The sequence below is a fragment of the Aquirufa echingensis genome (genome assembly GCF_042714525.1).
Taxonomy (GTDB): domain Bacteria; phylum Bacteroidota; class Bacteroidia; order Cytophagales; family Spirosomataceae; genus Aquirufa; species Aquirufa echingensis.
On the sequence record NZ_JBBKYA010000001.1, the window covers coordinates 288,843 to 346,513 of the forward strand.

Sequence of the window (57,671 nt, forward strand, 5' to 3'; positions counted from 1 at the left end):
GATATTTCCTTTGCCATACGAGCGCGTCCAGGTATATGGTTCCGTCTTCACGCCGGGTTTATCTTTGGCCTGTTCAGGTCCCAAAATTCGACTTTGCCAAATCTGATTGTCGGGTTGTAAATAGGAATGCAAATAGGTCTCGTCAACGGTCTTAATTTGCACGTTTGTATTGGCCTCATTTTGAACCCGGATAGAATCCATGCCATGACGCCAGAATTGCCCGCCGACCATCTTCACAAATTCCTTCGAATTCCGGAAGTTGAAGGACGCACAGTGAATCGCCACCAAACCGTGACCCGTTGCGACATAGCCCAACAAAGCCTTTTCCTGCGGGGCAGGAATGGAATCGTGATTCGCATAGATGATCAAGGCGTCGAACTTATTCAAGTACTGCGGATTCAAATCTTTCAACGATTCCGTGTAGGTGATGTTCATGCCTTTGACACCGATGGCCGACTGCAATGCCGGCAAGCGATCGAAAGGTTTGTGGTGTCCTTTGTCTCCTAAAAAGAGGAGCTCGAGTCGACGCCCGGTTTGGGCATTCAAGGTGATTTGGGACAATAATAGGCAAGCAAATAGCAATAAACGCATGGCTTAAAATTTAGGTATTTCAATGATTTTACCGCCTTGTAAGGCAGATTCGTGGGCTAAAATTCCTACTGAAGTCCAGTTGGCCGACTGCGGTGCATTCGGGAATGGATCGCGGTCAGCGGCTAATGCCTGAAGGAATTCGTTCACCAAATGTGGGTGAGAGCCACCATGGCCGCCCCCTTGGGTGAAGGATAAGTGGGTATTTTCATCCTCGTCGTAGACACCTTTGGTCGTAAATCGTTGGATTTCTTCGGGTAAATAATGGGCGAAATCAGGTGTAGGAACTTTCGATGGAATCTCGGGTTCAGGTTTTTTTGCTGTGTGTACGACCAATTCTTCGCCTTCGATTAATGGCCATTCTACGGATTTTTTGGAACCATATACTTCGAAACTTTCGCGGTATTGGCGGGCGACATCAAACAGCGAACGATAAACCATCGCGCTTAAATCGGAATCCCGGAATTTGATATGCGCAGATTCCACGGCGAATGGGGAATTGTAATGTTGGATCAGCTCCTCGCGGATTGTACCCGAACCAAAACAAGACACATATTCTGCTTCCAAACGCAATAAACCGGCCACCGGGCCTACGCAGTGCGTCGCGTAATGCATGGGAGGTAATCCCGGCCAATAATCCGGCCAGCCGTCCATGTCTTGTTGGTGAGATGCCTTCAGGAACTGAATTTTCCCTAATTCACCTTTTTCATAAAGCTCTTTGATGTACAAAAATTCACGGGCATAGACCACGGTTTCCATCATCATGTATTTTTTCCCCATGCGCTTGCTGGCTTCCACAATCGCCTTGCATTCTTCCACGGTAGTTGCCATGGGAACGGTACAAGCCACGTGTTTTCCGGCGTTCAAGGCCTTCAAAGTTTGTTCCGCGTGTAAGTGAATCGGGGAGTTGATGTGAACGACATCCACATTCGGGTCTTGAATCAATTGCTCAAAATCCGTGTAACGGGTTTCGATGCCGTATGCATCACCAATCGAGTTGAGTTTTTCTTCGTTTCGTTGGCAAATGGCATACATATTTGCCAAAGGGTGTTTCAGATAAATGGGAATGAATTCCGCTCCAAATCCCAGGCCGACGATGGCTACGTTGTATTTTTTCATAGGTTTAGGTTATGCTTGCGATGGCTCGCTTGTTAAATCCCCAGGTTAAAACCTGGGGTTATATGTTTTCTTTTATTTTTTGCCCTAGGCTTTTGTTTTATAACCCTAGGCTTTAGCCTAGGGATATCAAATGCCGATACGACTCACGAATCAGCTCCCGCTCATTTTCAAACATTTTACGCCAAATATGGGCTGCCGGAAGTTTTATCCCAAAGGATTCCACGACGATCCAACCTTGGTAATTCAATTCATCTAAAGTAAGTAGCAGTCCGGCAATATCTACCTGCCCTTGTCCCAAAATTCCTCGGGTACTTTCGGAAATTTGGATGTGCGGCGTTTTGTCGGCGATCTGTTTCAGTGCTTCCGAGGTGTTTTTTTCCTCGATGTTGGCATGAAACGTATCGTACATGATGCGTACATTCGGGTAGTTTATTTTTTCCACCAAAGCATATAATTCATCCGCACTGGATACCAAATAACTTTCGAATCGATTTAAATATTCAAGGCAAATGGTGATGTTTTTAGCTGCGGCGTAATTGGCTGCCTCACGAACACCTTCTACGGCCCAGTTGATTTCTTGTTCCGTCGCGGGTTTTCCGGTAAATACACCTAATGCTGAGTGGATGGGTCCTGAAATATAAGGAGATCCTAAATAGGCTGCGATGTCGATTGTGGCTTTGATGTAGTCCAAACCTGCTTTCCGAACAGCAGGATCTGGGGAAATCAAGTTCTCGCTAGGTCCTGCAATTCCGCAGGCAAAAATCTGCAAACCGAGTCGGTCAGCTTCGTTTTTCCATGCCTCCCAATGCGCTAAATCCGTGTTGAAAATAGGGATTTCAACTCCTTGATAGCCGGTTTCGGCGATAAAGGCTAATTCGGATAATACGGTTTGATCCATCTCCGGCCCGAAAACGAGCAGGTTCATTGCGATGGGGTGTTTCATGTTGAATAGGTTTGCGGAGGCAAGATAAGAAAAAATTAGACTTTGGAGCTTGGTCTTTGGATCTATGGAGTGTTTTTTGTGGTGTAGGGACGCGATACTTCGCGTCTAGTCCCCAGGTTAAAACCTGGGGTTATAGATATTTGTAACCCTAGGCTTCAGCCTAGGGGTTTTGCGCCATTCTTTGCCGCTGTATCTCCGCGAAATACTTCCGCAAGGTATTCGGGCTAATACGTCGCGCGACGATTTCGCCTGCGCGGTTCAAGAGAAAGAAAACGGGGTTTGAGAAGGCATCGTATTGGGTGCGGATGTCTGACACGGAGGGTAATTCCACGTGTTTGGCATTTGTCGTAATCTTGTAATCCGAGATGAATTTACGCCAAGTAGCTTGGGGAACGCCCGGTTCGTTGCAGACATAGAAGCGACCGAGGGATAGATTCAAGCGGCTTTCGATTAACTTCATCGTGCTATCCATTTCGGGGACTTCTTTCTGGCAATGATCGCAGGTGGGGGCATAAAAGGCCAATAAAGTATAATCAAACGAAGCCGCAAATTGATGTAAATCTTGTGTGACTCCTGTTGTATCAGGAAGGCTAATGGCGGGACTTTTAGCTAGATTTACGACTTTATTTAGGCGCGCCGCATCGTCGATCAACGTTTTTTTCACTGTGGCCGAGAGGGCGTTACAGGAAGACTTTTCAACATAAGTGTTGACAAATTTCACAAATCCTTCCGTGTTGTTTTGTACGTTGCGATTGCGCATCAATTGCACGAAGTAATTTAAGACATATGGATACGATTTCGATTGGCAATTGACGCGGGAAAGGATTTGGTCTACACCCTTCAGCAAAGAATCAGCTTGGGTGGGGTAATAGCCCATGTATTCGCTCACGAGTTCCTTATAAGTAGGAATGAACAGCAGTTTATTGGTGTTGAAATCCAGGCCTTTGAGAAATGCCAAACGTGCGGCGTAATTCTTTTTGTCGGGGACTGAGGCATCCAGCCGATTGAGCGCGGAAAAATAGATATGTAATACTTCTGAGGGATTTAATTTTGGCAGCGCTTTCTTACGGAAGGCAGCTAAAGCCGCCGTTTTGACCTTAAAGAATGCGGCTTTGTCCGAATAGCTAAACTTCCGGCCACGGCCAACTTCCGCATCGTATAATGAATCGATCACTTCAAAGGATTTCGCTAGTTTTTGGTATTGAAAATAGACCTGATTGCGTGGATTATTGCTATGTATTTCGCCGCCACGAATCTCCAAACTTAGGTTATCATTATTCTCCAAAATGAAGTAAAAACGTTGCTTGCTTTTGTCTAATTGGACATAATACATCCCGCCTACAATTGGTTTTTTCGATTGAAGTATAACAACATTCTTTTTAATTCGTATGGTATCCTTGGGGAAGTAGTTTTTATCGTCAAAGACCACACCTCGCAGGTAGGCGATGCTATCTTTTGGGGCATTGATTTGTAAATTAATTTTGTATTGTGCTTGTAAACAGGCACTTAGTAAGAGTAAAAAGAAAAAAAGGGTATAGCGCATTAGGATTAATAAAAGCGTCAACAAATATCCGATTATCTACTGAGATACCCGAAAACTTTCTTGTCCAAAAATTGTCGGACACGATTTTTTTGACATTGTAAGTCCTTTTGACCTTGTTTATTTGTTTCGCTAATTCAAGTCGGCATGAAATGTTATCGAATTCGTGAACAGTATCGTGTTAGTTTTTTGATGGCATCCCAATTGGTTGAGGTGTACAAAAAATACGATGTTCAGCAAAGCGTTTTGAGTATTCGATTTTGTCGGCAGGATGGCAAAGAAGTGTTGGTGCAAGCCCAACTTACGCCGGAGGAATATTCTTTATTTGAATTACGCTGGGAGCGTTTTCATGCGAGTGATGAGCTTTTTTTCGATTGTGTAGAATTTCAGCGGGAGGTTTAGTGCCCCAAAGACTATAATTTAGAACACGGAGTAGCAAAACCCAGGCGATATTTTCGCTTGGGTTTTTTGTTATTCGGGACATAAGATTACCTTTGGCAACAAATTGATCTAAAAATACTCCTTTGATAACCCTCGTAGAACTCTTCTATTATTTTGTTCTATCCACCCTGTATGGGGTTTTTGGACTGCATCTGTTGCGTCGGAAAGGTATATTGGCGACTAAGTTTTTAGGGCTTTATTTTTTGTTTTTCGCAATTCGTACTTTCATATCATACTTTACGGTAAACGGTCGGTTAATGCTATATCCGCATGTGATAAAAGTGATTTCGCCGATTCATTTTTTGACACCTCCCATCGGCTTCTTGTTTTTCTTTTTCATGCTTTACCCTCAGCGTTCGTTCAAGCGCTGGCAATGGCTCCACTTTTTGCCGTTTCTATTACATTTTATTGAATTGATCCCTTTTTATTTGGGACCGGTTGAAGCAAAAATTCACGAGGCTGAGTTAATCATGCAGTACAAATCATTGATTAATTACCCGAGCGACGTCTCTTATTTTTCACCTCGGACACTAGTTTTGTTAAAAGTCATTTCCACTGTAGCTTATAGTTTTTTGACGGCAGGGATGTTGATCCAATTTATTTGGAAAGCGGGTAGACTTGTTTATCAAAAGAATCGCTTGTTACTCAATTGGCTTGCTGCCAGCATGTCGATTCGTTTAGTTTCCTTGTATTTTACATTAAGTTATGTTACCGGAGGTATCAGTTTCAATAATTTGAATTTTTCGTATTCCGATTTGTTGATGAATATGGATGCGATGTTGAATGTAGCATTCCTTTTTGTTTTTCCATCTTTGTTGGACGGTGTTTCCCTCAATAGCTTAGTGTTGCGCTTGAATGAACCCGCCCGACAAGCCGAACCGGGTGAGGATGAAGTGAAGTTGGCCAAATACCAACAAATCGCCGAACGCCTCGAGCATCATTTTTCTAAAGAGCGGATCTTCTTAAATCCAGATTTATCCCAAGAGATGGTTGCTTCAGCCTTGAGCGTATCCCCGCGCGCGCTTTCACGTGCGACGGTTTATATGTATAATTTGAGTTTTCCTGATTTTGTGAATTCTTGGCGCATCGCTTACATCGTGGAAAATCAGAAAGTAGATGAGACATGGCGGAATTATTCGCAAGAGCTTCTGGCGGAGTATTCGGGTTTTGGTTCACGCCAAAGTTTGAACAATGCCACCAATCGCCTGTATCAGCTCACTTCAGCGCGTTATTTTAGCGCTCAGCTCGAGAAATAGAATTTGTCAAGTTTTTGTCTATGAAAAAATTATTGACACACCTACTAGCCTACCTTTTGCTTATTTGTGACACATTTATACAAGTTCTAAAATTATGTCAAACATTGGGTCGGTTTATTTTTTCTCCTTATTAAGTTCCCTCTGTTTTCTGTTTGGGTTGAATTATTTAATCCGGCCAAGTAAGTTGGTCGTTTCTAAAATTCTCGCGCTGACTTTTTTGACGCTTGGTTACATGTTCATTGCGTCCTATGCAATCTTGAAAGAAAATATTTTAAACTACCCGCATTTTTTTCGGACGATTGCTCCTTTGTTTTATGCTCTACCTCCATTGAATTTTTTATTCCTATGGTATTTGTTTCATCCCCGGGATAAATTTCACAAGGCTTTTTACCTGCTTTTTCTCCCATTGCTTCTGCAGTTCATCGAAAATGCTAAATTCTTTTTCAGTTCGCGGGAAGTAAAAATTCAGGAGATTCACTGGATGTTGCAGCAAGGAGATTATTTTGCTTTCAGCCCTGAATTTATGTGGTTTGATCCTATTTGGCATGTTTATACCAAATTTGTACTGTATATCTTGTCGTTCCTTGCGATGTGTTTCTTCTATATTCGCTTCCGACTGAATCAGCAATATGGTCCATTTTTCTCCCAAAAAGTATTTATATATTGGGTAGGTGGCATTTTATTCTCCCGCTTATTTACGGTTGTTTACATATTATATACCTTTATTTTAGCGACAGATGGCAAGGTAACCTTCATCAATACGGACTATCTGCTGATCGCAGAATTTGTCTTTCATATTGCTTTTTTAGTCGCAAATCCTAAATTTCTGGATGTACAAATATTATCAAAGCACCTGAAAGAAGATAATGCTTCGGAAGAGGTTGTGATGCCGCGCGATGAAGAACGGCTGCAGGAAATTGCGACCAAAGTAGAGCAATGTTTCTCGACAGAACAGGTCTTTTTAAATAGTCAACTGTCTGCAGAATTATTGGGTTCATTGACGGGATATCCCCATCGCATGATTGGGCAGGCCATTAAATGGAAATACAACATGTCGTTCCGCGATTACTTAAATAATTATCGAATCCGCTACATTGAAGAGATGCTTTCGGATCCCCAGCTGCTTCAAAAAACATCCATTGAGGCGATTGCGGAAGCGTCTGGCTTTGGTTCCCGACAAAGTTTTTACACGGCTTTTCGAAAGGCCAAAGGATGTACGCCAAAGGAGTATTTTACCTCCAAACAAGGTTAATTAATTAGTCCAATTTTTGTTTCCGTCAAATTTCTTGACACATCTCCAAGGGTCAATTTTATTTCTTTGTTTGCCTTAGTTTCTATTTGCAGAAGCTGGGGCACCCTAAAGACTTACTCTTTGATACCTTAAAGTATGCTTAACGTTCACCCTAAAACGTTTCGATTTGCGCTTGCGCAAGTTGTGTTTTTCCTTGTTCTAATTTTTAATATTAGTCCATCTGCCTACGGTCAGAATACCGCGCCAACCGCCGATTTTGATGGCGACGGGATTATAAATTCTGTCGATTTAGATGATGATAATGATGGAATACCGGATTCGGATGAATATTGTCAATCTTCGATTATATTACCAGCTACCAATAGCATTGCGGCAGTAACTGAACAAACAGTACCTACTGGCTGGACCATTGCTCAATCTTCTCCTGATATCGCGACGACTGCATATTCCATTTATGGCGGATGGGTCGTAGGTAGCTGTACCGGAACTGTCCCCACGCCTCCCAATGGCCATCAGTCCTGGGTGAACTTTTACTCCAATACACAAGAAGCATTTAAAACGAATCTATCCAATCTTGTTGTAGGTAGAACCTACATTTTAAAAGTGTATTATGCCCGTTTTGGTTCAACGACTTTAGGTCAAGTGACTGTAAAGGTAGGAGGAACGGTTGTTGACCAATACACCCCTGTCACAGGTTGCGGTTGGGATACTCGCTATGTAACCTTTACAGCTGGAGCCACGAGTCAAGATTTGCAGTTCCAAAATACTGGAGCGCCATCTCCTATGCAAAATGCGAGTGTGTCGGTTTCGGCCGATGCGCTTTACGAAGTATGTGATACAGATAATGACGGAATCATCAATCAATTCGATTTAGATTCGGATGGCGACGGTTGTCCAGATGCCAAAGAGTCGGGCGTCACCGGAAATCTGTCGTCGGGTTCCGTTAAAAACGGATCAGGCGGAGCGGTTACCTCTACAACAACTATCGCGAATGCGATCGCTGGAACAACAGGAAGTTATGGTGCCAATGGACTGAATGATGCCGTCGAAACGACTACGGAGAGTGGAGTTTTGAGCTATACCTCTACCTATCGTTCCTATGCATTGGTGAGTGGAATCAATATTTGCACAGGATTGGATTCCGATGGCGATTCCATTGCGGATGCTGTGGATTTGGATGACGATAATGATGGTGTCTTGGATACAATCGAGCAAACGTCTTGTAATACGCCCATTACGCTAACGCCTACTTCTGCTACTTCGAGTCCAGTCTATGGTGGAAATACGGCTGTTATGACAATTAATAGTTCGGGATTCACAGGATCTGGCCTTTCGGCATTAGCAACTGCCCCCGCAACCTTGAGTGATGCCTGGCTTTTGAAAGATCCGGAAACTTCCGGTTTCATCGAATATGTGATGCCTGCCGGATCAAATGTGGGTGGAGTTGCACTTTGGGCTCCGGATGCCTATAACTACGGCGGCGGCGACGGTCCACCGAAAGACTTTACTGTCGAAGTGACCTATGACGGAGGGCGTACATTTACTTCTCAGGTATTCACGACTGCTCAGCCCAATAGTAGCGGAGCATTGCCTGGTGCGCAAACATTCTATTTTCCAAAGGCACTCTTTAATGTGACTAAAATCCGCTTGAATATATTAAGCGGCTGGTATGACATTAATGGCAATAGTGTTGGACAAGTATCAACCGAAGGCATTACCGTCCACATTGCTTACAACATGTTCTTAGGTGAATTCCGGGCTATTTGTGGGAATGCGGACATTGATACAGATTCGGACGGAATACCCAACCGACTAGATACTGACTCCGATGGCGATGGCTGTCCAGATGCTGTGGAGGCGGGGACTACGATGCTTGCAACTTCAGGCGTTAGCAATGGAGCCAAATATACAGCCACGACCATTCCTGCACCTTATGGATCCAATGGTTTTGCAGACGGACTTGAAACAAGTGCGGGAAGTGGGACCTATGCATCTATTTACAATTATGCCTACGCTGTATATGCTCAAACGTCGCGTTGCCTTGATTCTGATGGTGATACGGTGGTGGACGTAATTGATTTAGATGATGATAATGACGGTGTTCTCGACCTAACGGAAGGAGCGACTTGTGCGGCCATGCCTACCTACACGTTCAAAAATATTGATGGAACTACGACTGGCGCAGCCGGCTATAATGCTGCATTTCCTGCTTGGATGAAAAATTCATATACGGAGGCGGAAGCGGGGTTCAAAGTGATATTTGACCAACCTGTGAGCGACCTAGCTTTTGAATTTGCGTCTATTTATCAAGATGATCGAGTTGGGGATTTTTCCGTTAAACTTAGCAACGGCACCATTTTTAATAACCTAGACTTTGAATTATTAACTAGCTATGCCCCAACCAATTCAATTTGGACGCCTCAGCCAAATTCGGGAAGTAACTTTACCGGAAATTTTTCAAAATTCACCGGTTCTCCTTTCAATCCTGGCGTTCCTTATTTTAAACCAACAGCCCAAGGTGGACAAACGGCACAATCCTGGGGAATTGTTCATTTACTTAATATTCCTGGAGTTGAAACCATAGGAATTTCAGAGGTTAGCTTTAAAATTATTGGCGGATCTGCGACGTCTGGTACAGGAGGTTTAGCTATTTACGGCTCTTGCCTAAGTTACCAAGACACAGATAATGATGGTATTCCCAATCTGCTCGATTTAGATTCCGATGGCGATAATTGCCCCGATGCCAAAGAAGCCGGGGTGACTGGAACCCTAAACTCAGGGAATGTCCGTAATGGCACTAATGGTGCAGTTACCTCAACGGCTTCAGTCGCAAACGCGATAGCTGCTGGCGGCTATGGTGCAAACGGTTTGGCAGATGGCGTTGAAACAACCCCAGAAAGTGGTGTGCTTGCTTACAATGCAACGTATTTGCCCTTTGCTGTAAACCAAAGTTTAGCTGTTTGTGCCGATACTGATTCGGATGGAATTGCAGATAACCTCGACCTAGACGATGACAATGATGGGGTTTTGGACGATGCTGAATTAAGCTGCGTTTCCCCATTAAATGCAGTTGCACCTACAGCTGCAGGTGCTGTGGCAACCTATGAAAACAACCAAGCAACTTTTAAAACTCTCGCTGGAACTTTATCCAAAGTTTCCACACGCGTGTACGATACGAGTATTGATGTAGTCCAACTCGCTGCTACAAGTTCAACGTCAATTACCTTAGACAATTCATACATGTTATTGAAGTTTTTGGTAGCAGATCTAGACCAATCAGAATCCGTGACTTTAAAGGTTTATGATTATCAAAATAACCTGATTCAGTTAAATGCTAATAACCTCATTGAAAAAGGCTCTTATGTGAATGTTACTTATCCAGCTGGTGCATCGATGATGTTGACCGCAGCGGGGTCTACCGCATATGATGGATCTACGTCCACACTTTCCAATGCGCTCCTGGGAATTCCCCAAGTTGCCAAGCGAATCGAAGTTTATAAAACCGCAGGAGCGAATAATTCTTGGGTCGGACTTTTTGCCGGCTGCAACGACCAAGATACAGACAATGATGGGAAATTAAATCGACTAGACCTAGACTCAGACGGAGACGGTTGTAGCGATGCCATCGAGTCCAAAAGTTCTGTATCGGCCACAAGTACAAGTGTTTTTCCAACGGGATCTGACACGAATTCGAATGGTTTATTAAACGTCTATGAAGGTGGCACAGCTGGAACGATTAATTATACTTCGATTTATACACCCTATGCCCTAAGTTCCAATCTAGCCGCTTGTGCAGATACGGATGGCGATACGATTCCGAACAACGTCGATATCGATGACGACAACGATGGAATCTTAGACAACGTGGAATCTCCGGATTGTTTCTACACAGAAAACGATTGGCACTTTGGCAATAGACCGGAAATTACGGTGACCTCGGGTTTAGCCATGACGAGCCCACAAAATCAAACCCCAAAATTGGTAGATGGAAAGAATTCCGGAGTGAGTTATGACGTCCGCTTTGTGGCAACGACGGCAGTGGGGACGGGCCAACAAGTCTACAAATTTGCAATGGGAGTACCTGTTAAATTAGCCAAAGTAACCTTGAGTTATACGGGAACCGCTTCGCAATTTAACGCCGGAACTAAACTTATCATTCGGGGTTCTAATGATGGGACGACATGGACGAATTTAAGTCCTGAAGTGACCTATGACGCGACCGTCGATGCCAATAATGCCACAGAAACTTCGACCATTTTCCCATATCCAGCCACGACGCAATACGCGACGAGCGGAAATATTTTTACGGTTTCGCAGAATGCCAACAAGTATTTATACTACGATATTTTCTGGTCGAGTGGCGGCGGCGTGAACGCGAATGGATATGCCAACGAAGTTTATTTCGATGTGGCCAGTGGATACCAACCCGGCGAGCACCCTAAAGTAGATTGTAGCAATGACACCGATGGCGATGGAAAACTGAATCATGTTGACCTTGATTCCGATGGCGATGGCTGTTCGGATGCGAAGGAAACCCGTGTCTCCGGAACGCTGAATACTTCAGGAAGTTTAAGCAATGCCTTAGCGAATGGACCTTATGGTACGAATGGATTTGCAGACGCATTAGAAACTTCGGCCGACAATGGGACATACACCGGAACCTATGTCTACGGCAATGCGATCGATAGTAGCATCAATGCTTGTACAGATTCGGATGGCGATTCAGTTCCTGATCTTTTGGATTTGGATGATGATAACGACGGAATTCTTGACAGCGTGGAATGCCCAGCGCCCGGTGCTAAACCTTTACTTTCCCGTTTTGATTTAAATTCAGGAGGTACAGCCACACTTACCCAAACCATAAGTAACTGGCCTGAAGAATTGTATGTAGATATTTGGACGCTCGACAATAATTTTAATTTAAAAGTTAATAATACCAATATCACAACGGTAACGGAATTGAACTTTGCACCTATGGGTTCAACAACCGTTTATCCGAATTTTACGGATGTCGTTTTGCCAAGTGGACGCGCGCTACAACAGCCAACAGGTTCTGTCTGGACATATCCAGCTGGGGCACAAAGACCTTTGATGCGTGTGCGCATTTCCAAAAATGGCCAGGTGAAAATTTTCGGTTTGGACGGGGTTAACGGTACCGGAAATTACCAAGAAATGGTGCTCGTGAGTGCTGAATATCAACAAGTTCCGATCAACCTAAACGGGAGCAATACAGTAGTATTTGGCCAAAATCCAAGCTTTAACCCCACATATTTAAATGCCGAATTTAACACCTTTAACGGCACAGGATTCTGCGATACGGATGGGGATGGCGTTGAAAACAGATTAGATTTAGACTCAGATAATGATGGCTGTAGTGATGCCTATGAGGCTAAAACGACCACGAACACAGGCGTTAATTATAAATTTACATCAGGTTTTGGTACGAATGGCTTTGTAGATTCCAAAGAAACGACAGCGGACAATGGCATCTACAACGGCTATTATCCCTACGATTTTGCCATCACAGCAAGCGTAAAAGCTTGTTTGGATACGGACACCGATGGTATTCCAGATGTAACTGATATCGACGATGATAATGATGGTATTCTAGATGATATCGAATCGCCATCTTGCTTTTATACCTTGTTGGAATTAGCCAAGCCAACCGCGGTTAGTTCGGAATTAACTTTGTACAACGCAACAGCCACCTATGCCTTATCAAATAGCATCGATGCGTCAAGCACGACGTATTCGGCATTTACGTCGGGACAGTATCTGGCTGATAAAGAGATTTTAAAATACACGGCTAATGGTCAAATCGCGATTACAAGTCTTAAACTAGATTTAGACTTTAGGGCCATTTCTACGGATGCATCCTCAACTTTCCGCTTCCAGGGATCGTCCGATAATGTGATTTGGGACAATTTAAATTCGGCTCCAGTTTCTTCTTTGACCTACACGCCTCCAGCGACACTCGTGCTGAATAACGATTTACAGCCGGGCAAGAAATATAAATATTACCGACTGTATGGAGTTGCGGGAACAAGTAACTATGGGGGAGTAGCGAATGCGACGTTCAATTTGACGGCAGCTACGTTAGCAAGTCAAAATCCGAAATCTGCTTGCGTCAGTGATGTAGATGGTGACAATATTGCAAATCATTTAGACCTCGACGCTGATGGCGACGGATGTCCGGATGCGAAAGAAACATCCATTCCCGGAACTTTGTTGGCCGGCACCATTCAAAACTTGGCTTCCGGTTCGACAACTACTGTTGTTTCCACATCAGGGGTAAGTAACGCCATAGCGAATGGCACTTATGGCGATAATGGATTTGCTGATGCCTTAGAGACAGCAACGGAATCTGGGATTTATACAGGAACGTATAATTATGACAATGCCTTTTACAAAGGCCTAAATGCCTGTGCAGATACTGATGCTGATGGCATTGGAGACTTAGTGGATATCGACGATGATAATGATGGAATTCTAGATGCCGTCGAATCGCCCGCATGTTTCTTCTCACTAGCAGAATTAGCCCAACCGATGGCAGTTAGTACCGAATTGGCGCAATATTCATCTTATGTGATTGGAAATTCGACTGACGGAAGTTCATCTACGCTTTCAGCTTTTGCACCATCTGTCTCGTGGGTCAACAAAGAAATTTTTAAGCTAACGGCATTGAAACCGATTTTGATTTCGGGCTTAAACTTGGATTTGTCTACTTGGGCCCTTTCTAGTGCGGCTGGAAATACATTTAAACTACAAGCCTCGAACGACAATGCAACATGGACTGATTTATCCACTGCAGTTGCTTCTACCGGTACGACCGGAAGTTTCGTTATAAACAATACCTTATCAACAGCGACGAAATACAATTATTTCCGCGTCATCGGGGTGGCTGGAACAACATATTATGGCGGTGTGTCCGATATTAAGTTTGTATTATCCACCAGCGTTATCAGTAGTCTATATACCAAACCTACCTGTACAACGGGAACAGCAGATGGTGACGCATTGCCGAATCACCTCGACTTAGACTCAGATGGAGATGGATGTTCGGATGCTTTGGAAGCCAGTACGACAACAGACCGAACGACCAATTTTAGTTTTACAGGAACAGATTTTGGGGCAAACGGATTCAAGGATGGCCTGGAAAAAATGAATGCAGAAAGTGGCTATTATAATGGTGTGTATACCTATTTCTTTGCGACAAATAATGCCATTAATTTTTGTACAGATGCGGATGGAGATGGCACGCCGGATTGGAATGATTTGGATAATGATAATGATGGTGTGTTAGATGCGATCGAAGCGCCTAGCTGTTTTTATTCTTCGGAGGAGATGAGCATTCCTACCGCAGTGAGCACAGAATTAGTACTTTATTCGACCAACTTAATTACCAGTTCAATCGATAATGTAAGTACGACGCAATCTGCTTTTGATGTATCTCAAAACTGGGTTAATAAAGAAATTTTCAAGTTCACGGCGAATAATTACATCGCTATTTCAGGCATGAATTTTGATTTGGTCAATTGGGCATTATCTAGTGTTGTAGGGAATACATTCAAGTTACAAGGTTCAGGCGATAATGTTAACTGGACCGATTTATCTACACCGACCTATTCAACGGGTACGACCGGTACATTTACCATTTCCAATACATTAGCCACTAATACCAAGTTTAAATACTTCCGAATCCTTGGTGTTGCGGGGACATCAAATTATGGCGGGGTAAAAGAAGCTCGTTTCAATCTGGCAACATCGGTCTCACCAAGTGCGAATCCAAAACCCACGTGTACGACCGACACCGATAACGATGGTATTTTAAATCAATTCGATTTAGACTCGGACGGAGATGGTTGTTCCGATGCGATTGAATCGGGTAGTTCGACTACTGCAACAAGTACGTCCACATATCCAACGGGTTCAGATACCGTGGTAAATGGGTTATTGGATGTGTATGAAAGCGCGACTCCTGGAGTCGTGAATTACCGCAATTATTATTCAAACTACGCAGTAAGAAATTCGATCAATGCGTGCTCTGATTTCGATTCCGATGGTGCCCGTGATGTATTTGATTTAGATGATGATAATGACGGAATATTGGATTTGATTGAACAAGGTACATGTACTTCCACAGGAATTGATCTGACAAAATTCACCTTTAATGGAACAGCGGTTTCTGCCAAGACGAGTAATAGTATCTCATCAGCTACCTCCGGAACATGGATATCTTCTTATTCGAATGAAACGCTTACTTTGCCTATTTCACTTGTGTTTAAACGGCAAAGCCCGACTAGCGGTGTTGCCATGTTTGGTTTGATTTCTGTGAATGAAACACAAACACCGGCCAACTGGAGTGATGGGGGGTATAAATTTTATCCGAATCAAGCGACCGATTATGGATTATTTCCCAATGCATGGACCTATACAAATACAGCGGCGGCAAATGATGAGTACCGCCTTGATATTTCCTCGACGGGCTATGTCACGGTTAAAATTAATGGTGTTCAACAAGCAGGATTTCAAGGGACAAATGCAGCCTATCGCTTGGTATTATCAGCCTTGAGTACTCCAGCTACATTTACAAATGTCTCTATTTCCGATGCTACAAATCCAGCTTTAATTACCTGTCAAGATTTTGATACCGATGGTGATGGCATAGTGAATCGCTTGGATCTGGATTCCGACGGCGATGGCTGTAGTGATGCTTTTGAGTCGGGGTCTTCGACAAACACATCGTCGAACTTTCAATTCACCGGAGCGAATGCCGATTTTGGTACAAATGGTTTCTACAATGCTGTGGAAAAAACAAGCGCAGAAAGCGGAATTTTCAACGGATTGTATACCTATGATTATGCGATTTCGAATGCGATCAAAAGCTGCCGTGATACCGATGGCGATGGTGTCTTAGATGTAACAGATATAGATGATGATAATGATGGTGTCTTAGATGCGATTGAATCATTTTCATGTTTCTTCAGCTTGAATGAACTTAAAGTCGTATCTGCCATTAGCTCTGAATTGCTCCCTTATTCGACTTATGCACTTGCAAATGCGATTGATACGCCTACTGGAACTGTGACAACTTCCGGTTTTGCGACTGGCCAAAACTGGGTAGGTAAAGAGATTTTCCGCATGACGGCGCCAACTTTTGAAAGCATTTCTGGCATCACTTTCGATTTGGCTAGTTGGCCACTTTCCTCCGCCACTACAAGTACATTCAAACTACAAGGTTCTGGAGACAATACCAATTGGACCGACCTATCTGCAGCCACCTATTCGACGGCGACAACGGGTAGTTTTACGATCACGAATAGCCTTGCGCCGTCTACCCGATTCAAATATTTCCGATTAGTTGGCGTGGCGGGTACCTCTGGTTATGGCGGCGTAAGCAATATCATGCTGAATACTTCATCCATTTCCAGTGCCTATCCAAAAGCAAGTGCGTGTACCGTTTCAAATGATGCAGATAATATCCCCAATCATTTGGATTTAGACTCCGATGGCGATGGATGTTCAGATGCGATTGAAGCCTCGAGTTCTAATACAGCCACGAGTACATCTGTTTTCCCAACAGGGACTGACACGAACGGGAATGGTCTATTAGACGCTTATGAAAGTTCGACAGCAGGTGAAATTAATTATGTTTCAACGTATGCAAACTATGCAGTAACCACATCTGTAAATGCCTGTACCGATACAGATAATGATGGAGTTCGAGATGTGGATGATATAGATGATGATAATGATGGTGTCTTAGATACAAATGAATGTAATACATCTGCTGCTCAAATGTTTTTAGAGAATTTTGAAACTTCAGTTGTCAATCCTTATGATTCTTCTCCACTTTATCAGCCAGGGGTTTCAATGAATGGTCAATTAGTGACACCAGGAGCCAATGGAACAAACAAAGCATTATTTGACAATACAGGTGCTGGTACTTATGCTGCCGGCGATATTATTTGGGGTACCAAAACACCAATTACTGTAAAACCATATAGTACTTACGAAGTGAGTTACTACATGAAAGATCAGAATGGTGTATCGTTTCCTCGAGTAGAAACATGGATTAACGGAGTCAAGCTACATAATGCTGTAACAATTACAACTTCATGGGTTAAGTATACCTATTTATGGAATAGTGGAGGAAGTACGAGTTTGGATTTGGCGATTGCCAATTTAACATTCACTGGTTCAGGAAACGACTTTTACTTAGATGAAATTTCCGTTGTTGCCAAATGTGTTGACCAAGATTCAGATGGCGATGGCGTAGTCAATCGCCTTGACCTTGACTCCGATGGCGATGGTTGCTTCGATGCCGTCGAAGCCAAAACTGTTACAGCATTAACACAGTCGACCGTCGCATCTCCTTATGGCGCAAACGGTTTCGCCAATTCCATCGAAACCGCCGCCGAAAGCGGTGTATATACAGGAACCTACTTGTATTCCCGTGCAACTGATGCGAGTATCAAAGCATGTACAGATACCGACTTTGACGGTGTGCCTGATATTGATGATTTGGATGACGATAATGATGGGCTTTTAGATACAGCTGAATATGGACCTGTGGCTTGTATGTTGTCTCCTTCTTGTATTCAAAATCCTTCTTTGAGTTCGACTGTCTCAGGCATTGGAGTACCACCATCTGGTTGGTCAAATTTTCCAAATGGTGGATCTGTAGATATAAATCAAGGTAATTGGCAAATTAGTTATGGTCAAGCAACACCATCTAGAACGTTGTTTCCTAATTCTACCGCAAGTACGTATTTTATTTATGGAATGAGTAAAGGAGGGGGAGGAACCCTAGGAAGCTGGGCGCCATTTGGTGAATCATTTCAACAAACATTGAACTGTTTAACCATAGGAACAACATACCACATTTCATTTAGAGGGGCATTTACGCATAGTCCAGGAATAGTTGCAGCTGTCAATTACGAAACAACACCAACATCGGCAAGTTTTGTGTTGCTAAAAGATGGAGTCCAAGTGTCGCAAGCTCCCAATCAGCTGCTTCAAGCTACACAACAAACGGTTAATTTGTCTTTTGTAGCGACTTCAACAACTCATACGATTGCTATTGCCCATATAAATAGTCTTAGCACGGATTTGTCGTTAATGGTAATTGAAGCAGGATCGGGTTTCGTTTGTACCAATGCCCCTGCTTCTTTAAATACGAAATTAGACACCGACGGTGACGGCATCCCTAATAGCCTCGACCTCGACTCCGACGGCGATGGATGTTCCGATGCCAACGAGGCATACAATAACGCGACGGCGCAAGGCACCGACGGCAATTCGTATTACGGAACGGGTACGCCACCTACGGTAGACGCAAGCGGTAAAGTAACCACGGCAAGCTATACCGCGACGAGCGCGAATACCCTGACCGTTGGCCGCGCCTCGGTTATTACCGCTCAGCCCGTGGATGTCAACACATTGCCCAATGCCACCAACATTACCTATGCTGCAACCGTAACCCCAGGTTCGGGAACGACAACTTACCAATGGCAAGTCAGTACAAACGGGGGAGGTACCTGGACGAACATCACAAACAACGCAACCTATTCCGGCGCGACAACGGCTAGCTTAACCATCAGCACCGCGACCATTGCGATGAAGGAATACCGCTACCGCTTGAACATCGCACAGTCGGACTACATCTGCGGAAACTTAACTTCTTCCGCCGCGCGTTTGATCATGACGAATACGCCTACCGTGACAGATGATGTTGCCACGGCGATCGAAGATACACCGCTGAATGGTTCTGTCTTGACAAACGATACTGGCTCCGGCGGATCTGCCATTACGGTCACAAGTTTTACGATTAATGGTACAACTTATACGGCCGGTCAAACAGCAAGCATTCCAAACGTAGGAACCTTTACTCTTCGTGCGAATGGAACCTATACTTTTACCCCGGCGGCCAATTATAATGGCGCGGTTCCGGTGATTTCTTATTTGGCGACAGATGCCAACGGCGGTTCGGACACGGGAGATTTGAGCATCTCCATTACCGCGGTGAATGATCCGGTGGTCGTGGTAAATGAAACGGTATCGACGAATCAAGGCACCGTAGCAACGGGTTCAGTATTGACCAATGACACCGATGCCGATGGAAATACTTTGACTATTACCCAATTCACCGTGAACGGTGTGGCACATAACGTAGGCGATGTGGTTTCAATTCCTGGCAAAGGAACAATCACCGTTGCGGCGAATGGAACCTTCACCTTCACCCCAATCGCCACCTATTCAGGTGCGGTTCCTGTGATCGGATATACCGTCAGCGACGGCAATGGTTCGTCGGTGAATGGAACCTTGACCATCAATGTGGTGGACGTTAACGATGCGCCTTTGGCAGCTGATGACATCACAACGACCTTACAAAATACTCCGGTTTCAGGCAACGTGTTGACCAACGATTCAGACCCGGAAAATAATACCTTAAGCATCACCAAAATCACCATTGCGGGCGTGGATTACCCAGCCGGAACGACGGCTACAATTGCCAATGTGGGGACGGTTGTGGTGAATGCCAACGGAACGTATACCTTCACGCCGACCTCAACTTTTACGGGTGCGGCGCCAGTCATTACCTATACGGTGAGTGACGGAACAACGACCTCAACGGCAGCGTTGAAAGTTGCTGTAACGGCCTTAGTTAATGCGAACCCAGTGGCGGTAGCAGATACGAAAATCACGACTGAAGATACCCCAGCAACCGGCAATGTCTTGTCGAACGATACCGACGCCGAAGGAAATACCTTGACCGTCACGTCGTTTACGATGAACGGTCGGACCTATCCTGCCGGCACAATGGAAACAATTACTGGCGTAGGGACAATCGTTGTGAATGCGAACGGAACCTATACCTTCACGCCTTTGGCGAATTATGCAGGATCCGTTCCCGTGATTACCTATGCGATTAGCGATGGAAATGGCGGAACGGCCAGCGGAACCTTGACGCTCAGCATCACTCCTGTGAATGATGCACCGGTTGCAACAGATGATGTGGCGACGGCGACGGAAGACAGTCCGGTGTCTGGAAATGTCTTGACGAACGACTCGGATGTGGAGGGCAATACGCTTAGCGTCACGCAATTTGTGATTAACGGAACGACCTATACTGCCGGCCAAACAGCCACCTTGGTAGGCGTAGGGACATTCGTTATGAACGCCAATGGGACGTTTACTTTTACCCCAAATGCAAATTATTCGGGAGCTGTTCCTACGGTAACTTATACGCTTAGCGACGGAAATGGAGCAACGGATACGGGTGATTTGACCGTCAATATTACACCGGTCAATGACGCTCCAGTTGCGTCCGATGATGTAGCAAACACGCCACAAGGAACCGTGAAAACGGGGGATATTGTGACCGTAACAGATACGGATGTTGATGGAAATACCTTGACATTAACCCAGTTTAAAATCAACGGCTTGACCTATGCGGCAGGTTCTACGGCCAATATACCAGGCGTAGGAACCTTGCAAATCAATGCGGATGGAACCTATACCTTCACACCGGTTCCGGCTTATGTGGGAACGGTTCCTACCGTGGAATATACCATTTCGGATGGAAACGGTGGAACGGATACGGGCAATTTTGTCATCACGGTGACGGATGTCAATGATCCTCCTGCGGCAGCCCGCGACGAGAAAACGATCAATCAAAATACTCCAGCGATAGGTGCTTTATTGAGCAATGATACCGACTCCGACAACAATGCTTTAACCATTATACAATTTGTGGTTAATGGCGTAACCACACTGGTGGATCCAACAAATGGGGGAACCTATACCTTGGCGGGTGTGGGAACTTATGTTGTTTCGGCTAACGGTAATTATACCTTTACGCCACTGAATACTTATGTAGGTACGACTCCGGCATTGACCTATACGGTGAGTGACGGAACGGCTACTGCAACGTCAACTTTGACAGTCTACGTGCAACCGACCGATACGGCACCCGTTGCGATGGCAGATGCCAATTCGATTGTAGAAGATGGTGTTGCGACGGGCAACGTTTTAAGTAACGACACCGATGCGGAAGGTGATGTTTTATCTGTTACCCAATTCACCGTTGGCGGCCAAACCTATCCTGCTGGAACGACCGCAACCATCCCGAACGTGGGTACGTTGGTCGTGAATGCGGATGGTACTTACACCTTTACGCCTTTAGCAAATTACAACGGAACGGTTCCTTCAATTTCCTATTTAGTGACGGATAGTGCAGGGGCTACGGCGACGGGCCAACTCAGCATTACGGTTTCTGCGGTGAATGATGTGCCCGTGGCGGTTAATGACCAAGCCACCACGCCGGAAGACACGGCGTTGACAGGTAATGTCAAAACCAACGATTCCGATGTGGATGGAAATACCTTGACCTTAACCCAATTTACCGTGGGAGGTCAAACCTATACCGCTGGCCAAACAGCCAATATTTCTGGCGTAGGTTCCTTGCAAATGAATGCGGATGGAAGCTTTACTTTCACCCCGGCGGCGAATTACAACGGAGCCTTCTCGGCAGTTACGTATACCATTTCCGACGGCAATGGCGGAACGGCTACGGCGAATTTAGCGATCAATATTACGGCTGTGAATGACGCGCCTGTTGCATCGAATGACACAGAAACAACGCCGCAAGGTTCTGTGAAAACAGGTGATATTTTGACTGTGGCAGATACGGATGTGGACGGAAATACCTTGACACTTACGCAATTCAGCATCGGCGGAGTGACCTATTCAGCGGGAACTACGGCGAATATTCCGGGCGTAGGAACCTTGGTCATTAATGCCGATGGAACCTATACCTTCACACCTTTATCCACTTATGTGGGAACTGTCCCAACGGTCACGTACACGATTTCTGATGGCAATGGCGGAACCGCGACGGGAACCTTTATCCTGACGGTAACTGATGTGCCTGAGCCGCCAGTCGCCACGGATGATGCAGCGACAGTAGGTAAAAATGTGGTGGTTTCTGGGAATTTGGTCAGCAATGATACGGACCCAGAATCGAATACCTTGACGATTGCTTCGTATAGCATCAACGGTGTAACGGGGCCATTTACCTTAGGGTCTACTATTACAATTTCGAGTGTGGGAACCATGCGGGTAAATGCCGATGGAACCTATGTGTTTACGCCATTGGCCACGTATTCAGGAACGGTTCCAGCTTTGACGTATACCGTCAGCGATGGAAACGGTGGCACGGATACGGGCTTATTGAACATTACCGTAATTGATACAAACACGCCGCCAACGGCTACGAATGATGTTGTGGCAGCGACGGAAGATACGCCACGAACCGGCAACGTATTGACAAATGATTCCGATCCAAATGGCGATGCGATTTCAGTCGTCAGTTTTGTGGTTGGCTCAACGACCTATCCCGCAGGATCTACCGCGACGATTCCAAACGTGGGAACGATTGCAATTGCTGCGAATGGGGCCTTTACATTTACCCCATTTGCGAATTATAATGGCACGGTTCCTGCGGTGAATTACACCATCACGGATGGGCTAGGTGGTATATCAACGCCCGCTTTGAATATCACGGTTTCTGCGGTGAATGATACTCCAATTGCCGTGAATGACGACAACGTTTCGGGACCAGAAGATTCCCCTATTACCGGCAATGTTTTGGCGAATGACTCGGATCCAGATGGTACTCCTATCAGCGTTTCGCAATTTACGATTGCGGGTGTGGTGGGCACCTTTACTGCAGGCCAAACGGCCACGATTCCAGGCAAAGGTACCTTGGTCATCAATGCGAATGGGACCTTTACTTTTACGCCTTTGGCGAATTATTTTGGTCCAGTTCCTACGATTACCTACACAGCCGTGGATGGTTCAGGTGCATCTGCCAATGCCACCTTGAACATGTCGGTAACTCCGGTGAATGACCCTCCAGTCGTGGTGAATGATGTGATTACGGTACCGGAAGGAACCACGGGAACCGGCAATGTTTTGACGAATGATTCCGATGTGGAAAATGGCACCTTGTTGGTCACTCAATTCGCGATTAATGGGGTCATTTATACGCATGGTTCGATCGTAGCGATTCCTAACGTGGGCACGTTTGTCATGAATGAAGACGGCACTTATTCATTCACAGGTGTAGCAAATTACAGTGGTCCCGTTCCTGTGATTACCTACACGGTAACTGATGGAACAGGTGGAGTGAGCACAGGAACCTTGACCGTTACGATTCAAAATGTGAACGATGCGCCGGTGGTTGTTTCTGAAACGGTCATCACGCCGGAAGATACCCCAGCAACAGGAAACGTCTTGACAAATGACACCGATCCGGAAGGAACTACCTTGAGCATTACGCAATTCTTGGTAGGTGGTGTAAGCTATACAGCCGGTCAAACGGCTACCATTCCAGGTGTGGGAACTGTGACAATCTCGAGTTCAGGTGCTTATGTATTTACCCCAGTGGCGAATTATTTTGGTAATGTTCCTCCAGTGATTTACACGGTTTCAGATGGACAGGCGACAACCACGGGAAGCTTAACAATTTCAGTTACTTCCGTGAACGATGCACCGGTCGCGGTCAATGACACGAAGGTGGGTGAAGTGAATGCGAATGTGGCAGGTAATGTCTTGACGAATGATACCGATGTAGAAAATGGTACCTTATCGGTCGTTGACTTTGTCATTAACGGTACGACGTATCCTGCTGGTCAAACGGCTACGATTCCAAATGTAGGAACCGTGACGATGAACGCCGACGGTACTTATACCTTTGTGCCGGCCTTGAATTATGCGGGCACCTTACCGGCGATTACCTATAACATCTCGGATGGTGCGGGCGGTACAGCCTCGGCAACTTTGGCTTTAACGATTACCTTCGATACTGACGGTGACGGTATTCCAGATGCGGTGGAGAAAGGACCAGGTGTCGCGCCGGATACGGATGGCGATGGCATTCCGGATTACAAGGATTTGGATTCGGATAACGACGGAATTTTAGATAGCGTAGAAAATGCCGCTTGCGTTCCAGCGGTCATGCCTTGTGATATTGACGGTGACGGTATTCCAAATTACTTGGATTTAGATTCCGATAACGATGGCATTTCCGATGTGATTGAGGCGGGCGGAATCGATGGAAATGCAGATGGAAAAGTAGACGGTGCGGTAGATGCGCAAGGAATTCCCGTAGCCGCGAATGGCGGTTTAACGCCTCCGAATACGGATGGAACAGGTGCTTCGAATCCTTACGACGTTGACTCCGATGGCGACGGAATTCCAGATTCCATCGAAGGAACGCGCGACACGGATGGTGATGGAACACCCGATTATAAAGACTTAGATTCAGACGGGGACGGCATTTCAGACGCGATCGAAGGATCCGCCGATGCCGATGGCGACGGCATCCCGAATTACCGCGATTTAGATTCTGATGGCGATGGTATTCCAGATGCAACGGAAGGTATTGTGGATACCGATACGGATGGCCGACCAAATTTCTTGGATACGGATTCTGATGGCGATGGTATTCCGGATGCAACGGAAGGCGCAACGGATACAGATGGCGATGGCGTTCCGAATTACTTGGATTTAGATTCTGATGGTGACGGTATTCCAGATTCCGTAGAAGGAACAATCGATACAGACGGCGACGGCATCCCGAATTACAAGGATACGGATTCCGATGGTGACGGCATTCCTGATTCCGTTGAAAAAGGAGCAAATCCATTGTCCCCTCGAGATACGGACGGCGATGGCATCCCAGATTACAAAGATTTGGACTCGGATGGCGATGGCATCCCTGATTCGATTGAGGGAGTGACCGACACCGATGGTGACGGTCTACCTAATTACATGGATCCAGATTCAGATGGCGATGGTATTCCAGATTCGATCGAAAAAGGAATCGATCCTCTGCATCCTTTGGATACTGATGGCGATGGAACGCCGGATTATTTGGACACAGATTCAGACAATGATGGTATTTCAGATTCAGTTGAAAAAGGGCCAGATCCGTTACACCCTGTTGATACGGACGGTGATGGTATTCCAGATTACCGCGATTTGGATTCGGATAACGATGGCATATCGGATGCCGAGGAAGGAACAACCGATACGGATGGGGACGGCATCCCGAATTACCGTGATTTGGATTCGGATGGGGATGGGAAGCCAGACCAACAAGAAGGCGTGGTTGATACGGATGGCGATGGTACTCCAAACTATTTAGATTTAGATTCTGACGGCGACGGTGTCTTAGATGCGGTGGATCAATGTCCGCTTCTTGCTGGAAACTTGGCGAGCGGATGTCCACTCGACAGCGATAACGACGGAGTTCCGGATGTAACGGATTTTGATGATGACAATGACGGCATTTTAGATACGGTAGAAAATGCAGCTTGCGTACCCGCGGCAGCTACGTGCGATACGGATGGCGATGGCATTCCAAACAATTTGGACCCAGATTCAGACAATGACGGCATCTCGGATGTGCGTGAAGCAAATGGTACGGATGTGAATGGAGATGGTGTGGTAGATGGCGCCGTGGATTCGAATGGTGTGCCTACAGCAGCTTCGGGCGGTTTAACGCCACCGAATACCGATGGAACGGGTGCTTCAAATCCATACGATACCGATTCGGATGGTGATGGCATTCCAGATAGCATTGAGAAAGGACCGAACGGCAATGCGCCTTTGGATTCAGATGGCGATGGTATCCCGAACTATTTGGATACCGATTCGGATGGCGATGGCATTTCGGATTCGATTGAACGCGGAACAGGGACGGCGATTGCTGACACAGATGGTGATGGAGCGCCAGATTATTTAGACTTGGATTCCGACGGCGATGGGATTACAGATGCAGTGGAAGGAACGACAGATACTGACGGTGATGGCATTCCTAACTTCCGCGATGTGGATTCTGACGGCGATGGTATTCCTGATTCTATCGAAGGAACGGTCGATACGGATGGCGATGGCATTCCAAATTACTTGGACGTTGATAGCGATGGCGACGGCATTCCAGATTCGGTTGAAAAAGGACCAAATCCATTGAGTCCGATCGATACGGACGGTGATGGCATTCCAGATTACAAAGATTTGGATTCCGATGGTGATGGTATTCCGGATGCAACGGAAGGAGCTATCGACACGGATGGCGATGGCATCCCGAATTACCGCGATTTAGATAGCGATGGCGATGGTATCCCAGATGCCGTGGAAGGAACAGTCGATACGGATGGCGACGGCATTCCTAACTACAAAGATTTGGATTCAGATGGCGACGGTATTTCCGATGCGATCGAAGGTACGATGGACACCGACGGTGACGGTATGCCAAATTACAAGGATTTGGATTCGGACGGCGACGGCATATCCGACGCGATTGAAGGAGCGCGCGATACGGATGGCGATGGAACACCGGATTATTTGGATTTAGATTCAGATGGCGACGGTATTTCGGATGCGATCGAAGGAACGGTAGATTCGGATGGAGATGGCATCCCGAATTTCCGTGATTTGGATTCAGATGGCGATGGTATTTCAGATGCGATCGAAGGAACGGTCGATACGGATGGTGATGGTATCCCGAATTATTTGGATACGGATTCAGACGGCGATGGAGTTCCAGATTCTGTTGAAGGAAATGTGGACACGGATGGCGATGGCATGCCGGATTACTTGGATTTAGATTCCGATGGCGACGGTGTATTGGATGCGACGGATACTTGTCGGGTCAACGTAGGGGATGTCGCGAACAACGGATGTCCGACCGACTTCGACGGCGATCGCATCAATGATTCATTAGATTATGACGATGATAATGATGGCATTTTAGATACGATTGAAAATGCGGCATGTAGTCCTGCCTCGTTAAACTGCGACACGGACGGCGACGGCATTCCGAATCGCTTTGATTTAGATTCGGATGGTGATGGCATCAAAGATGTTCGTGAGGCAAATGGATTAGATGTGAATGCGGACGGCATTGTGGATGGTCCGGTAGATGCGAATGGTGTTCCTACCGCGGCGAATGGTGGATTAACGCCGCCAAACACCGATGGAACGGGTGGATTGAATCCATACGATGTAGATTCTGATGGCGATGGTATTCCAGACTCAGCTGAAAAAGGAACCAACGGAAATATTCCACGCGATACGGATGGCGATGGCATTCCGGATTACTTGGATTTGGATTCCGATAATGATGGAATTTTAGATGCTGCCGAAGGCAATGTGGATACGGATGGGGATGGCATTCCAAATTACCGAGATTTGGATTCCGACGGCGATGGTGTTTTGGATGCCACCGAAGTAGCTGACGGAACGAGCCCAACCAATGCTTGCTCATTAATTCCTGCACATCAGACCGTGTCGGCACCAGGCTGGTCGGCAAGCGATTGCGACGGCGACGGCAATCCAAATAGTACGGATCCGCACATGAATGCGCCAACGGCACAGAATGATAATTTCGTGATTTCGGGTACGGGCCAACAAGCCTTTAACATTTTAGCGAATGATGATTTCTTAGCTGGTGGAGGCGTTACGATTAATCGTTTGGTTGGGTCTGCAGGTGGAACGGCATTGGGAACGGTGAGCTTTAATGCGAACACGGGCATGTTGATCTATACTCCAGCGCCAGGCGAAATATCCGGCTTGAAAACGGTGGTTTATCAAGTGTGTAAAGGCATCGTTTGTGCAACGGCGACGGCCTATTTGAATTTCTGCGATGTGAATGACCCTACGGTGGATTGTGATGGCGATGGGGTGACGAACGGACAGGAATCGACTGATGGAACCGATCCGTTAAACGCATGCTCATTGCTTCGTAGCAGTCAAACGCTGACACCAAGTGCGTCTTGGTCGGCAGGGGATTGCGATGGCGATGGTAACCCAAACAGTACGGATCCACACGTGGCTACCGCTGTTGCCAATAATGATTTAGTTCAAATTGCGGGAACAGGGGCACAGACCTTCAACATTTTGGCAAATGATGATTTCTTGGCGGGCCACTCGACCATGTCGCGATTGATTGGAAATGCGGGCGGAACAGCACAAGGAACCGTTAGTTTTAATAATGTGACGGGTGAAATGACGTATACACCAGCGGTGGGTGAGACGAGTGGGACGAAGACGATTGTGTACCAAGTATGCAATAATTCGGTTTGCGCGACGGCGACGATTACCTTGAGTTTCTGTAATCCAAATGATCCGGCAGCGGATTGTGATGGGGATGGCGTGACGAATGGTCAAGAGGCCATCGATGGAACGAATCCAAACGATGCATGTAGCTTGAATTTCCGTTCACAAACCTTAATTCCAAGTTCCGCTTGGTTGGCCGCCGATTGCGATGGCGACGGTGTAACGAATGGCGTCGAGCGCACGGATCGCACGGACCCAACGGATCCATGTAGTTTATTATTGACGAGCCAGGTGCGTGCGAATGCAAGCTCGGGTTGGTTAGCTGCCGACTGTGATGGCGATGGTAATCCGAATGGAACGGATTCGGCGCCGTTGGATTTCTGTGTGGATGGGTCGGGTCAAATACCTGTATATGGTACGCCAGCCTATGAATATTTCCGCGATGCGGATTGTGATGGGGATGGGATATCGAATGGACTCGAATGTCACAATGGAGGAACTCGTTGCGAGGATACGGATGGCGATGGAACATTTGACTACATGGATATCGATAGTGATGGGGACGGAATTCTAGATTATTCGGAGCGATACATTGATTCTGATGGTGATGGCAGGATGGACTATGTGGATTTGGATTCCGACAATGATGGTATTTTAGATAGTCGGGAAACGGCAAGAGATTCGGACGGTGATGGTGTTCCGAATTATTTGGATTTTGATGCTGATGGCGATGGGATCTTGGATAGCTTTGAAGGCTTGATCAAGTTCCGTAACCAAGTGGATAACAATAACAACGGTCGGGTGGATTGCACAATAGATGCCAATGGAAATGGATTGATGGATTGCGTCGAAACTGCGATGGGAGGTGCTTCCTTCGAGGTTCCTGATACCGATGGTGACGGCATACTTGATTTTCTAGATTTGGATTCCGACAATGATGGCATTTTAGATAGCATTGAATTAAGAGGTGATCCGGATGGCGATGGCTTGCCTAATTACCGGGACTTAGATTCAGATGGAGATAAGTTGGGGGACGTTGTAGAAACCACCATTGACAAAGATGGAGATGGAATTCCAAACTTCTTGGATTTAGATAGTGATGGCGATGGAATCTTGGATCGGATTGAAGGTCCTACCACTTGCGTTACATGTACTGATCGCGTGGATAATAATGAAGATGGTTGGGATGACCGAAATGAGTTCTCTTCGTTGGGCTGGACAATTGATACTGATCAAGACGGCTTGCCGGATTATTTGGATTTAGATTCCGACAATGATGGTATTCCGGATGCAGTGGAAGGAATCGTAGACACGGATGGTGATGGCGTACCAAACTTCCGTGATCTAGATTCAGACAATGATGGTATTCCAGATGCGATTGAAGGGACGGTGGACACGGATGGCGATGGTATTCCAAATTACTTAGATGTAGATTCTGACAATGATGGCATTCCGGATGCTGTAGAAGGAATTCGCGATACGGATGGCGATGGGAAGCCGGATTATTTGGATACGGATTCTGACAATGATGGAATTCCGGATTCTGTGGAGGCTGGGAAAGATCCCGCACATCCGGTTGATACGGATGGCGATGGTGTCCCTGATTTCCGTGATTTGGATTCCGACAATGACGGTATTCCAGATGCGATAGAAGCTGGAAAAGATCCTGCACATCCTGTGGATACAGACAAAGATGGCATCCCAGATTTCCGCGATTTGGATTCCGATAATGACGGTATTCCAGATGCCGTAGAGGCAGGAAAAGATCCTATGCATCCCGTGGATACAGATAAAGATGGTATCCCCGATTATTTGGATTTAGATTCCGACAATGATGGTATTCCAGATGCGTTTGAAGCTGGCAAAGATCCAATCAATCCGGTAGATACCGATGGCGATGGAACGCCAGATTACCGCGATTTAGATTCGGATAATGACGGTATTCCAGATGCAGTTGAAGGGATACGTGATACGGATGGCGATGGAATTGCCGACTTCCGTGATTTGGATTCGGATAATGACGGCATTCCCGATGCGGTAGAAGCAGGAAAAGATCCGAAACATCCGGTGGATTCCGACGGTGATGGTATTCCAGATTATCGTGATGTGGATTCTGATAATGATGGTATTCCAGATGCGGTGGAAGGAAAACGTGATACGGATGGTGACGGCTTGCCGGATTATTTGGATGTTGATTCCGATAATGACGGCTATTCAGATAAACATGAAGCCGGCGCGAATCCAGCAAATCCAGTCGATACGGATAAGGACGGCATTCCGGATTACCGTGATTTGGATTCGGATGCAGATGGCATTTCTGACAAATTGGAAGATGATTTGAATTACGGAGCCTTGCCTGATTGTGACCACGACGGCATCGAGAACCGCATTGACCCAGATCAATGTGAGACCTTTGCACCGCAAGGTATTTCACCGAATGGAGATGGTCAAAATGATGTGTTAATCATTCCTGGTATTATGGGTAAAGGGAACAATACCTTAACAATTTACAACCGCTGGGGAAATATTGTTTACCAAAAAGATAACTACCAAAACGATTGGGGTGGTCAGACCGACCGCGCGTTTACTATGACCGCGGATGATCATTTATTGCCTGATGGAACGTATTACTATGTGATTGACTTCAAAGGAAAATATCCAGAAGTGGGCCAATATGTGTACATCAATCGCTTAGAAAAATAGGATGAATATGAGAGAATTGAATTATAGTCAATCAAGTAGAATCAAGGGTTTTTGTGCCCTTGTTTTCCTGCTTTGTTTTGGGAATTTTAAGTCCCAAGCGCAGATTGAAACAATGTATAATTTGTACCGCTTGAATCCACAAGTTTTGACTCCCGTACAAGCGGGTAGCAAGGACACCAGTGAGGTGCATTTGATGTATCGCCAACAGTGGTTGGGCATCGAAGGGGCGCCGCGGACGATGTATTTCAACGGAAATTTCAAATGGAAACAGAAGCGGGGAATTGGTGTAAATGCCATGTTTGATCAGGCCGGACCTGTGAAGTTAACGATGGTTTCAGGTGATTTTGCTTATCATACACAGTTGAACGAAAACTGGGATTTATCCGGCGGTATTCGCTTAGGTGTGGGAAATGTCAGTTTGGATTTTGCCAATTTGGAATTAACGAGTCCGAACGATGTTTTGTTTGCGGGTAGTCGCAGTACGGGTATGATGTTTAATATGGGTTGGGGGGTAAGGATCGCTCGGAAGAACCAAGGATTTTTTGCCAGTGTTTCCATGCCACGGATTCTCAAGTATGATTTTGGAAACTTATCGGGCGGATACAAAGATGCAAGTTACGTTTATGTGATGCTCGGGAATAAAATTGAGATCAATGAGGATTTGACTTTATATCCGAATGCGATGGCGCGCATTGCAACGGATGTTCCATTGAGCTGGGATGCGCAATTGATGGCAAACGTGAAACACAAATTAGATGTGGGTTTAACCTATCGCCATCAGGATAGTTGGGGCCTCCGCCTCGGCGTTCAAGCGAGCAAAAAGACCTACATTGGCTACGTCTATGAAATGCCTACTTCGGAGATTTCAAAGGTGAGTAATCAGACACATGAGCTTGGTTTGCGCTTCTTTATTTTTACGAAGGAGCAAAGGGAGAGGAGTCCGGAGTCCCAAGTCCGGAGTCCTAAGGGATAGTGTCGTGACTACTTCCTAGGTTTATTAGGGGTTTCGATATCGCGTCTATAGCCCCCAGACTGAAGTCTAGGGTTATATATATATAGGGTTTTGAGGTCGTGTGTACAGTCCCCAGGTTAAAACCTGGGGTTAAGTTTATAACCCTAAGCTTTAGACTAGTGATTTTTGGGTCGTGTCTAGTCCCCAGATCCCCTTCGAACTATTTCCCTCTGGACTGATGACTAGTGACTAACGACTAGCGACTTCGCTTCTGCAAAAACGGCTGCACCATCACCGTCAGCACCAGCAATGCCGTACCCCAGTAAAATCCCGCCGACATCACCTCTTTTTGTCCAAAAATAAACACGGCTAAGAGTATGCCATAAACCGGTTCCAGCGTGATAACCAAGTTGATCGAAAAGACCGAGAATACCTTGTATAAATGTATCGTTTCCGTATAGGCATATACGGTACAAACGACTGCCAAAATTCCAATCCACAACCAGTCCCATTCCAGCGGAATATAGCCCACGCCTCCTTCGAGCAATCCATAAGCCCAAACCAATCCAGTCATAACACCCGCGGCGGTCATCTCGTACGCGGTAATCAATTTCGGATCATGTGTATGCGTAAAATTGCCATTGATTACCGAAAACAGCGCGCCAAAAAATCCCGCTCCGATACCCATCAACAATCCCAGCCATTGCGCTTGTTGGACCGAAAAAATAATCCCCAATGCCACAATCACCAGCACCCCCAAGAATACCTCTTCCCAAGAAATCTTCGTCTTCTTCGCGATAGGTTCCATCACCGAAGTCCAGAAGGTTTGCGTCGATAATCCCGCCAAACACATCGCCACCGTAGAGACTTTGGCAGCTCCAAAAAACAATAGCCAGTGCAAGGAAATGAAAACGCCATTCAAGAGCCAGACGCTCAAGACTTTTTGGCTAATGCGAAAAGTGCTTTTGGAATAATACAGAATCCCGACTAATCCCACCGCCGCAATCACGCAACGAAAAAAGACAATCGTCAGCGCATTCGCCTGCGTCGCATTGCCCAAAATGGCCGTGAACGCATAAAGCACTACGATGAAATGGATTTTCAGATAATCCAGCAAGCGTGGGGCCGACTTCATCTTAACGCGGAATGGTGTAATATAAGCCGAGGCCTACGCCAGAAAAGACGATGTTAGGCAACCAAACGGCCAACATCGGTGGCATCCCGCCACCCTCTGCAATCCCCTTGCTCATCATGAAAAATAAGATGTACACAAAGGCCAAACTAAACCCTAAAGCAATTTGGAACCCTACGCCTCCTCGCGCTTTTCGAGCAGAAACCAAGAAGCCGATAATCGTCAAAATAATGATCGAAAAGGGATTGGCAAATCGTAAGTATTTCTCAATCAAAAACACCTCAATTCCATCTGCCCCACGCGACCGAACCAAATCGATGTGTCGGTTCAATTCCGGCAAGGTAAAGGTCTCATGCAACAAATGTTTATTCTGAAAATCTTTGGGCAACAGATTCAAGGTTGTATCAATCTTCGTTCCAAAAACAATCCCATTAGCGCTTCCCGTAAAGGTCCGAATCCGGTAATCATGAATGGTCCATTTCTTCGCCACAGAATCCCAGGTGATGCGGTCCGACATCAATTTCTGCTTGATTTCATTGTCGGCAATTCGCTCTAAACTGAATCGATAACCCGTATTCGACGTGTTGTCATAACTCTCAATGTAGGCATACACTTCCGGCGCAATCTTGATATGCACATCCCGCTTATCGAAAAAGTAGGTTCCATTGATGTATTCATGTTCAAAGGGAACGCGGATTTTATTGGCATTGGGTACGACCCAACCGATCATCAAGAAAGTTCCTAAGGCAATGATAGAGGAGCCAATTAAATAAGGTCGCATCAATCGGGTGAAGCTAACGCCTGAACTGAGAATGGCAATGATTTCGGTTTTGGCAGCCATGTTGGCGGTAAAAAATACCGTCGCGATGAAGACCATCAAGGGACTGATGTAATTCGCCCAATAGGGAATAAAGTTCAAATAATAGTCGAAAATGATGGCCCGCATGGGCGCTTCTTTTCGAATAAAATCATCGATTTTTTCTGTGTAATCAATGACCATGACAATCAATACGATGAGAAAAACCGCGAAGACATAGGTCTTCAGGAATTTTTTCAGAATGTACAGGTCAAGGATTTTCATTATTTATTCGGCCGGTATTTGACTCCGGAAAACAAATGTATGAAAATAACGCGGGAGACGCGGTAATTGAAAGGAACCAAAATCAAGGACACTGTTGTGATGGGAATCACATAGCCCATCGCATCAGGATCATTAAATAAATTGAAAATGATGATACCGCCTATGAGCATAATTCCCACCGTAAAGGCATAAGAAACATACATTGCCCCATAAAAAAAACCGGGTTCTACTTCATAACGCATGCCACATTCAGAGCAATGTTCCTCCATCTGAGCAAAATTGAAGACATTCCACCACTTAAATTTGAATAATCGACCCTCATGACATTGTGGACAACGAGCGTTAATGGTGGCTTTCAATTTGGATGAATCTGACATTTTTGTGGGTATTTTGAGTCCCAAAGGTAAAGAAAATTGGAGGATTATTCGTAACAAAGGTCACGTTCCAAGGGCTTTTTGTATCTTTGCGCCAAACTAAAACTTATCATCACATGTATTCAATTGTTTCAACCGTTCACATCGTACTCTTTGTACTCGTGTTCATTTTAGGTATTAATGTGATTGCCCGCGCGCTTCGTGGACGTTCAAACAACGCTTTGTTTACTGAATCAGATCGCAAAGCAGGTTTGTTCTTTATGATTTCCTTGCATACCCAATTGCTGATTGGATTAGCGCTTTACTTCTTTTTAAGCCCGATTACGGCGGCTGCTTTTACCGATTTCGGTGCAGCAATGAAGGATCCAGCTACGCGTTTAATCGCTGTTGAACATATTTCCGTGAACATTATTGCTGTTGTTTTGGCAACCGTGAATAATGCGAAAAATAAGAAGGCGATCGCAGATGCTGCGAAACACAAAAACGCCTTGATTTTCACCTTGGCTGCGCTCGTTTTAATCTTGAGCCGCATTCCTTGGAAGCTTTTATTTTAATTTGAATGAAGAATAAGTGCATTTTTTTGGATCGCGACGGCGTTCTAAATGTTGACCGCGTGGATTATGTGTACCGTATGGAGGAATTCATCATTCCGCCGGGTGTAGGAGAGGCCTTGCGCGCTTTGAAGGATGCTGGATATTTGTTGGTGATTATCACCAACCAAAGTGGCATCGCTAAAGGTGTTTACAAACGCGAGGATGTCTACATGATTCACCAAGCCATCCAAGATGGAACAGGTGTGGAATTAGACGATATTTATTTCTGCCCTTACCACGAAAAATTTGATAGTCATTCTTTGACCCGTAAACCGGGATCCTTGATGATTGAAAAAGCAGCAGCCAAATACGAAGTAGATATGGATGTTTCCTGGATGGTGGGGGATCACGAGCGGGATATTACTGCCGGAACGCGTGCCGGATTACGGACGATTCGTTTGGCTCCGCAAGGAACTGAAACGAAAGCCACCCATTTAGTTGATGATTTATTAGCAGCTTCAAAAATTATTTTAGCATGAACAAGGTCTATTTAAGCGATGCAGGTCCCAAAGTTTCTCCTGCTATTTACGGATTCTGGCGCTGGGAAGCGGGCAAGGGCGACATGGAGAAAATTGTCAACCTTTGCTTGGAATTAGGCGTGAATACCTTTGACCACGCAGATCGCTATGGAAATTATACCTGCGAAAAACGTTTTGGCGAAGTGCTTGCCAAGCAATCTTTCAAACGTTCCGACATCGTTCTTTTTTCCAAATGTGGGGTGAACACACCGCCTTTGTATCGCGTTAAGCACGTAAATACTTCAGCGGAACACATTACGCTTTCTGTGGAAAATTCCCTGCGTAATCTGCAAACAGATTATTTGGACGTGTTTTTGTTAGACCAATTGGATCCACTTTCGGATTTGGAATCGACAGCTTTGGCTTTGGAAAAATTGAAGTCTTCCGGAAAAGTGAAGAACATCGGGGTTTCGAATTTTTCTGTATACCAACATCAGTTGTTGGTTTCTTATTTGAACATTCCGGTTGTTTCGAATCACATCGATTTGAACTTGTTGAACACCGCGGCATTGGATAACGGTGCCATCGATTACATCAAGCAAAAATACATGCGTCCCTTGGCGACATCTCCTTTAGCGGGTGGTCGCATCGAACACGGGACTGATGAACTAGCCCTGAAGGTGCGTAAAAAATTATTGGAAATCGCGGCTCGTTACGATGCAAACATCGAATCAATCGCCGTAGCTTGGTTGGTGAAATTAGGCGCCTTGCCTTTAATTGGAACCCTCGAAGAGAATCGCATTCGCAACATTGTGAATTCGTTCCAAATCAGTTTAAGTCACGAAGATTGGTATGAATTGTACCACGCGACGAAACCCATTTCGTCGATACAAGACTAATCTGAGCCCTGGAAATTCCAGGGCTTTTTTTATGTGCTTTGCATTTGAATTTTGATTCCCAAAGGTAACATCAGGATAAAAAATAGCACGTACCAAATCGGTAGACCCACAAGCCATAAGCCCGTTCCGAGCAGCAACAAATAAATCGGATAAGTAAAAAGCAACGCAGCAAACATCACCGAATCATAAAATACTGTCCCCTTCGTTTTTTGATCCACAGTTTTTTGAATCCAACGGTAATAAGGCAGATTCAGGTAGTAAAAAAGGCTTCTTTTGATGCTTATATGTTTCGTAGGAACATGAATTAATCGGCGCATTTGTTCGAACACCGCTGCGTTAAAGTCCAAGCGATGTTTGGCATGTTCTAAGGTCGGCGATTGCTCAAACTCTTCTACATGTATTTCAACGACTTTGCCAAATGCTTTGAAATCGTTGTAAGCAATTCCGACTACATGAATCATCGGATCCACACCTCGTTGCTGGGCGGCTTCCAAAATTCGTGTGGCGCCTTTTTTGTAGGGCTGTAATTCATGGGTCAACAAACATATCCCTTCAATGAAAATCAAGATGCCACCGCCTTGGGCAAGCACATCAACCGAGGCATCAAATGTCCCAGCATTCAAGTGCAAATGCTCTCGACCTTCCCGTGCCCGATGGATAGGAATCATCCCAATGGAGCGCAACAAAAAGCCAAAGAAAGGTTTCCGAAAAACGTCTCCCCTTGCGAGAAAATGCATTTTTCGTGGGTAATATGCACCTAGGATGACGGCGTCTAAAAAGGAATCGGGGTGGTTTGCCACGACCAACAAAGGTCCTTGTTTTTTGAGGAGGCTTTTGTTGCGAATATGGACCTTGGGAACGAAGATCCAGAGGCCTAGACGGACAAATAATTTTAGGATGACAAGCAAAATTTCAATATTTTGAGCAAGGTTTAAAAATTATTGGATGCAAGCAAGTTTTCTTTCGATCTATCTCATGCCCGTGGCCATCGCCATCATCATGGTCGGATTAGGCTTATCCTTAACTCCCGCTGATTTCAAACGGGTTTTTGAATACCCCAAAGCGGTGCTTATCGGATTGATTACCCAGATGCTTCTGTTACCAGCTATCTGTCTATTCATTGCGGATTTCTTCCAATTGGAACCCGCTTTGGCAGTTGGCCTCATGCTATTAGCAGCTGCCCCAGGAGGTCCTTCCGCAAATCTTTACAGCCACATGGCAGGAGGGGATGTCGCCTTGAATGTGAGTTTAACCGCGCTGAATAGCGTGCTTTCCATCTTTTCGATTGCCGGTATAGTGAATTTTTCCCTCGCGTATTTCATGCAAGCGGAGGCCTATGTGCCCATGCAATTTCAGAAAGTATTGGAGGTTTGTGCGATGATCATTACGCCCATTAGTTTGGGGATGTGGATTCGGCACCGCTATCCTGCCTTTGCACAGCGGATGGAAGGGAAGGTTAAATTGATTTCTGGGTTATTCCTCGCTTTGTTAATTGTCTTAGCCGGTCTAAAAGAAATCGATCATTTGGTGCATGATATTAAAGCCGTGGGCGGCGCGGCGCTTAGCTTTAATTTAGCTTGTTTGTTCGTGGGTTATTTTCTTCCGCGTTTATTTAAGCTTCCGCCCAAACAAGCCGTGGCGATTTCGATGGAGGTAGGGATTCACAATGGATCCTTAGCGATTTACATTGCATTGAGTATTTTGAACAATGGAGCGATGACGATTCCAGCGGTGGTCTATAGTTTGATCATGTTTATTACGGCGGCAGTTTTTGCTTTTTGGTCTCAAAAAAAGTTGGCCAACTAAGTTTTCCGTATTTTTGTAGTCATGAAAAAATTATTTGCACTCATCGCCTTGTTGGCCCCCTTCTCTGTTTTAATCGCACAAAAAGCCCCTTTGCCTGTGGAGGTGATGGCGGGTAATAATCGGGCGAATTTGTTAATTATTATCAATCGGCCAATAGACGCCGCTGGTAAATTCAATTTTTTCAATGTGACGGTTGGTGCTGCCGACTACCAAAATACCCCTTCTGAGACGGAGATCGTCTTAAATAATTCAATCGCCTATGCCTTGGGAAAAGGGTTTAGTGCTGCATCGGGATTGCAATGGCATTATAAATTAGGTTTCGTTCCTACAGTAGGTTTTCAGTTCCTAAAAGCGAGCCCTGATTATTTGATCGTGGTTTTTCCTACGCTAAATTTTAAACCAGGCTATGCATTTGAAACCGTGGCTTTAGCTGAATACAAGCCAAAATTATCGGACAAATTACGTTTATACACCCGTTTACAGGGGCTTTTAGTTCGTGATATCGAAGTGGGAACGCATGCGCGTAGTGGGGCAAGTTTACGCGTAGGCTTGACCTTTGATAAATTTACCGTAGGTTTAGGTTCAAATTTTGATGCTTACGGTCCTATGAAATTTGAAAAGTCGAACCACGGATTGTTTTTCCAAATGCGCTTATGATCAACCAACTAGCCATCCAATTAAAAGAAATGCAAACTTTAGCGGAGCAATGGGAAACCACAAATCCCGCTGTTTCTTCGAGTTCTGTTGGCTGGCATTTGTTGCATAACCTGCAAGTAATCAATGGTGTCGTGGCGACTTTGGCCGCTTCGAATCCAGCAGAATATGCACCAAAACATACATTCAGAAAGTGGTATGTGTTATTCACAAAAAAGATTCCTCGCGGGAAAGCGCGTGCTCCTAAGGGCGTAGTTCCGGATACAATTTCTAAAGAGGAATTGGATGCGGCATTAGACCGTGCCAGTTTGAGTGTATTGAATTTGTTGAACCAACAACCCAAACATTTCTTTCCGCATCCGCTTTTTGGGCATTTAAATACCAAGCATGCGAAGCGATTTTTGTGGATTCACACGGAACATCACCTCAAAATCGTTCGCAATATTCTTCGATGAGGGCGTCTAGCTTCTTCATCATTTCTGAACTAAGTTCGCCTACTTTTCGACGTGTCGCTAGGTCAATCGGGAAGCCCATTTTTTGTAACACATATTTCGCACTAATTGGATACGTTTCATGCATAAGGCGCATGTGTTCAGACATGAAATTCTGAATCGCTTGGCTGCGTTCCGTTTTTTGACATAGTTCCACGACTAGTTCTGGGAAATAATTGCCTTGGATACAGGAAAGGCCTTTTGACCCGGCATTTAACGATTCGATCGCATGTTCAATATAGGCGTCATATACCCCAAAAACCTGTTGGCCCCCCGCCTTTATTTTGGCCGCCACCTCATCAATTTGCAACGAGGTATCTTTGTGGTAACACAGGCGCCCTGTCGCTAGTAGATTTTCCAACACAGGAATGCTAACCAATCGTTTATAGGGTATAGGACATTCATAAATACCGAAGGGTATTCCAGGTGTTAGGTCCAACCATGCGTGTACTCGGGCAAGGAAAACTTCATCGGATTCTGTTTCGCTGACGAACTGATTATTTAAGATGATGACGGCATCAACACCAAGCCTATAGACACTTTTCGAAAATTCCGCCATGTCGTTGATGTTACCTCCAAAGGTTCCTGTGGCTACCACGGGGACCCGATTTGCGACTTGATTGACCACGGTTGCTATTACATTCAGTCGCTCTTCGTCACTTAATTCGTACATTTCACTCGACAAGCAATTGGCAAACAAGCCTACAGCGCCTGCTTCCAAATAGAATTCCGTCAATTTCCTCAAACAGGAATAGTCTACCTGCAAGTCGGCGGTAAAGGGCGTCAACATGACCGGAATAAATCCCTCGGGAAGTTTCATTGTTTTTTAAAGATTCGTTGAACGAGTATACCAGCAAGGAGAATCGTGAGTGTCCCTACAACCACCGTCATTTTCCCATCCAAAGGAATCCTCAGATTTTCGGGTAAATTATCCTTAAACGACATCCAAGCAATGATGATCACTCCCACAAAAGCTGCGATTTTCGCTGCCACATTGGATACTTTTTTCGCAAGAAAACCTAGTAGAAAGATGCCCAACATACCTCCGGCAAAGATGCCTGATAGCTTCCACCAAACATCCAATAAACTTTTGACCCCTATCATACTGATGCCAAACACAATCCCTAAGCAACCGATTACGATTGTGGCTATATGCAAAACCCGTAATTGTTTTTGTGGACTCAGGTCTTTTTGAATATAGCGCAGGTAAATATCTTTCAGAAAAACCGTCGCAGAGCTGTTCATCCCCGAACTCATGGTGCTCATGCCTGCCGACAATAATGCCGCGAGTAGCAATCCCAAAAGGCCCTTCGGGATTTGCGTCTTCATAAAATAAGGTAAAACGCGGTCGGCATAATCCACAGCCTTGATGCTACCGAGCGGAATATTTTTCTCTTCCGAAACGTGTTGTTTCAGTTCCACAATGAGTCCCGGATTTAATTCGTAAAACGCATAAAGCGCTGTACCTAGGAAGAAGAAAAGAAAGGAAACGGGCACATAATACAACACGCAGAGCCAAATGCTTTTTGCTGCATCTTGTGTGTTTTTTGCGGTATGGTAACGTTGAATATAATTTTGGTCTACACCAAAATTCGTCAGATTAATGAAAAATCCATAGAGTAAAATCACCCAGAAGGAGTTTGTTGTTAAGTCGAGTTGAAAAGTCCCCAAACTAAATTTTTCATCCCGCTGGCCGATTGCCCAAATTTCCCCGAAATCCACTTGGTTTAAGATCAATCCTACTATCATAAGAGCTCCCAAGGTCTTCAGAATTGCCTGAATGACTTCCGTCCAAATGACAGCTTCCATTCCCCCTAATACGGTGTATAGGATAATTACGAGACCTGCGATTATAATGATGAGTGACATTTCAATGCCTGAAAGGGCATTAATCGTTAGTGCTAAACCATAGAAAATTGTTCCCATTCTTGCTAGCTGCGTCATAATAAAACATAGCATCGCATAGGTTCTAGCCCATGCGCCAAAACGTTCTTCTAAGTGAGAATAGGCACTCACCGATTGCCCATTTCGATAAAAAGGAACAAATAATTTGCTTGAAACCCAAGCGGCAAGTGGGATAGAAAGGCTGAAAACAAATGGATTCCAATTGCTTCCAAAGGATTTCCCTGGGTCACCCAGAAAAGTAATCGCACTCAGAAAAGTGGCATAAAAACTCAGACCTAAAGCCCATCCCGGAATTTGACCAGATGCCGTTGTAAATTGTTCCGAATTACGGTTTCGCTGGGAAAAATAGATTCCCACCCCAACCATGCTGAGGAGGTAAATGCCTATGATTGCCAGATCGAGTGTAGTCATATTAGAGCGTCATCACGACATGTTTGATTTTCTTTCGCTTCCACGTGTAGGTTATGTGGATTTTCCCATCGGTCGATTGAATGACAGCGGGGTATGAAAACTCGCCATGCGGTTCATTTTCTAAGATGGCAATGTCTTGCCAGTTTTGACCATCCGACGAAATCGCGACATTTAAGGGGCTTCGTCCTTTTTTGGTATTGTTGTATACAAGGATATGTCGGCCATCTTGTAAGGTGACCGCATCAATGCCTGAATTCGGATTTAAAAGGGTCGTAGGCTTTAGGGCTGACCAACTTTTACCTTGATCTGTTGAAGTGGCTTGTAAGACGTAGTCGTTTTCCGACCGACAAACGAGTTGGAGTTTACCGCCCGGTAATTTTAGGATACTAGGTTGTATGGCTGAAGTCGTTACACCATCATTTAAGGCTGCCGTCCGAGTCCAGGTTTTACCTGCATCTTTCGTGAATTCCATGTGCAATCGCCAATCATGATCTTCCGAACTCGATGGACAAATGAGTGTCCCGTCAGCCAGTAATTCTGGTTTGTTTTTAATCGGTCCATAGATGTCTTTGGGGAGCTGTTCCGCGGCAGACCAAGTCTTTCCTCCATCGAATGAGCGTTTTAACATGCCCCACCATTCGTCGGGAGCCGGCCCATCCTTATAAAACAAGATGAGTTCCTTCCCCGGCATTTGAAATAAAACCGGATTCCAAAGCGGATATCTTTTTCCATTTCCTTGAATGCCATTGGCTACTTCCACCGGCTCAGACCAGCGACCTTGTCTGTAAAAACTTAACCAAATCGCCACATCCGGATGTTTTTCATGGGTTCCCCCGAACCAGGCTGCCGCAATGCCTTGTGGGGTTTCCACCAAGGTGGATGCATGACAAGATGGGAAGGGAGCGGATTCGTAAATGAAACTTGCCGACTCAATTTTTTGGGCGTGTGCAACGAAAAATGCCATGCAGAACATGCATGAATAGAATAGTTTTTTCATAGGTTTAGACCTCTTCAGCTTTCATCCTCAGAGCTTTACAAAGCTAAAGGGAAAAAAGCAAAATCAAATAAGCCAAGAAAAAATTATCAATTAGCTAATCACAATCCCGAAATCAGTCAATAAGCCCGCCAAACCGTCTTGGGAAAATTTGGCTTTCTTCAATCGATTAATCGTAGGGGAAATGCGGAAATTGAAGGCATTACGGAAATCGGCCTTCTCTAAATTCGTTCGGTCAAACAACGCGCCCGCTAAATCGCATTCTTCAAAATGGGCCTCGCTGAAATTTGCCTCCGTGAAATCAACCTCATGCAAGTTGCAGGATTCGAAGCTCGTTCCCTTGCCGTTTACTTGGTAAAATGATGACAAATTTAATACGCAGTTCTTGAAATGAACTTCAAACAAAAAGGGATTGCATGCCTCGAAACGTAGACCTTGCATCTTACAACTTTGGAAATAAACCTTTTGGAAGGACGCCGCGCTTAATTTGATAAGACTTAGGTTGCAGTCCTCGAACCGACAATCCACGAATTGGAAGTTCTTAAAATCCGCCGACTCGAATTGGCAATTACGAAACGTGCAACCTTCGTATTCGCCTAATGCAAGCGTGTTAATTTTATCAAAAACTTGATCCGTGTGGTAGGGTTTTTCCATGACAACAAAATTAGCATAATTCAGAAAAAACTTTCACTTTTACGGACCAACCTATTTAAAAATGAAACAGACCTTATTCGCTTTTGCGTTCTTGTTTACGCTCCCTGCCCTTGCACAAAAACTATATACCTATCCTATGGGTGTGCAGGCTTATACCTTCCGGAATCATTTCCCGAAAAGCACCGAAAACACCTTGGATATCATTCAGAAAATGGGTATTACGGAATTAGAAGGGGGTGCAACAAAAGGTTATACCGAAGAACAATTCAAGAAATTATGTGCTGAACGCGGCATCAGCATTCCGTCGACGGGTGTTGGATATGACGAATTAACGAATCCGATGGACGCGGTTCGTCGGGCGAAAACCTTAGGTGCCAAATTCGTCATGTGCGCTTGGATTCCACACAAAGGCACGGATTTTACGCTTGAAGACGCCCAAAAAGCCGTTGCGCTTTTTAACAGTGCAGGCAAGGTATTTAAAGAAAATGGGATCACATTTACTTACCATGACCATGGCTATGAATTTCATGCGTATGAGGATGGTACCTTGATGGATTACATCATCAAAAATACGAATCCTGCTTATGTTTCTTTTGAGATGGATGTTTTGTGGACCATGCACGGCGGAGGCGCTGATATGCCTGTTAAATTATTGAAGAAATACCCGAACCGCTGGAAATTGATGCACGTCAAAGACTTGCGTAAAGGTGTGGAAGGCAACTTAACGGGTGGCACGCCTGCTGAAAATGATGTTCCCGTAGGAACGGGCCAAGGAAACTGGAAAGAAATCATCAAACTTGCGAAGAAAAATGGCATCGAACATTGCTTCATTGAAGATGAAAGTAATCAAGAACTTGATTTTGTTCCACGAAGCATCGAGTTTTTGAAGAATTTGTAACGAATTCCCGTATTTTTGTTGGGTGGCTCAGTTGGGTCACCCATTTTTTTGCCATTATGAAAAACATCCTCTTCTTTTTATTGATTAGCCTTGCCGTTTTCGCGCAGGAAAAACATCGCCCACAATTACATTTCACGCCACCGAGCATGTGGATGAATGACCCGAACGGGATGTTTTATGCGGATGGAACCTATCATTTATATTACCAATACCATCCGGAAAGTACGGTTTGGGGACCTATGCACTGGGGCCATGCAAGGAGCAAGGATTTGATGCATTGGGAACACCAACCGATTGCCTTGTATCCAGATAGCTTAGGTTTAATCTTCTCGGGTTCAGCTGTCATCGATCATCAAAATACTTCGGGTTTAGGTAGCAAGGGCATCGCGCCTGTAGTTGCAATTTACACGAGCCACAACATGGCTTGGGAAAAAGCCGGTCGGATCGACCGCGAAAATCAAAGCATCGCCTATAGCTTAGACGGAGGCCAAACCTTCTCGAAATTTGCTGGTAATCCCGTGATTAAAAACCCTGGAATTGCAGATTTTCGCGACCCGAATGTGACTTGGTTTGCACCTGGGAAAAAATGGATTATGGTCTTGGCGACGCAGGATCGGGAGACGTTTTATTCTTCGCCCGACTTGAAAAACTGGACGAAGGAGAGTGAGTTTGGTGCAAAATTAGGTGCCCATGGCGGTGTTTGGGAATGTCCAGATTTGTTTCCGATGCAAGTGGATGGGAAGACCAAATGGGTCTTAATCGTCAACTTAAATCCTGGAGCGGCGAATGGTGGTTCTGGAGCTCAATATTTTGTAGGAGATTTCGATGGACATCAATTCATTCCGCAAGACGAAGAAACCCGCTGGGTGGATTATGGTAGAGATAATTACGCCGGAGTGACTTTCCACGAAACGGGCGATAAGCGGATTTTTATGGGTTGGATGTCCAACTGGGATTATGCGACGGTTGTACCTACTGCAACATGGCGCAGTGCAAATACCTTGCCTCGGGATTTGAAATTACATAACCTGAACGGGAAATATGTGTTGGCTTCCACACCTATTGCCGCTGTTTCAAACTACATCACGGGGACACAAACGATTAAATCGAATAAAGTTGTGAAGTCGGCTTCTGCGCTGCAACGCTTGTCGGGGAAATTACCGGTGCAGGATTTTTCTATCACGCTTTCCAACAACAAAGGTGAACAAGTAATCATTGGTTACGAAGCAGCTTCGAATCGCTATTTTGTGGATCGCGATGCGGCAGGGGATCATAGTTTCAGTGCGAAGTTTGCCGGGAAAGCTTATGCGCCACGTCTTGCTAAGACAGATACGATCGACTTTACCTTGATCACAGATGTTGCTTCGGCGGAGTTTTTTGCAGATGGGGGCTTGTCGGCATTGACGACGATTTATTTTCCTTCGGAAACTTTGAACAACTTTAAAATTACCACGGCGAAAGGTCTTCCATTTACCTTGGAAAACCTTAAGCCATCGATGTAATTATTTCAGAATAGATTTCAATTGGCTTAATCGACCATCAATCGTTGATTCGTCGATTGTCAGTCCTAAGATCTTGCCGACCATCGGGTAGACATTCACATTTTCGAATGCAGGAATCGTTTTACCTGATTTAAATGCTGGTCCCCAAGCCTGAAAGCTTGCTTGCATGTCGGGATGGTGATTATCATATCCATGTTTTCCAGGACTCGTTTTCCGCGTGCCCAAGTTGAAAATAGATGGATGGTTAGGCACGAGTAAAATATCTCCCAAGCGATTAAATCGGTCATCCGATTTGCGATAATGCCAGTGTGCCGGAGTTTCGTCCATCAAATAGGTTTTAAAGCTTGAGTTCTGCTTGAGTGTTGCAAGCGTGCTCGGTACGGCTGCTTGAATTTTGGTATACACATGCAACAAAGCGTCGCCGGAAGGGACTTTAAATGCCGCGGTATCTAAAGCGGCTGGTTTCCCTAAGGTGTGCTCGGTATCTACTGTGGTCATACCATGATCCGAAACAAACACATAATTGATGGGTAATTTCAATGGATCTAAGGCCGCTTGTAATTTTGCAATGCTTTCATCAACAAAATGAACGGCATTACCTACGCGAGGGTCTTCGGGGCCAAACTCATGTGCATCATTGTCAACTTGTGGAAAGTAAAAAGTAATCAAGTGCGGGCGTTTTTCTGCCGGCAAGGATAACCAATCTTTCACCGCTTGAATGCGCTGCTCAATCGGAATATTTTCGTTGTAGGTGTATAAATAAGTTGGTCGAATTCCTTGAATGTCGGCCTCAGATGCCACCCAGTAAAAACTAGCACTTAACATGCCTTGTTGCTCTGCCAGTACCCAAAGCGGTGTTCCGCCGTACCATTTTCCTTCGGCCACCATCTTTTTGTTTCCCATGTTGTATTCCTTTCCGGAATTCACATCGAAATAACGATTGTCGACCAAGCCGTGGTGCGAAGGGTATAGACCGGTTACAATGCTATAGTGATTAGGAAAAGTGAGTGAAGGATAGGATGGAATCATGGCATTGGCCTTGATTCCTATTGCCTCCCGACTCTGTAAAAATTTAGCGCCATATTTCACCGAAAAGTCTGATCGAAATCCATCCGCAGAAATTAAAATCACATAAGGTTTGGCTTGTTGGGAAGCAGCATTTCGTCGATCCGCATGAACAATTTGGGTGGTATCTTGACTGAATGAACAGATCGAGATAAATAAGGAAATGATAATCAGGGTTAGGTTACGCATATAAAGGTTGATGTTAGGATGCTAAATTAAGAAAATATCCCACGAAAATTAAAAACCCCAGGTTTTGCCCGGGGTTTTTAATTTAAGATATGATCACTTGTGGAATAGGGAGGCTATGAATTTTAGCTTCCCAAAGTGCTAATTCGTCTTTCATGTCTTGAAGACTCGGAAGGCTTAGGTTTTGGTAGAAAGCGACGCCGGCCAACAAGTTATCTCGGAAAGTTTTGAGGTAGCGTTCCTGTTTTGTTGTTATGGATTCGACGCTTTTTTCCACTTCTTGTTTCAGGTAGTCGACATACAAGCTAAGCTCCTTCATAAATAGGTTGGGTCGGTTTCGCTGATTCAATATATTCGCCCGACCATAGATGTGATCCACCATTTCTTTAAGCGAAAAGGTTCCGGAAAAATAGGCCAAATTAGGTCCTGGACAGATCGCCACGGCATGTTGGTGATGCGAAGGTTTGATATCAAAATTTTGCAATGCCGACGTGCCAAGTCCCGTGCACAAGCAAACCTTTTCCGTGATTGCATCGAATGCTTTTTGATATTCCGCTGCTGCTAAACCTTGTTCTTCGAGTTGCTTCAATTTCGCATGTTGGTATTTCCGCGAGGCCGTGCAAATCGGCTTTTCTGTAAACTCGGTATTTGTTGCCAAATATTCCAAGGTGCAAGGACTGCCGGGTCTACCTTTTTCGATGCGCTCCAAGCGTTGTTTCTCCGATGAACTTTTTCGGAAATTGTTGAAAGGTACACCCAGCGGAGAGGCATGGCTCATGTAATAATCGCTTTCCTCTGCTTCGGCTAAGGCTTTTCGCGTGGATGGATCTACTTGTGTCGCTTCAGGAACCAATAAAAAGGGACTTCCCCAACCGGTTCCTTGGGTATGAAAATGTTCTTGAAGCAGGGCATCTTCTGCATGTGTCCCGATACCTCCTTGCACGGTTACGCGCATCGTTGGATATTCGAGGTACACGTTTTGACCTTTTTCGGCTAAACTTTTTTGGCACATTTCGAACAACTCGCTCATTAAGGCTTGTCGGTTCGTCTTAAATTCTTCCAGAATCGGCCCGATCAACAAGCCATCCGTGGCAAAAGCATGTCCTCCACAATTTAAACCCGATTCGATGCGGAATTCGGAAACCCAGATTCCTTTTTTCGCCAAGATTTTACCTTGCGTTACTGCACTTCGGTAATCGCTCACTTTGAGAATGATCTTCTTTTTTAGCTTACCTGCAGCGTCTGGGAAAAAATCGGGGAAAGCCTCGATGTAGCCGTAGAGCATGGGGTTATAACCCGCCGACAGGATGATGGAGGAGCTCAAATCGCTTTGCGCATAACCGCGCAAGGCCGCTAAAGCGTCTGCGAATTCCTTTTCCAGCGCATTCCCTTTTTTGTCGTAATTGACTTTATTCACCTTCGACATGATGTTGACATCGATGGAACCTGCGAGGACATGTTTGCGCAAATTGCCTTGTTTGACGAATTTTTGGCAGACATCCGTCTCCGCGAGCATCTCCTGGTATTCCATTTTTTGTGGGGCGTTCTCGGGTAATAACTCAAAATAGCGCGTGATGTCCGACTCGGGTTCAAAAGGCTGATTGCGAATGCTTGTGGTCTTATCTTGCACGAGCGTCTTTACTAAATTCAGATAGGCGCTGATGCGTTTGGCACGGAAATCCTCTTCCGTTTTCGCGATAGGCGTAAAATTTAGGTTATTCTCTTTGCTGTAGGCTTCGCGCATTTCTTCAACTAAATGGTCGTCCACGATGGAAACGACGGAAGAAATACCAAAGGGCCCAACTTTCACAGGGGTGTCAATCGTGAATCCCAATCCCATTACCGGTATGTGAAATGTATGTGCGGCTGATTTTTGCATATTCGTAGAATTGTACAATTTTTGGAAGGACAAAGGTCGGGGCAGAAATTCACACTAAATATGATTTTGGTCAGCCACAAAAAAACACCTCAATTTTCCTTGAGGTGTTTTTAAAAGAGGGGAACGAAAAAGTGCTATTTGTATTTCTGAACGCGGGCATCTTGAATCACGCCTTTCCAGTTCATTCCGAAGCCAAAATCGTAGCGATGTCCTTCGGCGTCCACATGGCATTCCATGTCGAAAGGCACATCTTCTTTTTGCTTTTCTACCACCTGCATGCTGGCTGGCATCTGCATGGGCAATAAGGCTTGTGGCTCTGCCTTGCCGGAAATGATGTCTAAAATCGCTTGATCTTGTACCCCAAAGCTTGCTAAAATCGCATCCGCCTTGCCTTCGATTTCCGCAAAAACCATCGGATTAGATACGTTCACGGATACAATCACCGGTTTCCCTTGCATCTTTTGACGCGTTTCTTCGATCAATTCCATGTCGGTAATATTACGTGTTTTGGCAGTTTTGCCTTTGTAGGAACGATTTGTGAAATTCTCCAAAGGATCTCCACCCGCAATACTTACCTCACGTGCGTCATTCGCCACGTAGTCACTGTATTGCAAGGAAATAGGCACATAACCATTGCCGCCTTTGGCCACATCTTCCTTGTCATAGCCGATGCTGCTTTTCGGATTTTCGATGCAAACTAAAGCCAAATCTGCTTCCGTCGGATTATCTGTCACGTTGAAATATTTCTTCACTAATTCCATGTTGATCGGGAAATCATTCGATGCTGGAATTGGGAATCCCAAGAAGTGACGCGTCGCTGCGATAAAACGTTTTGGGATGTAAATTGTCTTTTTCGTTTGAATCGGAAGGACATTTCCCTTGTTTTTCAACAGCACAATGGATTGCAATTGCGCTTGATAGCCTGTTTGCATGAACTCTGGTTTTCCAACCGTTGCTTTAGTTTCAGCAGGATTTTGGTAGGGATTCTCAAACAAACCTACTTGGAAGATGTTGCGCAATAAACGTACCGCAGATTGCTCCATGCGGGCACGCATGAATGCTTCGCCATGTTCTTTCACGCCCATCGCATAGGCATCGATGATTGGTTTCATGTCATTATTTCCACCAAATTGATCCGCGCCCGCCATTAAAATCTTGTAATGACGCTCTGCCATGTTCAGGTTTTCTACGCCCCAAACTTTTCCATCGATGAACACATCCATTGCCTTGTGGTCCCCAGTTACACTCCAATCCGTGCAAACCACCCCATCATATCCATATTGCTTGCGAAGTAAATCTGTCACCAAATATTTGTTGTAGTTATTCGCCACATTTTCCTTCGTTTGATTCCAAGAAATCGTGTAATACGGCATCACCGCAGCGGCTTTTTTGGTTTGACCGGATAATTTAAACGCTCCTTCTGTAAAAGGAATCAAATGCTCATTGAAGTTATTTCCGGGATAAACCGCAAATTTTCCATTGGCATAATGGGCATCACGGCCCGCCTCACCGGCTCCACCTCCTGGCCAGTGTTTCACCATGGCATTCACACTTTGAGCGCCCCAGTTTTCATTCTGAAAACCATTGCAATAGGCTTCCGCCATCGCAGCGGAAAGTTTAGAGCTTTCGCCAAAGGTTCCGTCAAAACGTAACCAACGCGGCTCCGTGGCCATGTCTACTTGGGGAGATAATGCGGTTGCGATACCTAAAGCACGGTATTCTTGTGCCGCTACCCGACCGAATTGTTGGATTAATTCCGGCTTAAACGTCGCAGCCATTCCTAAAGAACTTGGCCACATCGAAATCAAACCGCCCGCTGCTGCATTGAATTCCGCGCGCGCTTGTGTCCCGTGACGTGGGTCCGTACTGTTGTTGGCCGGAATTCCTTTACCCACCGACTCGCAAAATGCCTGAATTTTATTGTTCCATTTCGCGGCATCTTCTGGGGATGAAACCGTTGTGACTAATATGTGACGTAGATTGTCTTCTTTGAGGAATTTCTTTTGTTGGTCCGTCAACTCACTCGCATCCATCGTCTTTGGATCGAAAGGTTTTCCGTTGTAGGTCCCGGCAAAATAACCATCTGGTCTCGCGGGAATCGCTTGATGGCCTGAATACAACATCAAACCTGCGATTTCTTGTACGCTTAATTGCTTCGCTAAATCGGCGGCACGGACGTCAACGGGTTTCCGCCAATCTTCGTAAATATCTAATTTCCCGTTCTTATTTAAATCCTTAAAAGACAGGCCGTCTTTTTTGATGATTTTAACAGATGACTGGGTTGAATAGGCCAAGGTTGGACCTTTGGCTTGTTTGATTTCCACATGTTGGGCGAATGCTGCCGTGGAGAATGCTAATAGGCTAAGTATTTTTTTCATGTTGGTAGGGTAATAGCTTACAAATGTAGCAAAATGATACAATAATAAATGAGGCTACTTTAGGATAATTATCCAGTTTTTGGTTTGAGTTACGCGGGGCGTTTGGCCTTGTAGATAATATACGCTTATTCGATTATCGCCGATTTCGACGTTCTCAATGTGCGCCTCTTTCCAGCTCGAAGGCATGCGTGGCGCAATGGTAATCTCATGTAAATCAGCCCGGGGTTGTATCCCAAAAAACTGTTCTACGATGGGAACCGCGAAGCCAAATACATTCCATGCTTGGGTCATCATCCCAAAATCTGGGGAAACTTCGTACATGCTGCCAGGCAAGGCGTAACTGAATGAACGAGTGAGTTTTTGAATGTAATTCAGGGCTTGGTCGGGTCGTCCGTAATTGTTTTCGGCCACGGCCATCACGCCGGTGGGTAGCGTCATAACCGCTCCTGTGTAGGTAAAAATTTTGGGTGCTTTGTAAGATCCGGCATCGCTCCCAGCGGAGGCATCTCGGTCGATTCCCGTCACGAATAATCCAAATGGGTTCGTGTATTTATTAGCCGTTTCGAGGGCTTTTATGGCTTTTTCGGAATCCGCTAAGCCCATTTCCATGGGTGTGTTAACGACCCAATTATGATGTACCACAAAGGGCCTCGCCTGGTCACTAGGATTTGCTTGGATGTATTTTTCGGTTTGTTTTAATTCTGCTACAGCCCATGGTTTTTGTAAGGTATCTGCCCGAACAATAGCTTGCTTGATTAATTCGAGTGCCGCCCGGTCTTGGCTACGGAAGTCGGCATAGGACCGAAAATCATCATTCCAAAATTGCGTATTGATCTGTTGCTTTAGTTGGGAGGCTTTGGCCATATATGTTTTTGCTAGGCGATTTTCGCCTAAAACCTGCGCCATCTCCGCAGCATCTTGCAAGGCTTTCTGCGTATAGGAAGCCACGTCGATCATTTCACTGTGCAGACCTTGGATTTCCATCATACCCGACCCATCCGGGAGGCAGTTGTGGTCTTGATCGTTGTCAGTGACCAACCAATGTAATCCTTTTTGGATGCTAGGGAAATAGGTTTTTAGCATCTTCTTGTCGCCTGTCCATCGAAATACTTTCCATACGAGCGAGGCAAATTGCGCGGTCTCATTCAAATTTCCAGGGTTATACACCGCGCCGTTGGTGGATACTTCATGGACGACCCGACCGTTTTTGTTGGTCTTTTGGGAAAGTTTATGAATGAGTTGGATAGAGTTTAGGGTCAGGTCTTTTTGGCCAATCGCGATGGCACCTTGCAAGGCATATTCGCTGTCCACACCAAACCACCATGGGTAGTCGGGCAGCCCGGCGCTGATGCCCCGACCGATTCCCGGAACATCGCGTGTCAGCCCGTCGGTATTGTATTGCAACCAGGTATAGGCTTCTTGGATGTTTTTGTCGGGGATATTTATCTTACTTTTTTGTGCCAATGCGTTAACGCGGCCCCATTTTTGTTGGAATAATTTTTCGGTATTTTTCTGAAGTTCTCCGTAGGTATTTAATGCCTGAGCCTTTGAAGTTGCAGATCCAGCGATATAGAACTGAAGGATTTTTTTCTCGCCGACAGGGATACTTAGTGAGTAATTGATGGATTTAGCGATTCCCTTCCCGATAGAATTAAAAGGAATCGGAGCGGCGCCGGGAATTCCTTTTTCGCTTGCTCCTAGGATAGCAAACCAAGGATTTTTCGCGTCTTTGAAAACCCATTGGTCGTTTATAAATTCTGCATGATCTTCTTGGTCGATCATGTTGGTCCGCTCTCCTAACCACGTAGGCCGCAAGTCGGATTTAGCTTGAAAAACAAATGGAATGTATTGTGTTTGTTTGCTTTTGTTTTCGATTTCAAACTCAATGACACAACCTGCGAGTCCATCCGGAACGAATTGCGTGCGAAGAATTTCAAGGTTTTTCGTTTGGTAGCGATGTTGATTCGCCATGGGAAAATTCCGAAAACTCGCTGCATTTGTTAAATCTTGTCCGTCCACGGAAACAATAAATCCGTCCAGGAGTTTAATGGGATGTGCCCAAATGCCGCCCATTTCGCCCGTGATGTGCCAGCCCAAATCAGGGAATTGCCCGTTTTGATGACCCACAAGGTATAATCGGTCGCCAGTGGTGGCAAAGGGGGAGGCGAGGTAGGACTGTTTTCCGTCAATATGCGGTAAGGCATTTACGAGCTGCGTGAGGCTTTGGGCGCACAAGCTGGAGGAAGCAAGAATAGTTAATAAAAAGGTTCGAATGGAGAACATAATGCCGGATAATTATCTGCCGAAATTACATTAAATTGCTGAGATGAAAATAGAAATTTGGAGTGATATCATGTGCCCGTTTTGCTACATTGGTAAACGGCATTTAGAGAAGGCCTTGGAAAGCTTTCCTGGGCGTGATACGGTGGAGATAACTTGGAAAAGTTATCAATTAGATCCAACGATTCCGATGTCATTTGAGGAACCTGTGGGTGTATATGAATACTTGGCGGATCGGAAGGGTTGGTCATTAGAGCAATCAGCGCAAATGCACGAACGTGTCGTGGAGATGGCGGCTTCTGTCGGTTTGGAATACAATTTTGACAAGGCTGTGGTGGCGAATTCGTTGTATGCGCACCGCGTGATTCAATTGGCCAAAGAAAAAGGTTTAGATGATGCGATTGAGGAGATTTTCTTCCGTGCTTATTTTACCGATGGGAAGGATTTGGCGTCAATTGACACCTTGGTAGCCTTAGGCGAAGAAGCAGGATTGGAGGCCTCGGAAATTCGTGCGGCGATTGACTCGGAGGAACTGGCCTACCGCGTGAGTCAAGACATTCAAGAAGGAGTAAATTTAGGGGTTCGTGGAGTGCCGTTTTTTGTCTTTGACAGGAAATATGGCATTTCAGGAGCGGAACCCATTCAAGTTTTTATCGATACATTAAACCAAACACAAGATGCAAGTTAAAGGGTATGGCGCTACGAGCGCGGAGGTGCCGGTGGCGCCAATCGTATTTGAACGCCGCGAGGTAGGCCCTCATGATGTTCAAATTGATATTGAGTATTGTGGCGTATGTCATTCCGACATTCACATGGTGCGTAGTGAATGGGGGCCATCGATTTATCCGATTGTACCGGGACATGAAATCGTGGGAAAAGTCGTTGCGATTGGATCGCATGTAACGAAGTTTAAAGTAGGACAAACGGCCGGAGTAGGCGTATTTGTGGATTCTTGTCGGGAATGCCCTTCTTGTCAATCCGGTCAAGAGCAATATTGCGATGAGGACATGACGGCGACCTATAATGATTACTACCGCGATGGAAAGACGCAAACTTTTGGGGGCTATTCAGCGAATTATGTGATCGATGAGAAATATGCGTTGCATGTGAATTTTGAGCAAAAAGATTTGGCTCGCGTGGCACCATTGTTGTGTGCAGGAATTACAACTTATTCGCCATTGCGCTTTGCGGGCGTAGGCAAGGGACATAAGGTTGCCGTGTTGGGATTAGGTGGCTTGGGTCACATGGCCGTGAAATTTGCAGCGTCATTGGGTGCTGAGGTTACCATGTTATCAACTTCGCCATCGAAGGAAGCAGATGCACGTTCGTTGGGCGCACATCATTTTGCTTTGTCGACGGATCCTGAGCAAATGAAGGCATTGAAAGGTTCTTTTGATTTTATCTTGAACACGGTTGCTGCCAAACATGATTTGGATGCATTTTTAGGTTTGTTGAAAGTAGAAGGGAAAATGTTGTTAGTTGGCATTCCGCCCGAAGCCAATGAATTTGGCGCAGCGACATTGATTTCAAAACGTCGGAGCATCGTGGGTTCGATGATCGGGGGTATTGCGGAGACGCAAGAAATGTTGGATTACTGCGCGGAGCATAACATTTTGTCGGATATCGAAATGATTTCAATGCAGGATGTGAATGCGGCGTATGAGCGGGTGATCAAGTCGGACGTGAAGTATCGTTTCGTGATTGATATGAAGACTTTGTAGATTATCAGGAAACTTTTAGGAAAAGGATTTAGCTTTGCGGTAGACGCTGCCAGGGTCGCAGACCCTGGCAGCGTCACCATTTTCGGCGTTTATTTAGGTAGCAAAAAACACCGGTTTGGTCTATATGTTTTTTGTATTTGTGTTGAGAAGGCGTAAATTCAAAATTCAAAAAACTGATAAAATTATGCATTCTTTTTCGCTACCATTAGCCGCCCTTTCGGCCTTTGTACCTAATCAATCGGGCGTTTTAGCTGCACATTTCGAACATATTTTAGGGACGTCATTAGACGTGAAAATTCTAGCAAATTCGTTTGAATTAGCGGAAAAAGCGGAGGCGAAGGTCTTAGCGGAATTCCGTCGATTGCAGGCAATTTTAGGTAGTGGAGAAAATCATGAGTTTGGGGAATGGGCTCGTTCGCGGGGGGAAGAAATTTCGGTTTCTGAAGAATTACATACGGTTTTAGGATTGTTTGATACGTGGCGTGAAGCGACAAAGGGAGCTTTGAATGCGGCTGCGGATGATGTGCGTTTGAACGGTTTTTCGGATCGAGTGAATCAGCCACATTGGGAATTAGGTGAAGGAACGGCGACGCGTTTAAGTGATGCGGAGTTGCGTTTACATACGTTTACGAAAGGTTTTATTATGGAACAGGTTGCTGATGCTGTGATGGCGGAGGCTGGTGTTCGTGGTGTGATGTTGAATGTAGGTGGTGACATGCTTGCCAAAGGCGATTTACACGAAACGGTTCGTGTTTCTGATCCGAATTCAGATGCGGAAAACGGTTCTTCATTGAGCACGGTTTTAATTCAAAATCAAGCGATTGCCACGAGTGGGGTGAGTCGGCGAGGTGCGCACATTATCGATCCTCGTACAGGAGAAACGGCTTCTGGCAGTATTTCAGCTACGGTCATTCATCCCGATGCGGTGACGGCAGGGGCTTTGGCGACGGCATTTAATGTGCTTTCGGTGGACGAGTCGAAAGCTTTGGCAGTCGAATATCCAGGAACGGAGTATTTGCTTGTAGATGCTGCGGGAACGCAACATGTCAGCGAAAATTGGTCTGGTCGTTCTGTGGTTACGGAATCTGCAATCGAGTTAGTGCATGTAAAAGATAAGGTTTGGACAGCGGGTCAAGAATTGTTGATCAATGTGGAATTAGCGGATTTGGGTGGTTATGCTCGGAGGCCTTATGTAGCTGTTTGGATTGAGGATGAGGCTCATAAACCGGTACGTCGTTTGGCACTTTGGTACCGCAAACCTCGTTGGCTGCCGGATTTGCGTTCCTTCTCTGATGCGCAGCGTGAGGTACCCATCGACTTGATGTCAATTGCTTCTGCGACACGTTCGGCGGGGAATTATTCGTTGATTTGGGATGGTAAAAATGACCAAGGAGAATATGTGGCTTTGGGTAATTATACGGTATATATTGAGGCGGCACGGGAGCATGGTTCGTACCAATTGATGAAGCAGACGATGAAATTTGATGGGAAGGCGAAGTCGCAGGCTTTGGCAGGAAATGAGGAGATTTCAGGAGCGAATTTAGTTTACAAGACGAAATAGGATGAAGCGTAAATTAGCGGAGTGGTCGCGATGGCTGCATATTTATTTGTCGATGTTTAGTTTCGTGATTGTGTTTTTTTTCGCGGTGACGGGCTTGACCTTGAATCATTTGGAATGGTTTCCGGAGAAAGAAACCTTGCATGAGGTGGACGGTCATTTGAATCCTGCTTGGGTGAATGTGACTGATACCGCTCAGGTGAAGAAGTTGGAAATTGTGGAATTATTCCGATCGCAATATCAAGTTCATGGTATTCTGAATGATTTTCGCATCGATGAAACGGAGCTTTCTGTTTCGTTTCAAGGGCCAGGATATACGGCGGATGCGTTTATTGACCGTTCTTCAGGGACCTTTCATTTGACGGAAAGATCCCTGGGTTTTGTGGCCTGGATCAATGATCTGCATAAGGGCCGCGACACGGGTCAAGGCTGGAAATGGGTCATTGATTTTTCCGCTATTTTCATGAGCTTGATTTCCTTGACAGGCATCATTTTGTTGCTTTTCTTGAAGAAAAAGCGTGTTAACGGAATGATATGGCTTGTGCTTGGCTTAATGCTCGTAATCGGTTTATACTTTTTTACGGGGCTTTAATTTCAGGCTATCCGCAGGGTAATTTGCTTTCAAGGTATCCATTTGCGCTTTTGCCCAGGCGATTAGTGCATCTTTATCCGCTGCGCTTAGGTTCGCTTTCGGGTGCAAGCCAAAATAGGTATACGATGGCATGGGCATTTCGCCTTCTTCGACGGTTTCGATAACCTCTTCCAACTTGTGGTTTTGAACGGCAATTGGCATTTTGGTAAATGTCGAAAAGTTTAAATGCTCTTTTCC

At 45.3% G+C, this 57,671-nt stretch carries 34 protein-coding genes (2 of these 34 cut by a window edge); 17 read left to right on the forward strand and 17 right to left on the reverse strand.

The window, feature by feature from the left end; translation table 11 throughout:
• The 4 genes from SKC38_RS01330 to SKC38_RS01345 all read right to left on the reverse strand — a co-directional run.
• Positions 1-591: the 5' end (the start) of a PVC-type heme-binding CxxCH protein gene (locus SKC38_RS01330; RefSeq protein ID WP_377974422.1), read on the reverse strand. It extends 3,015 nt beyond the left edge of the window; the window shows 591 of its 3,606 coding nt (coding positions 1-591); it begins with the start codon at positions 589-591; its stop codon lies off the left edge, out of view.
• Positions 592-594: 3 nt separating this feature from the next.
• Positions 595-1,707, reverse strand: a complete 1,113-nt coding sequence (locus SKC38_RS01335; RefSeq protein ID WP_377974423.1) for a Gfo/Idh/MocA family protein — start codon at positions 1,705-1,707, stop codon at positions 595-597.
• Positions 1,708-1,819: 112 nt separating this feature from the next.
• Positions 1,820-2,650: a sugar phosphate isomerase/epimerase family protein gene (locus tag SKC38_RS01340; protein ID WP_377974425.1), complete on the reverse strand. Its 831-nt coding sequence runs from the start codon at positions 2,648-2,650 to the stop codon at positions 1,820-1,822.
• Between the two features lie 160 nt (positions 2,651-2,810).
• On the reverse strand, positions 2,811-4,193 hold the full coding sequence (locus tag SKC38_RS01345; protein ID WP_377974427.1) for a hypothetical protein: 1,383 nt from the start codon (positions 4,191-4,193) through the stop codon (positions 2,811-2,813).
• A 144-nt stretch (positions 4,194-4,337) separates the two neighbouring features.
• On the opposite strand from SKC38_RS01345, the gene SKC38_RS01350 reads away from it, so the two are divergent.
• The 5 genes from SKC38_RS01350 to SKC38_RS01370 all read left to right on the forward strand — a co-directional run bounded on the left by SKC38_RS01350 (position 4,338) and on the right by SKC38_RS01370 (position 31,944).
• The gene (locus SKC38_RS01350; RefSeq protein ID WP_377974429.1) at positions 4,338-4,592 is read left to right on the forward strand and encodes a hypothetical protein; all 255 of its coding nucleotides are present in this window, start codon (positions 4,338-4,340) and stop codon (positions 4,590-4,592) included.
• 296 nt (positions 4,593-4,888) lie between these two features.
• A complete protein-coding gene (locus SKC38_RS01355; protein ID WP_377974430.1) occupies positions 4,889-5,887 on the forward strand; it encodes a helix-turn-helix transcriptional regulator in 999 nt (332 codons plus the stop codon).
• Between the two features lie 94 nt (positions 5,888-5,981).
• Positions 5,982-7,139 carry a helix-turn-helix domain-containing protein gene (locus SKC38_RS01360; RefSeq protein WP_377974432.1) on the forward strand — a complete coding sequence of 386 codons (1,158 nt, stop codon included), beginning with the start codon at positions 5,982-5,984 and terminating at the stop codon, positions 7,137-7,139.
• A gap of 135 nt (positions 7,140-7,274) precedes the next feature.
• Positions 7,275-30,971 carry a tandem-95 repeat protein gene (locus SKC38_RS01365; protein WP_377974434.1) on the forward strand — a complete coding sequence of 7,899 codons (23,697 nt, stop codon included), beginning with the start codon at positions 7,275-7,277 and terminating at the stop codon, positions 30,969-30,971.
• A 7-nt stretch (positions 30,972-30,978) separates the two neighbouring features.
• Positions 30,979-31,944, forward strand: a complete 966-nt coding sequence (locus tag SKC38_RS01370) for a PorP/SprF family type IX secretion system membrane protein (protein WP_377974435.1) — start codon at positions 30,979-30,981, stop codon at positions 31,942-31,944.
• Between the two features lie 235 nt (positions 31,945-32,179).
• Here the strand turns inward: SKC38_RS01370 and SKC38_RS01375 are convergent, their stop codons facing one another.
• From SKC38_RS01375 to SKC38_RS01385, 3 genes are read right to left on the reverse strand one after another with little or no spacing between them, the layout of a single operon-like run.
• Positions 32,180-33,058, reverse strand: coding sequence for a DMT family transporter (locus tag SKC38_RS01375; RefSeq protein WP_377974437.1), 879 nt, complete (start codon positions 33,056-33,058; stop codon positions 32,180-32,182).
• 1 nt (position 33,059) lies between these two features.
• Positions 33,060-34,136 (reverse strand): LptF/LptG family permease, encoded by a 1,077-nt coding sequence (locus SKC38_RS01380; RefSeq protein ID WP_377974439.1) that lies wholly within the window; start codon positions 34,134-34,136, stop codon positions 33,060-33,062.
• Entirely contained in the window at positions 34,136-34,513 is a 378-nt protein-coding gene (locus SKC38_RS01385; protein WP_377974441.1) for a DUF983 domain-containing protein, read from the reverse strand. Before SKC38_RS01385 ends, SKC38_RS01380 begins: the two co-directional genes overlap by 1 nt.
• 113 nt (positions 34,514-34,626) lie before the next feature.
• On the opposite strand from SKC38_RS01385, the gene SKC38_RS01390 reads away from it, so the two are divergent.
• From SKC38_RS01390 to SKC38_RS01400, 3 genes are read left to right on the forward strand one after another with little or no spacing between them, the layout of a single operon-like run.
• A complete protein-coding gene (locus tag SKC38_RS01390) occupies positions 34,627-35,064 on the forward strand; it encodes a hypothetical protein (protein WP_377974442.1) in 438 nt (145 codons plus the stop codon).
• A gap of 5 nt (positions 35,065-35,069) precedes the next feature.
• On the forward strand, positions 35,070-35,582 hold the full coding sequence (locus tag SKC38_RS01395) for a D-glycero-alpha-D-manno-heptose-1,7-bisphosphate 7-phosphatase (protein WP_377974444.1): 513 nt from the start codon (positions 35,070-35,072) through the stop codon (positions 35,580-35,582).
• On the forward strand, positions 35,579-36,460 hold the full coding sequence (locus SKC38_RS01400; RefSeq protein WP_377974446.1) for an aldo/keto reductase: 882 nt from the start codon (positions 35,579-35,581) through the stop codon (positions 36,458-36,460). Before SKC38_RS01395 ends, SKC38_RS01400 begins: the two co-directional genes overlap by 4 nt.
• Before the next feature lie 29 nt (positions 36,461-36,489).
• On the opposite strand, the gene SKC38_RS01405 is transcribed toward SKC38_RS01400, so the two are convergent.
• Complete coding sequence (locus SKC38_RS01405) at positions 36,490-37,368, reverse strand: 1-acyl-sn-glycerol-3-phosphate acyltransferase (RefSeq protein WP_377974447.1); 879 nt, start codon at positions 37,366-37,368, stop codon at positions 36,490-36,492.
• Positions 37,369-37,405: 37 nt separating this feature from the next.
• Between SKC38_RS01405 and SKC38_RS01410 the strand changes: the two genes are divergently transcribed.
• Genes SKC38_RS01410 through SKC38_RS01420 form a run of 3 tightly spaced genes read left to right on the forward strand, consistent with a single transcriptional unit; the run spans position 37,406 to position 39,375 of the window.
• On the forward strand, positions 37,406-38,266 hold the full coding sequence (locus SKC38_RS01410; RefSeq protein WP_377974449.1) for a bile acid:sodium symporter family protein: 861 nt from the start codon (positions 37,406-37,408) through the stop codon (positions 38,264-38,266).
• A 21-nt stretch (positions 38,267-38,287) separates the two neighbouring features.
• On the forward strand, positions 38,288-38,923 hold the full coding sequence (locus SKC38_RS01415) for a hypothetical protein (protein WP_377974450.1): 636 nt from the start codon (positions 38,288-38,290) through the stop codon (positions 38,921-38,923).
• Positions 38,920-39,375, forward strand: coding sequence for a DUF1569 domain-containing protein (locus SKC38_RS01420; RefSeq protein WP_377974452.1), 456 nt, complete (start codon positions 38,920-38,922; stop codon positions 39,373-39,375). The genes SKC38_RS01415 and SKC38_RS01420 overlap by 4 nt, the downstream gene beginning before the upstream one ends.
• Here SKC38_RS01420 and SKC38_RS01425 read toward each other — a convergent pair.
• From SKC38_RS01425 to SKC38_RS01440, 4 genes are all read right to left on the reverse strand, one after another.
• Positions 39,347-40,231, reverse strand: coding sequence for a dihydrodipicolinate synthase family protein (locus SKC38_RS01425; protein ID WP_377974454.1), 885 nt, complete (start codon positions 40,229-40,231; stop codon positions 39,347-39,349). The two genes, SKC38_RS01420 and SKC38_RS01425, sit on opposite strands and share 29 nt — an antisense overlap.
• Positions 40,228-41,727: a sodium:solute symporter family protein gene (locus tag SKC38_RS01430; RefSeq protein WP_377974456.1), complete on the reverse strand. Its 1,500-nt coding sequence runs from the start codon at positions 41,725-41,727 to the stop codon at positions 40,228-40,230. The genes SKC38_RS01425 and SKC38_RS01430 overlap by 4 nt, the downstream gene beginning before the upstream one ends.
• A 1-nt stretch (position 41,728) precedes the next feature.
• Positions 41,729-42,724 (reverse strand): sialidase family protein, encoded by a 996-nt coding sequence (locus SKC38_RS01435; RefSeq protein WP_377974457.1) that lies wholly within the window; start codon positions 42,722-42,724, stop codon positions 41,729-41,731.
• A 90-nt stretch (positions 42,725-42,814) separates the two neighbouring features.
• The gene (locus SKC38_RS01440; protein WP_377974459.1) at positions 42,815-43,375 is read right to left on the reverse strand and encodes a pentapeptide repeat-containing protein; all 561 of its coding nucleotides are present in this window, start codon (positions 43,373-43,375) and stop codon (positions 42,815-42,817) included.
• A 61-nt stretch (positions 43,376-43,436) separates the two neighbouring features.
• Here SKC38_RS01440 and SKC38_RS01445 point away from each other — a divergent pair, with 61 nt between their 5' ends.
• Both SKC38_RS01445 and SKC38_RS01450 read left to right on the forward strand, forming a co-directional pair.
• Complete coding sequence (locus SKC38_RS01445; RefSeq protein WP_377974461.1) at positions 43,437-44,273, forward strand: sugar phosphate isomerase/epimerase family protein; 837 nt, start codon at positions 43,437-43,439, stop codon at positions 44,271-44,273.
• Positions 44,274-44,329: 56 nt separating this feature from the next.
• Positions 44,330-45,775, forward strand: coding sequence for a glycoside hydrolase family 32 protein (locus SKC38_RS01450; RefSeq protein ID WP_377974462.1), 1,446 nt, complete (start codon positions 44,330-44,332; stop codon positions 45,773-45,775).
• Here SKC38_RS01450 and SKC38_RS01455 read toward each other — a convergent pair whose 3' ends face one another.
• The 4 genes from SKC38_RS01455 to SKC38_RS01470 form a co-directional block, all read right to left on the reverse strand.
• Positions 45,776-47,029 carry an alkaline phosphatase family protein gene (locus SKC38_RS01455; protein ID WP_377974464.1) on the reverse strand — a complete coding sequence of 418 codons (1,254 nt, stop codon included), beginning with the start codon at positions 47,027-47,029 and terminating at the stop codon, positions 45,776-45,778.
• An 82-nt stretch (positions 47,030-47,111) separates the two neighbouring features.
• Entirely contained in the window at positions 47,112-48,905 is a 1,794-nt protein-coding gene (locus SKC38_RS01460) for a hypothetical protein (RefSeq protein WP_377974466.1), read from the reverse strand.
• 134 nt (positions 48,906-49,039) lie between these two features.
• Entirely contained in the window at positions 49,040-51,283 is a 2,244-nt protein-coding gene (locus tag SKC38_RS01465) for a glycoside hydrolase family 3 protein (RefSeq protein ID WP_377974468.1), read from the reverse strand.
• A gap of 54 nt (positions 51,284-51,337) precedes the next feature.
• Entirely contained in the window at positions 51,338-53,566 is a 2,229-nt protein-coding gene (locus SKC38_RS01470) for an alpha-L-rhamnosidase-related protein (RefSeq protein ID WP_377974470.1), read from the reverse strand.
• 43 nt (positions 53,567-53,609) lie between these two features.
• On the opposite strand from SKC38_RS01470, the gene SKC38_RS01475 reads away from it, so the two are divergent.
• From SKC38_RS01475 to SKC38_RS01490, 4 genes are all read left to right on the forward strand, one after another.
• Positions 53,610-54,251 carry a DsbA family oxidoreductase gene (locus SKC38_RS01475; RefSeq protein ID WP_377974472.1) on the forward strand — a complete coding sequence of 214 codons (642 nt, stop codon included), beginning with the start codon at positions 53,610-53,612 and terminating at the stop codon, positions 54,249-54,251.
• The gene (locus SKC38_RS01480) at positions 54,241-55,284 is read left to right on the forward strand and encodes an NAD(P)-dependent alcohol dehydrogenase (protein ID WP_377974474.1); all 1,044 of its coding nucleotides are present in this window, start codon (positions 54,241-54,243) and stop codon (positions 55,282-55,284) included. The genes SKC38_RS01475 and SKC38_RS01480 overlap by 11 nt, the downstream gene beginning before the upstream one ends.
• A gap of 184 nt (positions 55,285-55,468) precedes the next feature.
• Positions 55,469-56,845, forward strand: coding sequence for a DUF2271 domain-containing protein (locus SKC38_RS01485; protein ID WP_377974475.1), 1,377 nt, complete (start codon positions 55,469-55,471; stop codon positions 56,843-56,845).
• Position 56,846: 1 nt separating this feature from the next.
• Entirely contained in the window at positions 56,847-57,434 is a 588-nt protein-coding gene (locus tag SKC38_RS01490; protein WP_377974477.1) for a PepSY-associated TM helix domain-containing protein, read from the forward strand.
• On the opposite strand, the gene SKC38_RS01495 is transcribed toward SKC38_RS01490, so the two are convergent.
• A protein-coding gene (locus SKC38_RS01495) for a heme-binding domain-containing protein (RefSeq protein ID WP_377974479.1) crosses the window boundary here: on the reverse strand, positions 57,411-57,671 show its 3' portion. It continues 237 nt past the right edge of the window; only the last 261 of its 498 coding nucleotides appear in the window; its start codon lies off the right edge, out of view — the gene reads right to left on this strand; its stop codon occupies positions 57,411-57,413. The two genes, SKC38_RS01490 and SKC38_RS01495, sit on opposite strands and share 24 nt — an antisense overlap.

Bases quoted from the DNA above. Each gene is read 5' to 3' on its own strand.
- SKC38_RS01440 (WP_377974459.1), bottom strand. From the start codon at position 43,375: ATGGAAAAACCCTACCACACGGATCAAGTTTTTGATAAAATTAACACG.
- SKC38_RS01450 (WP_377974462.1), top strand. From the start codon at position 44,330: ATGAAAAACATCCTCTTCTTTTTATTGATTAGCCTTGCCGTTTTCGCG.
- SKC38_RS01365 (WP_377974434.1), top strand. From the start codon at position 7,275: ATGCTTAACGTTCACCCTAAAACGTTTCGATTTGCGCTTGCGCAAGTT.
- SKC38_RS01385 (WP_377974441.1), bottom strand. From the start codon at position 34,513: ATGTCAGATTCATCCAAATTGAAAGCCACCATTAACGCTCGTTGTCCA.
- SKC38_RS01430 (WP_377974456.1), bottom strand. From the start codon at position 41,727: ATGACTACACTCGATCTGGCAATCATAGGCATTTACCTCCTCAGCATG.
- SKC38_RS01490 (WP_377974477.1), top strand. From the start codon at position 56,847: ATGAAGCGTAAATTAGCGGAGTGGTCGCGATGGCTGCATATTTATTTG.
- SKC38_RS01460 (WP_377974466.1), bottom strand. From the start codon at position 48,905: ATGCAAAAATCAGCCGCACATACATTTCACATACCGGTAATGGGATTG.
- SKC38_RS01470 (WP_377974470.1), bottom strand. From the start codon at position 53,566: ATGTTCTCCATTCGAACCTTTTTATTAACTATTCTTGCTTCCTCCAGC.
- SKC38_RS01370 (WP_377974435.1), top strand. From the start codon at position 30,979: ATGAGAGAATTGAATTATAGTCAATCAAGTAGAATCAAGGGTTTTTGT.
- SKC38_RS01425 (WP_377974454.1), bottom strand. From the start codon at position 40,231: ATGAAACTTCCCGAGGGATTTATTCCGGTCATGTTGACGCCCTTTACC.
- SKC38_RS01400 (WP_377974446.1), top strand. From the start codon at position 35,579: ATGAACAAGGTCTATTTAAGCGATGCAGGTCCCAAAGTTTCTCCTGCT.
- SKC38_RS01335 (WP_377974423.1), bottom strand. From the start codon at position 1,707: ATGAAAAAATACAACGTAGCCATCGTCGGCCTGGGATTTGGAGCGGAA.
- SKC38_RS01390 (WP_377974442.1), top strand. From the start codon at position 34,627: ATGTATTCAATTGTTTCAACCGTTCACATCGTACTCTTTGTACTCGTG.
- SKC38_RS01480 (WP_377974474.1), top strand. From the start codon at position 54,241: ATGCAAGTTAAAGGGTATGGCGCTACGAGCGCGGAGGTGCCGGTGGCG.
- SKC38_RS01465 (WP_377974468.1), bottom strand. From the start codon at position 51,283: ATGAAAAAAATACTTAGCCTATTAGCATTCTCCACGGCAGCATTCGCC.
- SKC38_RS01455 (WP_377974464.1), bottom strand. From the start codon at position 47,029: ATGCGTAACCTAACCCTGATTATCATTTCCTTATTTATCTCGATCTGT.
- SKC38_RS01355 (WP_377974430.1), top strand. From the start codon at position 4,889: ATGCTATATCCGCATGTGATAAAAGTGATTTCGCCGATTCATTTTTTG.
- SKC38_RS01380 (WP_377974439.1), bottom strand. From the start codon at position 34,136: ATGAAAATCCTTGACCTGTACATTCTGAAAAAATTCCTGAAGACCTAT.
- SKC38_RS01375 (WP_377974437.1), bottom strand. From the start codon at position 33,058: ATGAAGTCGGCCCCACGCTTGCTGGATTATCTGAAAATCCATTTCATC.
- SKC38_RS01435 (WP_377974457.1), bottom strand. From the start codon at position 42,724: ATGAAAAAACTATTCTATTCATGCATGTTCTGCATGGCATTTTTCGTT.
- SKC38_RS01445 (WP_377974461.1), top strand. From the start codon at position 43,437: ATGAAACAGACCTTATTCGCTTTTGCGTTCTTGTTTACGCTCCCTGCC.
- SKC38_RS01395 (WP_377974444.1), top strand. From the start codon at position 35,070: ATGAAGAATAAGTGCATTTTTTTGGATCGCGACGGCGTTCTAAATGTT.
- SKC38_RS01485 (WP_377974475.1), top strand. From the start codon at position 55,469: ATGCATTCTTTTTCGCTACCATTAGCCGCCCTTTCGGCCTTTGTACCT.
- SKC38_RS01410 (WP_377974449.1), top strand. From the start codon at position 37,406: ATGCAAGCAAGTTTTCTTTCGATCTATCTCATGCCCGTGGCCATCGCC.
- SKC38_RS01415 (WP_377974450.1), top strand. From the start codon at position 38,288: ATGAAAAAATTATTTGCACTCATCGCCTTGTTGGCCCCCTTCTCTGTT.
- SKC38_RS01340 (WP_377974425.1), bottom strand. From the start codon at position 2,650: ATGAAACACCCCATCGCAATGAACCTGCTCGTTTTCGGGCCGGAGATG.
- SKC38_RS01350 (WP_377974429.1), top strand. From the start codon at position 4,338: ATGAAATGTTATCGAATTCGTGAACAGTATCGTGTTAGTTTTTTGATG.
- SKC38_RS01345 (WP_377974427.1), bottom strand. From the start codon at position 4,193: ATGCGCTATACCCTTTTTTTCTTTTTACTCTTACTAAGTGCCTGTTTA.
- SKC38_RS01360 (WP_377974432.1), top strand. From the start codon at position 5,982: ATGTCAAACATTGGGTCGGTTTATTTTTTCTCCTTATTAAGTTCCCTC.
- SKC38_RS01475 (WP_377974472.1), top strand. From the start codon at position 53,610: ATGAAAATAGAAATTTGGAGTGATATCATGTGCCCGTTTTGCTACATT.
- SKC38_RS01420 (WP_377974452.1), top strand. From the start codon at position 38,920: ATGATCAACCAACTAGCCATCCAATTAAAAGAAATGCAAACTTTAGCG.